Raw genomic sequence first — 42,442 nt, forward strand, 5'->3', positions numbered from 1 at the left:
AGCTTCCTGAAGGGTTGCAGTGCAGATCATCAAGATCGCGGCAGCCCTTTTTTATTGTACCGAGAGACTATGAAATCCCATAAAGTCCAGCAAGCACCGATTCCGATGCGTACCGTTGGGCCGCTTAAAATCAGCGGCCATGTCCTGAACGAAAAAGTGTCTGTGCCTCTGGCTACCTATGAGACGCCGCTCTGGCCCTCGGTAGGCCGGGGTGCACGCATCTCCGTCCTGACAGAGGAAGGGATTAAAACCACGGTTGTGGATGAGCGCATGAGTCGCTCGATCCTGCTGGAAGCAGATGACGCCCTGGAGGCGTTCAAAGCGCTGGAATCGATCAAATCCCGTAAAGATGACCTGAATCAGATTGTGGCGACCACCAGTCGATTTGCCAATCTGATTGACATGCACAGTCAGATTGTCGCCAACCTGATCTATCTGCGTCTGGAGTTCACCACCGGTGATGCCTCGGGTCACAATATGGTGACCAATGCGGCCGATAAGCTGATTCCCTGGATTCTGAGTGAGTACCCGCAGCTGCGCTACTCGTCGATCTCGGCCAACTACTGTTCTGATAAGAAAGCCACGGCGGTGAACGGTATTCTGGGCCGGGGTAAATATGTGATCAGTGAGATTCTGATCCCCCGGGAGCTGTGCGAGCGCCGCCTGAAAACCACCCCGGAAAAAATTGTTGATCTGAATATCAAGAAAAACCTTATAGGGACTATGGTAGCGGGTGGTTTACGCAGCGCCAATGCCCATTATGCCAACATGTTGCTGGCGTTTTATCTGGCTACGGGCCAGGATGCCGCTAATATTATTGAGGGGTCTCAGGGGATTGTGCATGCCGAAGTGCGTAATGGCGATCTCTATTTCTCCTGTACTCTGCCGAACCTGATCGTTGGCAGTGTTGGTAACGGTAAAGGGATCGATTTTGTTGAGCAGAATCTGGCTGATCTGGGCTGTAAAGAATCCCGGCAGCCTGGCGAAAATGCCCGGCGGCTGGCGGCAATCTGCGCCGCAACAGTGCTATGCGGCGAGTTGTCGCTGATGGCCGCGCAGACTAACCCCGGCGAGTTGATGGAATCCCATCTGAAAATGGAACGCTGATGTCTGATCAGACCAATGACCGTAAAATTGAGCATATCCGGGCGATTGAGAATGACCCCCTGACCGATCGTGACGGACGCTTTTTTGATCAGATTCATCTGTGCCATCGGGGTTTGCCTGAGCTGTCATTGGAACAGATCGATACATCGGTTGAGTTTCTCGGCAAAAAACTGAGTTTTCCACTGCTGATCTCGTCAATGACCGGTGGCGATCACGCTTTAATTAAAACCATTAACCGCAATCTGGCTGAGGCCGCTGAACGCACCGGTGTCGCCCTGGCAGTGGGTTCTCAGCGGGTAATGTTCACTCAACCCTCGGCCCGGGAAAGCTTTGATCTGCGTCGCTTCGCGCCGAATACTGTTTTATTGGGCAATATTGGTGCGGTGCAGTTGAATTATGGTTTTGAGCTGCAACAGTGCCAGCAAGCGGTTGATCTGCTGGGCGCTGATGGTTTGTATCTGCATCTGAATCCGCTACAGGAAGCGGTGCAGCCGGAGGGTGATACTGACTTTTCTGGTTTACTGAAAAAAATTGCTAACGTGGCCGCAGGCTTACAACAGCCGGTGCTACTGAAAGAGGTGGGTTCCGGGTTGTCGCCACAGGATATTGAGAAGGGCATTGCCGCCGGTGTTAAGTGGTTCGATCTGGCTGGTTGTGGCGGTACATCATGGAGCCGCATTGAGCATCACCGCAGTGAAAAAAGTGGCGATGATCTGGGACTCTGCTTCCAGGATTGGGGAATTCCGACGCCGCAGGCGCTTAAACTGGCCCAGCCGTATCAAAATAGTGCAGGTTTCATCGCCAGTGGCGGTCTCAGGGATGGGATTGATATGGTTAAATCTGTTATACTCGGCGCCTCGCTCTGCGGCATGGCCGCACCGTTCCTGAAACCGGCAATGGATTCCGCCGATTCAGTCGTCCGGGTGATAGAGCAACGTCGGCGTGAATTCACCACAGCTATGTTTCTGTTGGGAATGCCGGATGTTAACAGTTTATTTATGAATCGGGCTCTCATTCTGGGCGAGCGTTGAGGATTTTAAGTACGTATGTCCGTCGGTATTGATGAAATCAGCTTTTACACCTCCAACTATTATCTGGATCTGAAAAACCTGGCTAAGGTCCAGGAAATAGATGCTGACAAATATTATCAGGGTATCGGGCAGGAAAAGATGGGAATGCCTGCCCCGGATGAAGATGTTGTGACGATGGCGGCAAACGCGGCCCTGCCTCTGATTGAGCGGGTCGGGACCGATGCTATCAGCACCGTCATGTTTGCCACGGAGACCGGTATTGATCAGTCGAAGTCTGCGGGTGTTTATGTCCACCGCTTACTTGGCCTGACATCACGCTGTCGTGTCGTCGAGCTGAAACAGGCTTGCTACAGTGCCACCGCTGCGATTCAGATGGCCTGTGCGCTGGTCGCCCGGCAGCCTGAAAAGAAAGTATTGGTGATCGCCTCCGATGTGGCCCGTTATGATCTGGGCACCTCCGGTGAAGCCACGCAGGGCTGTGGCGCAGTTGCCATGCTGATTACTGCCAACCCCCGTCTGGTGGAACTCGATCCTGAAGTGGGTAACCACACCGAAGATGTGATGGATTTCTGGCGTCCTAACTACCGTTCAACCGCGCTGGTGGATGGTAAATACTCCACTAAAATCTATCTGCAATCGCTGAAACATGCCTGGGAACACTTCTGTGATGTCAGCTCCCTGGCGTTTACTGACTTCCAGCATTTCTGTTATCACCTGCCATTTACCCGTATGGCTCAGAAAGCCCATAAGCATCTGGCACGTATCAACCACAGTGTACTGACCCCCGAACTACTTGATATTCAGGTTGAAGATACGCTGATGTACAACCGTATCATCGGTAACAGTTATACGGCGTCGATGTATATCGGTCTGGCCTCGTTGCTGGAGAACTGTAAGCATAACCTGGCAGGAAATCGCGTTGGCTTTTTCAGTTATGGTTCCGGTTCTGTGGCTGAGTTTTTCTCCGGTAAAATCGTTGCCGGTTATGAAAAATGCCTGCACGGAGAAAAGCATAAACTGATGCTGGATGCCCGCAGTGAAGTCTCTTACGAAGAGTATCTGGCGCTGTATAACGATACCGATCCGGTTGATGGCGGCGTTCATACTAAGTCTGAAGGCACGACTGGTCGTTTCCGTCTGGCGGGGATTTCCCATCATAAGCGTGAATATATCGCCTGCTAAGGGCGCTTCAGTTAAGGGCTCTGTTTCATGAAGGCGTGTGCCCCCGGTAAGCTGATTCTCAGTGGAGAACACTCGGCAGTCTATGGGGCACCGGCCATCGCTCTGGCGGTTAACCGCTATATCCATTGTCAAAGTTTCCCCTCTCCCATTGACGGTTTAAGTCTGAATTTGCCCGAAGCGGGTTGGCAGACTCAGATCAGCTGGCCTGAACTGCGCCAACTCACAGCACGACTGAATCAGCGTTTTAGTCAGTTTGAAGAGGGCCTGCTGAGTGCCGGGGAGATCCTCGAAGCACCCCATCAGCTTGCTTTATATGCCCTCAGTCAGTGCCTTGAGGATACCGATCCCGATAGCGGTTTAACCCTGGAGATCCGTTCGCAGCTACCACTGGGCTCCGGAATGGGGTCGTCTGCGGCACTGGGTGCTGCGGTGACCGTTCTGGGTCAGACTCTTTTTGCGCAACCCTTGAATACGGTTGAACTGTTTCAGCGGGTATGCTTCTGCGAGCGTCTCTGTCACGGACGCGGTGGGCTGATTGATGCTGCCACCGTCAGTCATGGGGGAATGGTGCGGGTGCAGGATGGGCAGATAGAGCAGTTGCCGGTACAGTTGGGCAGTGGCTGGTTCTATATTCATACCGGAGCGCCCGCAGTGGGCACTGGTGACTGCGTTGATTATGTCCGCAGTCGCTTTGCTGCAACGGATATATGGCAGGCGTTTACCGAGGTGACTCAACAACTGAGCAACGCTATCGTTAAGGGGGATGATCCCCGTGAGCTGATCAGCGAAAATCACCGTTTGTTAACCCATATCGGAGTGGTGCCAGACGTGGTACAGCGTTTTATCGCGGCGCTGGAACAACGCGGCGGTGCGGCGAAGGTGAGTGGTGCCGGTTCGGTGTCCGGTGATTCCGCCGGGGCTCTGATCGCCTATGCCCCGGATATTGATCTGCACGCACTTTGTCAGCAATACGGCTATAGTTTTATGCTGATTGAAGAGGATAGTGAGGGAGCCCGTCTTGAAGATTAAGGTAACCGCCCCGGGCAGTCTGATGCTGATGGGCGAGCACGCAGTATTGTTTGGTCAGCGGGCACTGGCCTGCGCAGTGGATAAGCGTATCAGTGTCACCCTGACCCCGCGGCAAGACCGGACAGTGAATATCGATTCCGCGCTGGCACAGTACAGCGGCAGTCTGGATGGACTAAAACCGGAACCAGCGCTGAGTTTTGTGCTGACCGCCATTGAGCGTCAGGTGGCTAAGCTACCCGGTGGCTTTGATCTGCTGATCCGCTCAGAGTTTTCTCATACGGTTGGTTTAGGCTCCTCGGCTGCAGTCACTGTGGCGGTGGTGACCGCATTACAGGCCTATTCAGGTAATGAGTGTGGCCCACAGGCTCTGTTCAGTGAATCGCTGGCGGTGGTGCATCAGGTGCAGGATGGCCGGGGTTCCGGTACCGATCTGGTCGCCGCTGTTTATGGCGGGGTGGTGGGGTATACGGTGGCAACCGCGGATATAGCGCCACAGATTCGGGCGCTGCAGGGCATCCCCACGATCAGCCTGTTCTATGTCGGTTATAAGATGAAAACCCCGGACGTGTTGCAGCGGGTTGAGGGGTTTGCCGTCCAGGCCCCCGACCTCTATGCTGAACTCTATCGGCTGATGGGACAGACCACCGAGCAGGCAGAACGGGCTGTGGATAACTCGGACTGGCCGCAATTTGGCCGCCTGATGAATATCTATCAGGGGCTGATGGATGCGCTGGGTGTAAATAACCGTGATCTGGCGGAGATTATCTATACCCTGCGCAGCTCACCGAAGGTGTTGGGGGCGAAAATATCCGGTTCCGGTCTAGGTGATTGTGTGCTGGCCCTGGGTATCCCCTCTGACTTTCAACTGTCTTATGAACAGATTCCCATCACTGTATCTACGGAGGGTGTAACCGTTGAGTATTTCTAAAGCCATCACCAAACAGCGGGTGATTGAACACTATCTGCCAGCGACTGTTATACCGGTGGCGGATAGCACCGATACGCTGTTTGCTCCGAGTAATATCGCCCTGTGTAAATACTGGGGCAAACGGGATGCCGAGCTGAATCTGCCGATCAACAGTAGTCTGTCGATCTCTCTGGCGCATCTGGGCAGCCGGACAAAAATCTCTGTCTGTGATAGCGATCAGGTCTGGCTGAACGGCAGTCAGATCGCCGCGAATGACAAGTTTGCCGCTAAAGTGATCGCCTTTGTGGATCTTTTCCGCCGCGGCGCAGATCACTGCGTCAAAGTCGAAACCGAGAACAATATTCCCACCGCCGCGGGGCTCGCTTCCTCCGCTTCTGGCTTTGCGGCGCTGATGCTGGCGGTGGACCGGTTTTATGGTCTCAATCTCGAACCGCAGGTGCTATCAGCCTTCGCCCGTATGGGTAGTGGCAGTGCCAGCCGTTCACTCTACGAGGGCTTTGTCGAGTGGCAGATGGGCATCCGTGAAGATGGTATGGATAGTGTTGCGCTGCCGTTAGACTGTCGCTGGGATGACCTCAGAATCGGTCTGGTGAAGGTGAGCACCGCCGAGAAAGCGGTGGACTCCCGTTCCGGGATGAACCGCACCGTGGAGACTGCGCATCTGTATCAGAGCTGGCCCTTGCAGGCGGCCACTGACCTGGAGCGCCTGCACCGGGCAATCAGTGATAAGAATTTCACCCAACTGGGCGAAACCGCCGAACAGAACGCGCTGTCGATGCATGCTACGATGATCGCCTCCTGGCCGCCGCTGCTGTACTGGCAACCGGACTCTGTCGCCGCCATGCAGACTATCTGGCAGGCGCGGGCTGACGGGGTCGAGGTGTATTTCACTATGGATGCCGGACCGAACATCAAGCTGCTGTTTACCGCGGATGCTGAAGCCGCGGTGAAGCAGCGCTTCCCGGACCTGGAAGTTGTCGCCCCATTTGCCTGAGTGTCCGTCTTTGAGCCAGCCGTTGAGTCAGACGGTGGATCAGTCGAGCGGTTTTATTCTCACCCGACAGCAGTTTGATACCCCGGAAGGGATCAGTTTTCAGTTCTGGCTGAAATCCGGAGATAATGCATTTCCGGTGACCGTGCCGGGTCAGGAGGGGGTTTTCTTTGTCCTTGAAGAGGATATCCCCCGGATTGAATCGCTGCTGGCAACTCAACTTAAGAATTCCACCGCATCCAGCCCCGAGTGGCGCTTACAATCGCTCCCCCTTAAGGATCTGCAGCAACGTCCGGTGTATGGCCTGTATAGCCGCTCACTGGCGGTCTATCGACAGCTGACGGACCTGCTGCAAACCTATGCAATTTCGATGATCGAGGAGGATATCCGCCCCGTTGACCGGTTCCTGATGGAACGCTTTATTCAGGACAGCGCGCGGGTACGGGTTAGCGATCAGTCGGTTAAACTGCAACCGGTCGACCTTGAACCCCAACTCCGCATGCTTTCGGTGGATATCGAAACGACCATGCGTGCGGACCGGATCTTCTCCATCGGTCTCTACTCTGATCAACTGAGTAAAGTGTTGATTGTCGGCGATGGCCCGAACGAGCCCTGGCTGGAATATGTCAACGATGAACGGGCCCTGTTGCAGGCGTTTGTCCGTGAAGTCGAACGTTGTGACCCGGATATTTTTATCGGCTGGAATGTAGTCGGCTTCGATTTTCGGGTGCTGCAGGAGCGGGCCAGACGCCTGCAGGTGCAGCTGAATCTGGGCCGTGATGGCAGTCGCATTCAGGTGATTGAGTCGGCCAATGGCAAGTGGTTCTGCCGCATCGCCGGACGGGTGGTGCTGGATGGTATCGATACCCTCAAAGGGGCGACCTGGCAGTTCGAAAGCTTTTCGCTGGAGTATGTTTCCAATCAGTTGCTGGAACGGGGTAAGCTGCTTGGTCATCATCAGGATGAGGGGATTAACCGGGGGGAGGAGATTCAGCAGGTCTACCGTGAAGACCCCCGCCGCCTGGCAGAATACAATCTGGAAGACTGCAAGCTGGTATGGGATATCTTTGAGCATGCGCAGCTGCTGCACTATCTGATCGAACGTAGCCGCCTGACCGGGTTGCCGCTGGATAAAGTCGGTGGTTCAGCCGCCTCGTTTGATAACCAGTATCTGCCCCGTTTGCATCGTAAAGGCTATGTGGCTCCGGTGTATGCCTCCGGTGAGTCGCAGATGGGGGCGCCCGGCGGCTATGTGATGGAATCCCGGCCGGGTTTGTATAACCAGGTGCTGGTGCTCGATTTCAAGAGTCTGTACCCGAGTATTATCCGCACCTTTATGGTTGACCCCTATGCGCTGGCGGAGGGCACCGGCACGGAATGTCCCCCGGAGGATCTGGTGCCGGGTTTTAACCATGCGATATTCACCCGCAAAGAGGCGATACTGCCGGATATTATCGAACGTCTGTGGCAGGCGCGGGACCGGGCTAAAGCGGAAAAAAATGCGCCGCTGTCCCAGGCGATTAAGATCATTATGAACAGCTTTTATGGAGTGCTCGGCTCCAATGTTTGTCGATTTTTTGATCAGCGTCTGGCGGGCTCAATCACCCTGCGCGGCCACGAGATTCTCACCCGCACCCAGGCGAAGATTGAGCAGCAGTTTGGTTACAAGGTGATCTACGGTGATACCGACTCGGTGTTTGTCTGGTTGGGGAACGATTTCCCGGTGGACCAGGCACCGCAAGAGGGGCGCAAGCTGGAACAGTTTCTTAACCAGTGGTGGCAGGACGAGGTGCAGGAGCGTTTTGGTTTACCCTGTCATCTGGAACTGGAATATGAAACCCACTATCGCCGTTTTCTGATGCCGACCATGCGCCACTCAGAAAAGGGCACCAAAAAGCGTTACGCCGGTATCCGCCATTTTACCGATGGCAGCGAAGAGCTGATTTTTAAAGGGCTGGAATCGGTGCGTTCCGACTGGACACCACTGGCGCGCAGAGTTCAGCGGGAACTGTATCGGCTGATCTTCAGTGATGCGCCCTATACCGATTATCTGAAACAGACCGTTAATGATCTGAAAGCGGGTTTACTGGATAACGAGCTGGTCTATCGCAAGCGGCTGCGCCGGCCTTTAGACGAGTACCAAAAGAACCGGCCACCCCATGTACAGGCGGCGCAGAAAGCCTACGATGAATTAAAGAAAAACAACCGTCAGGGCAATATCGCCTCCGGAATGCATATCGAATATCTGATCACCGTTAACGGTCCTGAGCCGATGTCGTTTTCAACCTCGCCCATTGACTATCAACACTACCTCGACCGCCAGCTGGTGCCCATTGCCGATGGCATTCTGATGTTTCTCGATGACAGTCTTGATGGCATCTCGGCACCCCAGATCAGTCTGTTCTGATTGCGGCTATTTGTCGCTAACATCCTATAAGTAGCGGTGATATCTACAAGTTTCACCCTTAGTGTTTCATTAAAACTTCACTGTGATCTGCCGCTCAATCTCCGATAATAGCGACCGTTGAGATTCTTCAGAGAGTGCTCTGAAGTCGCAGGAGTGATTATGAGTCAGATAGAGAAAACCGTACAGCCCTGGCTGTTAACCCCCGGACCGATCAACACCAGCCTGAGTGTTAAACAGGCGATGTTGCATGACTGGGGCTCCTGGGACGGTGACTTTCGGGCGCTGACCAAAACAGTCTGTGAGCAGTTGGTGAGCTTTGTGGATGATCAGGATGCCTTTGTCTGTGTGCCAGTGCAGGGCAGTGGCACCTTTGCTGTGGAAGCCACCCTGGGCACGCTGATACCGAATCAGGGTAAAGCGCTGGTGCTGATTAACGGTGCCTATGGTCAGCGGATGACGAAAATTCTCGACTATATCGGCCGGGATTACGTCACCCTGGATAAGGGTGATTATGAACCGCCGCGGGGGGCTGAGGTTGCCGCCATTCTGGAGCAGGACAAGGGGATAACCCATGTGCTGCTGGTTCACTGTGAAACCAGTTCGGGCATTCTCAACCCTGTGGCTGAGATCGCGGAGGTGGTTGAGCAGTATGGCCGGGGGTTGATTATCGACTCGATGAGTGCTTTTGGCGCCATTGATATCCACAGCAGCCGGATTCGTTTTGATGCACTTATCTCCTCTGCTAATAAATGTTTTGAAGGGGTGCCGGGGTTTGGTTTCGCGCTGATCCGTAAAACAGTGCTGCAACTCTGCGCCACTCATGCGCACTCCCTGAGTATGGATCTTTACGACCAGTGGCAGTATCTGGAAAACACCGGCCAGTGGCGCTTTACCCCACCGACGCACGTAGTGGCCGCCTTTATTCAGGCGCTGAAAGAACATCAGCAAGAGGGCGGTATAGCCGGTCGTTTTGCCCGCTATAGCCGTAATCAGCAACGGCTGGTGGCGGGGATGCGCAAGCTTGGTTTTGCAACCCTGCTGGCGGATGAGTGGTTATCCCCCATCATCGTCACCTTCTTCTCTCCGGGTCATGCAAATTTCAGCTTCCAGCGTTTCTACGATCTGCTAAAAGCCCGTAACTACATTATCTATCCGGGCAAACTGACTATGGCAGAGAGTTTCCGGCTGGGCTGCATTGGCCAGCTGTTTGATGAGCAGATCGACGGTCTGCTGGAAGCAATGTCTGCGGTGCTTGATGAGATGCAGATCGCGGATGGTAATCCAAACCCTTAACTGATGTTGGCTGGTCGAAAACGACTGCCGGGAGAGAGCAATGTACCCTAAGGAACGTCAATACTCGGGCACTGACACACGGTCTTTGCAAGCGATCATTATGGACTGGGCAGGCACTACGGTCGATTTTGGTTCGATGGCACCGATTCGAGCTTTTCAGGGGCTGTTTGCCAGTCAGGGCGTGCCCATCTCTGAAGAGGAGGCCCGGGGCCCGATGGGCACCGAGAAGCGCGAGCATATCCGCCAGCTGTGCAGCCATCTGCGCATCAGGGCGAGCTGGATTGAGGTGAAGGGGGAGGCACCGACTGAAGGCGATATCGACCGACTGTACAACGAATTCGTGCCTTTGCAGATCGCCGCCATCGCCGCAACGGCAGTGCTGATTCCGGGGCTGACAGAGGTTTTGGCCTGGGCTGAAACCAACGGCGTTATGATCGGAGCCAATACCGGCTATGCCGATATTATGATCGAAGGCCTGCTGGCGCGCGCCGCCGCACAGGGTTATTCACCACAATCGAATGTTTGTGCTACACAGGTGCCAAAAGGACGTCCTTATCCCTATATGGCGATGATGAATGCCATAGAGCTGGGAGTGAAAAACCTCGCCGCCTGCGTCAAGATCGACGACACTCTCACCGGCATCGAAGAAGGTTTAAATGCCGGTATGTGGACAGTGGGTGTAGCGATCAGCGGCAACGAAGTAGGCATGAGTCTGGAGGACTGGAACGCTCTCAGTGAAGCGCAGCAGGAGACGCTGCGAACTAAAGCCTATGACCGTTTTAACCTAGCCGGTGCTCACTATGTGATCGACAGCGTCGCCGATCTGATTCCGGTGCTGGAAGAGATCGAAATCCGTCTGGCAGCGGGAGAAAAGCCTTAAAGCAGAACGCAGCTGCGCTGCTTGCGAGAACGTTGTCTTCGACTCCTGCTAGTGGTTAGACGGAAAACTTCGTTTTCCTTGCCAGAGAAAGCAAAAAGAGCGCGGATTGGCGCTCTTTTTCGTTTATCAGCACCTTCTCGGGCAACACTGGCTCGGAGCAAAACATATCTATTCAGAACCCTGATTGAAATCTGAAACGATTCGCTTTTTGGCCCGATACGCCTGCCATAACAGCGCTAGCGGCAGTAACACTTCCCCGAGAAAAGTATATTGGGCGATCAGGTACCGGTCAGAGGCAAACGCGAAAAAAGTGACCGTGTCGAGGCAGTAGCCGATCCCGGCAATAATCAGTAATACGCCAATCACTCTGGGCAGAAAACCGCAGCGGTACACCAGATAGCCCATCGGCATTAACCACAGCCCCCAGAACAGGTGGGCGATCATAATACCCTGCCGGTGTAACTCCAGCAGAAGCAGGGTAATGGAATCCAGCTGTTGCGGGGTGAATGTTTCGCTGAGCAGGTCGGATCCCGGTAGCAGCAGCGCGGTGATATGGCTGAGTTCATTGAACAGCGCAATGGGGATGGTAACCAGCGTGAACAGCACCATAAACAGAGCTGCGATAGCGCCGTAGGAGCGCAGCAGATAATAGAGTGCAATTACCAGAAACAGCTGGGTTAGCTGAATCGCAAAAGCACAGAGAATGCTCAGCCGGACGGTGGTTGCATGATCTGTAAGATTGGCCAGCGTTGCGCTGGTATTGCCCGCAACTTCAATAAACTCGGGTATATAGAGTATGCCAAATACCCCCACCGGAATTAGCAGCAGGTAGAGGCAGCCAGCCAGACGTGCCAGACGGATTTCATTTAACGTTTTCAAACTGTTTACCTCTTTTCAGTATCGATATAAAACCTCAATGAGTTTACTCAGTCATGTGTGCAGGTTAAATTGGCTAAAAATGCCTACTATGTATGCATATTTGTATAGGTTGTTGTAGGGGGAACGGTGTGGACTGGAAAACAGTGAATTTTGACTGGAACAGAGCACGGGCATTTCTGGTCACCGTGGAAGAGGGGTCTTTGTCAGCCGGGGCGCGTGCCCTTGGGCTAACACAGCCGACCCTGGGAAGACAGGTGGCGGCGCTGGAGTCTGAGTTAGGGGTCACCCTGTTTGAACGGGTGGGGCAGGGGCTGAAGCTGACGGACGCCGGACTCGGGTTGGTAGCCCATGTGCAGGCGATGGGCGAGGCTGCCAGCCGCTTATCACTGGCGGCATCGGGTCAGTCGCAAACCCTGCAGGGCACGGTGACCATCGCCGTGAGCGAACTCGAAGCGGTATTTATGTTGCCTGCGGTGATCGAACGCCTGCGTAGCGAGTTGCCGGGTATCACGCTGAATCTGCAGGTGTCCCATGAGGTGGCTAATCTGAAACAGCGGGAGGCGGATATCGCCCTGCGAAGTTGTCGCCCCACACAACCGGATCTGATTGTACGCAAACTGCGGGAAGACCCGATCTGGCTATACGGCACAGCGAAATACCTGGCTCCCTATCAGGGCGTTACCTCTGCCCGGCAGTTAAACACTATTCAGATCATCGGCTTTGAACAAAACAACCGGTTGCAGGAATTGCTCAACAGCACAGGCCATGGCTGGTCGTTATCCGCGGAGAACATCAGGGTTGCAACTCTCTCACAACTACTGCAATGGGAGCTGGTGAAACGCCACCTGGGGTTAGGGTTGTTTCCTCAGCCTGTCGGCGACCAGGAACCCGCGTTTGCGCGTGCATTTGAGTCGTTCGGTCCACCGATGGTTTTGCCCCTGTGGCTGGTTTGCCACCGTGAACTGCACACCAGCCTGCGAGTCAGAAAAGTGTTTGATCTGTTAGCCGAGATGTTGTCCGGCTAAAATATCTGAGACTGATTCGAGTCTGTTCACTGCTCTTTATCTGTGTTCTAAGTGTTCTTTGTGGTTAAACGTTCTTTTCCGGTTTTGTCGATCGATACAGCGCAAACCGCAGCAAATTTATGCGCATCTTCCCCAGAGCAAAAACAGGTGCGGTAAACGACAGCTAACAATATGTAATTGCTCAATATTTAGCATTTGCACAAAATATTATTTTTTATATATCTTCTTTTAATTTAACTATTTAACAGAATATTAATAATAAATTATAAGATAATTGTTGCACTGCAACATAGCGAGCTGTACTATCACTCCATCAACTAAATTCCTAGATGGGTACACATCATGTTCAAGAATATTCCTGCTGCTGACTTCTCTGCTTTTGGCGCTCCTGTTCAGAAGCTGATCGAACTGAACACTGCAACTTTTACTAAAGCATTCGAAACTCAGAAAGCTGCTATTGAGAAGCAAATTGCTCAGGCTCAAGCTGATTTTAAAGCGTTCTCTTCAATCAAAGACGTTGAAGCGTTCACTTCTTTTGTAACGTTTAAATCTGAAGAAGCTAAGGCTAAGATTGAAGCGCTGCAGGCTGAAGCTCTTGCAACTTCAGAAACCACCAAAGCTTACTTTGCTGAAGTTCAGGCTATCCTGACTGCTGCTAAGGAATCTGTAACTGCAGCTCCTGCTCCAGTTGCTAAAGCGCCTGCTAAAGACGCTGCATAATGTAAGTGGTTTTTAAAAAAGCCCCCATCAGCAATGATGGGGGCTTTTTTGTGCCTGAGGTATACCAGGACAGACTCAAAAAGGTGGGTATGTGTGCGTATTTACACAGCAGAAAGGGTAATCAGCATTGCCGGAAGGACTTAGTTAAGTCTGCCCCTTTACTTCCCCCTCCGCGTCCCCGTGTCTCCGTTTTGACGGGCTATCGGGTCGCTTTGGGACAAGCCTGTTTAAGGTAGCGCAAGTACCATGGTGCTACAGGGGTTACCTCCTTTTAAGTAATTGAATTACATGCTTTGTGTAATAAAATGGCGCGAGCAGACTTTTCATCAGATCGCTGATCTGTGGCGACTTTGGGCAGGACTTTATGAATCAGATAGCAGCACAACTATTAACCGATTACTACGCAGCCTTTAACCGTCAGGATATGGCTGCATTTTTAGCCTTGCTCACCGATGATGTTATTCATGACATCAATCAGGGTGGCCGGGAAGTGGGGAAAGCGGCTTTTGCTCAGTTCATGGATCGCATGAATGCCCACTACAAAGAGGAGATCGTCAATATCTCCATCACCACCAATGAAGCCGGTGATCGTGCTGCCGTTGAGTTCACCGTATTAGGCGAATACCTGTCGACTGATGAGGGACTGCCTGAAGCAAACGGACAGCAATACAACCTGCCCGCCGGCGCCTTCTTTGATATCCGCGATGGCCAGGTGGCACGGGTGACCAACTATTACAATCTGGAGGACTGGATTGCTCAGGTGTCAGGCTGATCAGCGATGCTGAGGTTTAAACGACTCTCAGGTGAAGGATTAACGCACTATCTTTCTGAACTGGCGCAACTGCGAATCCGGGTTTTTCGTGACTGGCCCTATCTCTATGACGGCGATCTGGCCTACGAAGAGCGTTACCTGCAAACCTATATTCAGGCCCCCGACAGTGTGATCGTGTTAGCCTTCGATGGTGACCGCGTTGTCGGTGCCTCCACCGGTATTCCGTTGCAGCATGAAACCCCGGAAGTGAAACAGCCCTTTATTGATGCTGGTTTTGATCTCGACAGGGTGTTTTATTGTGGTGAATCGGTGCTGCTTCCGGAGTATCGTGGGCAGGGCGCGGGCGTCACTTTTTTTGATCACCGGGAGGTCCATGCCCATGAAGTTGGCGGCTTTGACTTGTGCTGTTTTTGTGGCGTGCAGCGTCCCGATGACCATACGTCCCGGCCCGCTGATTATCAGCCCCTTGATAGCTTCTGGCGTAAACGGGGTTACCGTAAACACCCGGAACTGAGCACCACATTCAGTTGGAAAGAGTTAGGTGAAGTGGATGAATCGCCCAAACCGATGACCTTCTGGATGAAGCAGTTATAAGTCAGAAAACGATGTTTGCCAGATGATTTGGCCGATCAGCATATGCAGATAGATTCGGAAGCAGTGAATGAAAAACGTCAAAGTAGCGGTATCTCAGTACGACATTGGTTTTTTTAAGCAGTGGTCAGATTTTTGTGACAAGTTAACCCACTGGGTAAAAACCGCCGCCGATAACCAGGCCAAACTGCTGCTGTTTCCGGAATATGGCAGTATGGAGCTGCCCTCGCTATTGGGTAAAACCGTCTATCAGGATCTGCAGGGTCAGCTGGATGCGATGCAGGCACTTTATCCTCAATGGCAGGCGTTGCATATTGAACTGGCGCGGCAGTTTGATCTGATGATCTTAGCGGCGTCCTTTCCGGTGCAGCAAGCCGATGGCTCGTTTCGTAACCGAGCTCACCTCTACGGCCCGGATGGTTTAATCGGCTATCAGGATAAACTGATTATGACCCGCTTTGAAAACGAACAGTGGCGGGTGGCCGCCGGCAGTGAGATCAAGGTGATCGAGTCTGATATCGGCAAACTGGGCATCAACATCTGTTACGACTCCGAGTTCCCCATGATCGCCCGTCAGCAGGTTGAAGCCGGAGCTAACCTGATACTGGTGCCCAGCTGTACCGATACCGAAGCCGGGTTTCACCGGGTACGGATCGGCTGTCAGGCCCGGGCATTGGAAAACCAGTGTTATGTGCTGCAATCCCCCACCTTTGGCCGGGCGGACTGGTCCGAAGCGGTCGATATCAATACCGGCCGGGCCGGCATCTATACCCCGGTGGATTACGGCTTTCCTGATAACGGAATCCTGGCGGAAGGCTCGCCGGAGAGGGCAGAGTGGGTCTATGCTGAGCTGGATCTGGAATCGATCGCCCGGGTGCGGGCAGAAGGGCAGGTATTTAACTATCGGGATTGGGATAAGCAGAAGGGGTTGATCTCGCCGTAGGTTGGGATGAGGTACGAATCCCAACAACAGTGAAACGTTAGCGCCTTGAATGATGAAATTAGTGACTCTGAGCCTATTGGCGCTTGAGCTTAACAGCTTTGTCTACCACGGAGGGCACAGAGGACTCTGAGATGTGAGTTTGCTCTGACCCGCCGAGTTTAAAGGTAACTAACCTCAGTCCGGTTAAGCTCCGTTTTTCTTGATCAAAAACAAATTATTAGCGTGAAAAAAAGCAGGATATGAAGCTGACTGGTTTTATACCTTGAGAATGACATAGAATGACCCATTCTCTTTGTCAGGCTGCGTTGGTGTCCCTGTGAACAAGCCTCTTCGTTACTCCCGCATTGAATGGCGGCGGCGTGCGGCAATCATAGCGTTTGCTGTTTTTGCCTTTATTAGTTACATCGTGCTGATCTCCCTCAGCCTGTACCATGCCAGAGAGCGGGAGTTAGAAACGGTACTGACTCAGCAGACGAGCCTGGTGAAGGTATTAGAGAGTCAGGCTGACGCCACCCTCAAAAAGATCGATACAGTACTGCTCTCAGTGCAGCAAAAGCTCACCGGAACGCCAGCAAACCTCCGCCCGGCACCCTCCGTTATGAATCAGATACTGGCATCTCACCTAGCGTTGATCGGTGAGTCTCAGAGCCTTCGTGTTGCGGATGCTCAGGGACGATTTATCTACGATGCCAGTGGTGTTCTCCATTCCGCGACCATCAGTGATCGCAAATATTTTTTACGTAATCGTGCCGATCCCAACGGCGAATTAATCATCTCTGAACCGTTGTTTGCCCGTATCACCCATAACTGGGTGGTTACTGTCAGTCGGCGCATCAATGATGACAAGGGTGGGTTTGCGGGGCTGATTCAGGCAGCTGTGCGAGCCGAGTTCTTCGAAAACTTTTATGAGTCTCTCAACCTGGGAAAATCGTACAGCGTGACCCTGGTCGATGGAAAGTCGCGCATGCTGGCCCGCTTCCCCGCAAAAGAGGACCAGTTGGGTAAGCCTATCAATAGTCCTCTGTTACGTGATTTTATGGCGAGTGGTGCTAACGATACCCAGTACACGACTATCTCTGCAGTGGATAAGGTCGAACGAAGTTATATGGTGCGTAAGGTCGGCCCCTATCCTCTCTATCTGATTATCGGTCATACAAAAAGCGATCAGTTGTCTGCATGGCACCAACAGCTAGTCTGGAGTATTGTCGGCATCGTCGTGCTGGGAGGGGTGTTGCTGGGCTGGATTATTGTCTGGCTGCGCAGTTACGATTCGGCACTGGCGCTGGCGGGACGAATGACCTCGGCTTACGAAGTTACACTACAGCGTATGCGTCATCTTGCCGGGCATGATCCACTGACTGACTTGCCAAATAGGGCTCTTTTGGAAGAGCGGATGGCGGCTGCACTGGCTGATACAAAAGGTCGCCGGGCGGATCTGGTGCTGATGTTTATTGATCTGGACCACTTCAAGGATATTAATGACACCCTCGGTCATGGAGTGGGTGACAAGCTGCTGGTTAAGGTGGCAGAACGTTTGCAGCAAGGTCTGACGGACCAGGACACTATCAGCCGTCAGGGAGGCATGAATTTGCCGTTCTGTTGCGGGGTTATGCCAACCTGACCCGGGTGGCAGAAACGGCGCAACGACTGATCGATGAGCTTGATCCGCCCTTTCTGGTGAATGAGCACGAACTACGGGTAACGGCGAGTATCGGTATCAGTGTCTATCCCCAGGATGGCCCTGATATTGTCACACTGCTTAAGAACGCGGACACCGCAATGTACCAGGCTAAAGCTGAAGGCGGCCGAGCTTTTCATTTTTTTACTGAGGAGATGAATGCCCGGGTGCTTAACCGCGTTACTCTGGATAAAAACCTGCACTTGGCGCTGGAGCATCAGGAATTTGTTTTGCTCTATCAGCCGCAGGTTGACGGAGCCAGTGGACAGATTACCGGTGTCGAGGCCTTAATCCGCTGGCACCATCCGCAACAGGGGGAGATATCCCCGGCCCAGTTTATACCTGCTGCTGAAGAAAGCGGAATCATTAACGGCATCGGCGACTGGGTTTTAAACCAGGCCTGTCTTCAGACACGCCGCTGGCTCGATCTCGGTCTGCCAGAACTGACCATGGCGGTGAATATTTCAGCGGTGCAGCTTCGCCAACCCAATTTTGTCGATAAGGTGATGGCCGCGCTTTCCCGACATGGTCTGCCGGCCGAATATCTGGAACTGGAAATAACAGAAAGCGCATTGATCCGCGATACTCAGCGAATTGTCCGCATCCTCAATGAGTTACGTCAACAGGGGGTGCGGCTCTCGGTAGACGATTTTGGCACGGGCTACTCCAGTCTGGCTTATCTGAAAAACCTGCCCTTCGATAAGATCAAGATCGATCAGTCCTTTATTCGGGGAATTCCTGAAAGAGAGGATGATGCCGCAATTACTGAGGTGATTATTGGGATCGCCAAAAGCTTAAAAATGGAACTGATAGCGGAAGGGGTGGAAACCGAAGAGCAGTATGCTTTTCTGTTACAGCACCATTGCCAGCAGATGCAGGGGTTCTTTTTTGGCAAACCGATGCCTGCAGCGGTGATTGAGCAGCGTTTACGACAGAGTGTCGAAGCAAGCCCCGATCAATAACGCCGGATGCATGTCGTTTATCTGAAGGCGGGGACTCCCGCTATCGCTCAAATACATCATCAACAATATCGCTGTGCTTTTCCCTGGAAGCGGTTTTTATGGTATTCCTGCAGTTATGACTTTATCCCGTGAATTTTATCGCCATGGCCCCGTTGTCCGACAGGGGCAGTCCGTTACCTTTCTTGATGTCAGAAAACGCTTTGATTTCAGAACCATCGGTATAGGCCGCTGGGTGACGCAGCCGGAACAGGAAAGGGCCGCCGGACTGTTTTATGATGCACTGGTTGATCTGATGACCATATTAAAGTGTCCGGAGCCTTTGATATCCCTGCGCGGAACCCTGTCTTTGCAGTATGGGATAGGAGGGCGTCCGGGTGTCGCGGCGCATTATCAGCCGTCAACGCGTTGTTTCTCGCTGGCTAAAAATGCCGGGCCCGGCAGTATTGCCCATGAGTGGTTTCATGCGCTGGACCACTACCTCGGCGGTATGGCATTTGCCGATGCTCCAACAGGGATGTTTGCGTCAAAAGCCTGGTTGTCAGACGCGACGCCGGTGGTTCATCCGTTGAATGATGACCTGTACGGCTGCTTCAGAAGCATGATGTTAGATGAGGACGGTGAGTCCCCCAGTGAGTTGTTTGAGGCATCGGTTAAGATCGACAGGGAGATGAATCAGGTTTACTACAGCCAGGCTGAAGAACTTTGCGCCCGGGCTTTTGAAGCCTTTGTTCAGGATGCGGCTATTTCGAATAATTTTCTGGTCTCCGGGACGAAAGCCACAGCCGAAGCCCGGCACGGCCTCTATCCGCAAGGCGAACAGCGACAGCGTATTAATGTCGCCTTCCAGCGTTACTTTCATCGCCTGGGGGCTGCATTGAATCGGGAGATTCGCAGCAATACGGGTCAGGGCGTAGAGAAGCACGGAAGCGTTTTCGTTGATGAAAATGCTTGCGAGTAAAGAGTCTTACCTGACCTCAGTTTTCACCACAGAGGTCACAGAGAACACATAGAGAGGAGCCGACTCATCGTAGCCTCCCCCTCTCGTGTATCGTTAGCTGAATGCTTCACGACATAAATCTCTCGCCTGTTCCTTGTCTTTTTAGTTAGAAACTAAAGTTAAGCGCCAGGCTCAGGCGTGTATCTTCACTATCATCGTTGGCGACCATCTGCACTATGCGGCCATTCAGTGAAGTTTGTTGTGAAATCTGGCCATTGATGCCCAGCGTAATCTGACCATAGCTGTCATCCTCGCTGACAGACTGCAGGCTAAAGCGGTTGTTGGGCATACTGGCCAGTGCAACTGAGACCGGGTCTGGATCGTTACCGAAACTCTGTGTCCAGACTGCCGTAGCGAAAGGTTGCCAGCGTCCTTGTGTCGATTGTAATTGCCAGCCCAGACTGCCGGTGAATTGATTACGGGTCTGGCTGTCGTATTTCATCGCCGTGGCGCTGCCGGTTGAGCTCTCTTCGGTGAATCCAGACAGATCCTGCAGTTGGTAGCCCAGTCGCGCAATGGGGCCATGACTCAGGGAGTCACTGCTAAACAGGTAGTTTACGCCCAGTTGCATACTGATCTGGGTTCCCTCGGTGCTGCCTTTAACGGTGCGTGTCGCTGGTCCAAGATCAACCTTACGACGGGTGTCGTAGTCACCTTTGGTGACGACAATACTGGTCTGCCACTGCCATTGGGAACGTTGCCAGCCACTGTACAGGCTGAAGGACCGGGCTTGGGTTTCGACAGAACCACCCGACAGGTCAACATCGTCGCGGCTGACATGAAAACCAAAGCCGAAACTGTGATCGGCATTACGCTGGGTAATACCTGCCCCGACAGAGGCCCGGCTGCCCTCAAGTTCGGCGTTGCCCGTACCGCCCTCTCCGATAACCCAAAGATCGGTACTGTCTTCCGCTTGCAGAAATGATTGTGCCAGACGTCCATCAATCGCATCCATCAGGGCAAGCTGTTGGTAGTGAACAGCACGCCCCAGACCTTCGGCAAAGGCCGGAGCTGTGAGAACACTCTGCACGTAATCACTGATAATCTGGTGGCCGCCACTGGTCGGATGCACGCTATCCGCATAGAGGAATGTCTGGTCTGTTCCTGCTGCATAACCCCCCGCACCTTCGACACAGAGCAGTGATGACGTTGCTCCACACGCAGGCGTAGTAACATTGGTAAAACCATACATTGCGGGTTGTGCCGAAACCTCCTTAAGCAGTGTAAACATGTCGACCGGTATCACCTCGACACCACTCGCCCGCAGGGTCGCCAGTAAAACACTGTTATAACCCGCAGACAGAGCGGTCAGGCTGGCGGCACCGGCTGTCCCCTGAGACGCGCCAAAGGGTGTCGCGCCGATATCGGGCAGGGTTGGTACCAGCAGATAACGTGCCCCCGCCGCTTTCAGTGCGGCTAGTGCCTGTACCTGCTCGCCGGTGGTGGTTGTAATATAGCTGGTGATGTCAGCCGGAAGCACGCCGCCGCCAGCGATCCAGAAGATATCATTAGCACCGCCCCAGAGCGTGTACAGGGCATTGGAATCAGCAACACCGCCATTAGCGCTCAGGTAATTTTGCACCTGTGTGGTAATCGGTGTTGCGCCACTGGCAGGTGCCGCACCAATGCCAGGGGTTCCGCTAATGCGGGCACCGCCCTCGGCGTAGTTGGTGCCGCTCTGGTTGGCAGGGCTCAGCGTTACCCCATATTGACCGGCGAGCAGTTCAGACCAGACCGGGCCTGGATTGGTGGTGAATTTAGCGGCCCCGCTATAGGTGGGGTCGACCACCTGCAAAATCGGTAGAAAAGAGCCAGAGTCGGTGAGGCTATCGCCAAAATAATAGGTGTTGCTGAAATCCGCAGCGTGAATCTGAGATGCCATTAGCACTGTTATCAGGGAGGAAAGAACTTTTTTGTGAGTCATTTTGCATTCCATGCTTATTATTTTCTATGAGTAAGAATCGGATACCCGAACTTAAGAAAAAACACGTTCCATCGCAATGGCAAAAACCACCAGTATTAATGGCAAATCAAGCTATGCCAGAGGTTTTGGTTCCTGTTGTTTAACCTTGATTGGATCACTATTTTTATCCGCAGCAAGGATAATCGTTATCCCCATATATCACCACCGAGAACAGGTGAAGAGTTGAGGTGAATCATCGAAGCCCGCAGCTATCGTCAAGAAAAGGTATCAACACATAAACCGGTCGCCTTTTTTTCCTTTTACGGTAGGTTGGGATGAGGTACGAATTCCAACAAAAATAGCCGCTAAGTGTTTAAAAAACGAATCTATTCTTAAATGTCCGAATATCAGACTGAGGAAGGTAGGATAAATCTTCAATGCTCATGCCGTGAGTGTTCAGTAATTTAGCTTCAGCGCCATATCGATACTCTGTCCATCGTATTGGAAACTGGCGGCAGAGAACGAAGGCGCGCTGAGTAATGCTTTGGCATTGTTTGAAAAACCAAAGCCTTCCCTGGGGACCCCCATCCAGTTGGTGTCCAGTATCCCGTTCATGTTTTCATCATGAACCACGGCTATCGCATAGTTGCCAGGCGGAATGTCGGTAAAGTGGCAACTTGCCTGGGACTCCCGAATTCTGATGCTCACAATATTCGTTGCAAAGTGTAAGTAGTCTTTAGGGAATCCTTCCGGCGATTCGAACAGCGCGCAGGCTATCGTTCCTGTACTGTTTTTTATGTTCAGAATCTTCATGTGAATACCTGAACATGGTGGTTGGGCAAAGGCGAGAACAGGAAGGTTCACAAACACCAGCACCGCAAACCAGGCTGCAGATCGAACTCTCATTCGTATCCGTATTCGTGGGTCCCTGATTGTGGCGGCTGACTTCTGAATTGTTGAATCACGCATGAATCTCATCCTGCCTGTTAACCTGCATAGTCTGAGTGGATCGCAGTGGATCCCCGACGACTTCTTTTCTATACAGACGTGTGCGGTGTCGCATCCAGGGGAGAGTGAGGATTAAAGTGCCCGCTGTCATTACACCAGAGCAGCAGTGCCTATTTGAACTGAAAGAGGAGCGCTGAAGCACCTCGATTTTCATCCCGAAAACACGTAAGCACGGGTTGTTGTGAGCTGGCACGGTTTGTCACCCGTCATATTTCCTATACGGCTGATCATGCAACACTTTTTAGTGTTATTCCAGCGCCACAATTTTCTACATCTATCGCTCCACTGTTCTCCGTATCCGAGCGTTTATCGCGCAGACCTTCTTTTACAGGTACAGGTGGCGGTTTCGGGGTGATCTGCCGTTTCAGGCGCAGACAAAGTAGCTTCCAGAAGGTTTATGTTCGCCAGCGAACAGAGGTCTCGGTGATATCGGTGCAAGATGGAACGGAAGCTGGTTGCCAGGAGTCATATAGATTACCTGATAGCTCCCCGTGAGCCATTTATCTCTAATTACACGGTACGTGGGTAAGCGCAGGTCAGGTAGATGAATATCGGGCAGAGCGATAGTCGCGATGCCTTGAGGATAGCGGTCGTTCAGATGCTGGATGGCCAGAACAGGAGTTGAACATGTCATCGAAATTAACAGCAAAACCGAACCTGAAATCAAGCACAGAAACAATAGCTACACCTTCGTCACCGCCGGAGGTTGAATCGACGTTTATCGGTCCACATCATAAGTTGCCGTCGTTTTCTGAGGCGACCGATGAGGTGGCTGATATCGACCGCATCTTGCATGCGATGCTGGGGAAGGTGTTCGGCATATCACCGGTCGCTCTGGGGATGACCTATATGGACTGGATTGGCCATCTAGCCCTCTCCCCTGGAAAGCAGGCTGTACTGGCCCAAAGTGCGGCCGACAAGATGAAATTTATTACCCGCTTTGCTGCCTGTCAGGCGCTGGGGCAGGAATCGGCAGAGAACTCATCGGAGAGCTGTGTCGAGCCGCTGCCGCAGGATCGGCGCTTTGACGATGAGGGGTGGCAAAAGTGGCCTTACAATCTTTACCAGCAGGCGTTTCTGCAAACCGAGCGTTGGTGGGATGAAGCAACCGAGGTTCGCGGGATGACTCAGCACCATACCGCCATCCGCCCGTTTATCGCCCGGCAGCTTCTGGATATGTGGTCGCCGCTCAATTTCCCTCTGACCAATCCGCGTATTATGCAAGCGACGCAGGAGCAGGGGGGGCTTAACTTTTTCCGTGGTGTACAAAACCTGATGGAGGACTTACAACGGTCGGTTGCGAAGCAACCTGCCGCCGGAATGGATACGTTTGAGGTGGGTCGTAATATCGCTGTGACGCCGGGTAAGGTGGTGTATCAGAACCACCTGATCGAGTTGATTCAGTATGCCCCCACGACTGCGGATGTGTATGCTGAGCCGGTGCTGATTGTCCCAGCCTGGATTATGAAATATTACATTCTCGACCTTTCCCCGGAGAACTCGCTGGTGAAATATCTGGTGGATCAGGGGCATACGGTATTTATGATCTCCTGGCGAAATCCCGGCTCTGAAGATCGTGATCTGGGCAACGCGGATTACCGTGAGCAGGGGATTATGGATTCCCTTGCGGCGATCAATGCTATCGTGCCAGATCAGAAGATCCATGCTGCCGGATATTGTCTTGGCGGGACACTGCTGTCCATTGTTGCTGCAACGATGGCACGGGAGGGTGATGACCGGCTGAAAAGTGTCACGCTGTTTGCCGCCCAGGTCGATTTCGAGGAAGCGGGCGAGCTGCTGATGTTTATTGACGAAAGCCAACTGGCGTGGCTGGAGGACAGTATGTGGGAGAAGGGCTATCTCGACCGCCAACAGATGGTCGGCACCTTTCAGCTACTGCGTTCCCGCGATCTTATCTGGTCACGGATGATCGAGAACTATTTGATGGGCGAGCGTACGCCGCCGAACGATATGATGGCCTGGAACGCCGATGCCACCCGTATGCCTTATAAAATGCACAGCGAATATCTGCGCGATCTGTTTCTCAACAACGATCTGGCGGAAGGGCACTATATTGTCGACGGACGGCCCGTTGCCCTCACCGATATCCGGGTGCCGGTGTTTGCCGTGGGTACACAGCGCGATCATGTGGCACCCTGGCATTCGGTGTACAAAATTAAACTGCTCACCGACACCGATGTGACCTTTCTGCTGACCAGCGGCGGCCATAATGCCGGTATCGTCAGCGAACCAGGACATCCGCACCGCCATTATCAGATCGAAACCATGAAAAGCACGGATCAGTATGTTTCGCCTCAAGAGTGGAGTGAGCGCACTTCCTCCCAGGACGGATCATGGTGGCCGCAATGGCAGACCTGGCTGAGACAGCACTCCGAAGGCGAGATCAAACCGCCGCAAACCGGTGCACCGGATAAGGCTTATACTGTGCTGCGTGATGCGCCGGGTGAATATGTCCTGATGCAGTAATCGCTCAGGCTCTACCTTAGCGGCTGATGGGGTCACTCAGACGCCGCTACCTTGCTTCTGCTGCCAGATAGCGTTTGCTATCGGTTTAGTTTGCTTTTTCTGCCTACGACTGCCTTTCAGTAAGGGCGCTCAATGGCCTCTTTCAACGTAACTCATCATTCAGATGTATAACTAAAACTTTGCCTTACAACCTTTTATATAGGGTTGTAATAAAAATATCTTTTATCTGTCCTCTGGGATTCACAATTCGTCCGTAAGCTTCTGACCCATGATGTGAAATTCGGGTCAGGTTGAAGATATGTCGAACAAAGTGATACTGGTGGTGCTGGATGGTCTTGCCTATGAGACCGCGCAGCAGTGTATGGGATTTACCCAGGGGTTGGTTGAACAAAGCCCGACTAAAAAGTGCAGGGCAACGCTGTATAAAGTGCAGTGTGAACTGCCATCGATGTCACGGCCGCTGTATGAAGCGATTCTGACCGGCGTGGCACCGGCCGATAGCGGTATTGTCCACAACCATATTATCCGTAACTCTGATCAGCAGAGTGTCTTCAGTCTCGCCCGTCAGTCAGGTCTGACCACCGCGGCGGCGGCCTATCACTGGTTTAGTGAACTGTATAACCGTTGCCCTTACGATGCGGTGCGGGATCGTTTTACTAATGATCCTGAGCTGCTGATACAGCACGGTATCTTCTACCATCAGGATCAATACCCTGACAGTCATCTCTATCTGGACGCTGAATGGCTGCGCCGTCACCATGATCCCGATTTTCTCTTAGTGCATCCAATGAATATCGACGATGCGGGTCATCGGGCCGGGTTAGATAGTGCTCACTATCGCAACACCGCCCGCCATTCCGATACCCATCTATCAGAACATCTGGTGCAGTGGATCGAAGCGGGTTATCAGATTCTGATCACCGCTGACCACGGCATGAATATCGACAAAAGCCACGGCGGCACCCTGGCAGAGGAGCGTGAAGTCCCCCTCTATGTGATTGGTGATGGCTTCTCACATGATGCAGATGCCGCGCCGCGGCAGCTTGAACTGTGCGGTACGGTGTGTGAACTGCTGGGAATTGAAGGCCATCAGAAGCCGGTGGCGGCTGCGCTGCTTAATCAAGAGCTTAGCAAAGAGCTTAATCAAGGGCTGAACCGATGACCCTGGCGATCTTTGATCTGGATGAGACCCTGTTAGCCGGCGATAGCTGCACCCTGTTCTGCCAGTTTCTCGTGGATGAGGGGATCGCTGCGGCCGACTTTCTGCAGCAGGACGCCCTGATGATGGAGCGCTACCACGCCCAGACACTGGTGTTGGCTGACTACATCCGCTTTCTGATTGAGCCGGTGAAGCATCTGTCTGTCGATCAGATTGACGCGCTGATGCCGCGCTTTGTTGAACGCTATATCGTGCCTCGTATCTATCCCGAAGCACAACAGTTGCTGGCGGATTATCAACAGCAGGGGCTGCGGCCGCTGATTATCTCCGCTACCTCCGAATTTATCGTTAAGGCGGTGGCTGCCCAGCTGGGGGTCAGTGATCTGCTGGCGATTCAGCTGCAGACTGAGAATAACTTTTATACCGGAGATGTCCGTGGTGTGCCGACTTTCCGCGAAGGCAAGGTGACCCGCTTAAACAGTTGGCTGACTGATCAGCAGGAATCCCTCGACGGTGCGCTGTTTTACAGTGATTCAATCAATGATCTGCCGCTACTTGAGCAGGTTGAATTCCCGGTGGCGGCTAACCCCGACACCGCGCTGATGGCGATTGCCAGTCAGCGCAACTGGCCAGTGCTGCAATGGATAGCTCCGAAATGGACAGCTCCGAGATGGACTGCGCCGCAGCTAAACCGATCTACCCCAACCCACGATCAACCCTTATCACGACAGGAGCAAAACCATGTCTAAACTTTTCATCGCAGGTGCTATGGCACTGATGGCGGGTAACGCACTGGCTGCATGCCCGGCTGTTACCGGACCCGACGCGGGTGGTGCCTATCCTCATCTGTTTGAGAAAGCTGAATTTGAAAGCAAACAGGGCTGCACACTGAGCTTCAGTGAAAACCCGGCGATTAGCCAGCTGAACAGTCGCATAGCCGGTAACCCTAAACTGTTACCTCTGGCCCAGCGTCTGCCGCAGGAGCCGTTAGTGATTGCGCCTTACCAGAGCATTGGCGTCTATGGCGGTGTACTGAAGGGTATCTCTAAAGCAACTGAATCAGGTACCTCTGATCTGTTGTCTGTACGTCATGTTAACCTGGTACGTTTCAGCGATGACCTGGCAACCGTTGTGCCCAACGTTGCGAAATCCTGGGAATGGAACGCTGACTTCACCGTACTGAAAGTGAATCTGCGTAAAGGCCATAAGTGGTCTGATGGTGTACCGTTCACCGCTGCTGATATCGCCTTCTGGTACAACAACATGCTGATGGACAGCCATGTTATTGAGAAGCCAAAGGATCGCTTCCTCTCTGCCGGTAAGCCGGTGAAAGTTGAAGCGCTAAACGACACTACGGTTCAGTTCACCATGAATGAGCCGGCTCCGGGTTATCTGGATAACTTTGCTCAGGATTATGCTCAGCCGTTCCTGCCAAAGCACCTGTTAGAAAAATTCCACCCGGCGTTTAACAAAGATGCCGATACACTGGCGAAATCGCTGGGCTTCGACGATGGCTATGCGCTGGTTAACTTCTATTACGGTCAGTCTGACTGGAAAGATATCCCTACACCGCTACTGAAAGATAAAGCTGCGACTGAACGTCTGGTTAAAGCAGGCTACACCGCTGTTATGCCGACCCTTGAGTCGCATCTGGTGGTTGAAGATACCCTGGAAAAACGTCACCTGGTGGCTAACCCATACTTCTTCCAGGTCGATACTGCCGGAAACCAGCTGCCGTATATCAACGAGATCAATGAAGTTTATATCGGTGATGAAGATATTCAGACCGCTAAGCTGATCTCCGGTGAAGTGGACTATAAAGCGCAGGCGGTTAACCTGCCACAGGCACCGGTGCTGCTGGAAAACAAAGGCCAGGGTAAATATGACGTGGCACTGCGCCCGACGATTGCTCAGACCACCTTTGCCTTCAACCTGACCGATAAAGATGTTGAGAAGCGGGCGGTGTTTAATGACGTTAACTTCCGTCGGGCGATGTCGGTTGCTATGGATCGTAACCAGATCAACGAGATCGCCTATTTCGGACTGGGTACACCCACGCAGTACACCGGCTTTGACGCTGATACCACGCCATTCATCACTGAAAAGCAGAAAAACAGCTGGATTCAGTTTGATCAGAAACTGGCCGCTGAGCTGCTGGATAAAGCCGGTGTTGTGGATAAAGACGGTGATGGCCTGCGTGATCTGCCATCCGGTAAGAAGTTTGAGCTGAACATCCAGTACGCCACTCAGGGGACTCCCTCTGAAGTGGTTGAGATCGTGGCGAAGAGCTGGAGCGATGTGGGTGTTAAAACCACCATCAAAGAGGTCACTTCTGACGAATACCGTAACTCTCAAACCGCGAACGACCTGAGCGTGCTGAGCTGGGTGATGGGCCGTCCACTGGCTAATATCGCTTCTAACACTGAAACACTGGTACCACCGTATGGCAGCTTTTTCGACCTGCGGACCGGTATGTTGTGGTCTCAGTATCTGGACACTAACGGTGCTGAAGGTGTTGCCCCGCCTGCGACTGTCGCTGAGATGAAGAAACTGACGGATCGCTTCGTGACCCTGAAAGCGGGTACCGAAGAGTCCAACAAGGTGGGCAGTCAGATCGCCGACAAAGTAGTGGATGACCTGTTTATTCTGGGGACTGTGAAAGCGGTTTCTCCGGTCTATCGCAGCAACGCACTGGCTAACTTTGAAGTGCCTAAGACCTCCTCGTATGAGTTCTATCGCATGTACCCATACCTGCCGTCTCAGTGGTTCCTGAGCACTGACGGTGTGGCTAAACAGTAAGCAGAAGTGGCTTTAAAAAAGGGAGGGGCTATGCCTCTCCTTTTAGCTGTTATACCGGCTGTTATTTAAGTGAGTCGTTTAACTATGTAGCAGTTTACTAACCCAATTCTCATATCTGGAAATTCTAAGTCTGCAAACACTAAGCCTGTAAGCCCGGGTTTAGAAAATGAGATCTGGAAATAGGGTTAGTAAGCTCAGGACGGAGTCTTATCGAAATGATGCAATTCTTATCTGATACCTGGCTGCTGTGGATTCTCCTCAGCGTCGGTGGCCTGCTCTGGTGGAGTGGCCGCGACAGTCAGTATTTTAATTATGTGTTCAATCGTTATCTGCTGGCGCTGGCAACCCTGCTGTTGGTAAGTGGCATTGTATTTTCGCTGATGGAAGTGTTGCCAGGCGACTGTGCCGAGAAGTATATGGCCTATAAAAACACCCAGGGTGAGACCATCACCCAGGCGGATATTCAGGCGGAACGGGTGCGCATGGGGCTGGATAAGTCGTTGCCGGAACGCTGGGGCCGCTGGGTCACCAACCTGACCCTGCGCGGCGATCTGGGCTTTAGTTGTGCTAAGCGACAGTCGGTTAATCTGGCGCTGGGCAACCGCTTCTGGATGAGCTTTATGTTCTGTATCGCCGGGTTGGTGTTCGCTTATCTGATCGCGGTGCCGTTTGGCATTCTGTCGGCTTTCACCATTAATAAATCCTGGACGGATAAGAATCCGCAACATAGCAAAGCCGAACAGCTGCTTGGCACGGTGATTCTCAGCCTGCAAAAAGTGGTTGATCTGCTATTGCGTATTATCAGTTATCTGGGCCTGGCACTGCCTAACTTCTTGTTAGCACTCACCATTATTCTGCTCTATGTGTTTGCCGGTGAGCCGATGCCCACCGGGCTGTTTTCCGACCAGTGGGCTAACGTGCCCTGGTTTGGCGTTGATGGTTTTAGCACCGGAAAACTGTATGACTTTCTCGGCCATATCTGGTTGCCGATCTTTGTGATCGGCTGGTCGGCGACCGCGCTGCAACTGCAAACCGTGCGCGCCCTGGTGGTGGATGAATCAAACAAACTCTATGTCGATGCGGCCCGGGCCCGGGGTGTCGATGGTATTGCTCTCTGGGCTGGCTATCCGGTGCGGCACTCTATCAGTCCGCTGTTTAACTCCATCGGTTTTGATTTTCAGCGGGTGTTTAATGATCTGCCGATTGTGGCGATCGTCATCGGTCTGACCGATTCGGCGGCATTGCTGATTGAGGCGCTGTCCATGACTAACGATCAGGAACTGGCCGCCGGTATTCTGTTTCTGGTGGCGCTGGTGGTGATCAGTATGAACTTTATAACCGATGTGGTGCTGGCGGCGATCGATCCACGTGTACGTAAGAGTGTGTTGGGGAACTGATGATGACTGCACTGTTAGCCCGCTTCCGGCGTAAACAGAAGCCAAAAAACGATGAGTCTTACTACACCGCCGGACAACTGGCGCTGATTAAGGCACGCTTTAAACGTAAAACCTCCGGGGTGGTGGCTGCCTGGATATTGGGTACGCTGGTGCTGATGGGCTTTTTTGCCGGATTTTTCTCGCCGGTCGATCCGACCATTCGCGGCGCCGATGCTGAATACCGTCGCGGTGTGCCACAGGCGGTCTATCTCTGGGATGATAATGGCTTCTCGCTGCGACCGTTCAGCTATACCTATACCAAAGCGAAAAGCAAAATTGATCTGAAAGCGCTGGCCGGTGGCGGGCTGGATGCCCTCGATGCGTTTACCTCCAGCGGCGCGCTGACCTCCTCCAGTCAGAACCAGTTTGAGGTGGATAAAGAGAAGCGTCGCTATCTTCAGTTCTTTGTTAAAGGCTGGGAATACAGTCTGATCGATCTGAGTGTTGGCGGGCTGAATCTGGACCTTCGCTGGGACCGGCATCTGTTCGGCGTTGAGCAGGGACAGATTCATCTGATGGGCACCGATGAGGACGGTAAAGATGTCTTCAGTCGTACCCTGCACGCGATCTGGGTGACCATCAGTATCGCCATTGTGGCGCTGGTGGTAAAACTGTTTGTTTCGCTGTTTGTCGGCGGTGTCAGCGGTTATTTCGGTGGTCGGGTCGACACCATCATGATGAGCATTACTGAAGCGGTACGGGTGATTCCACCAATCCCCATCTATCTTGCCTGTGCGGTGGCGCTGGCACAGCTCGATCTGACCCCGGTGCAGCGCTACTTCGCCATCGCTGTGGTGATTGGCTCACTGGATTTTGCCACTCTGGGGCGGCGTCTGCGTACCCATATTCTGACGGAACGTAATCAGGATTATGTGCTGGCGGCACAGCTGTGTGGTTCCAGCACCTGGCGGATTATCTGGCGCCATCTGATCCCCAGTTTTACCAGTTATATCATCGTCGACACCCTGATTAACTTCCCCTATGTGATTCTGGCGGAAACCAGCCTCAGCTTCCTCGGGCTGGGACTGACCGAGCCGGTCAACAGTCTGGGGGTGCTGCTGCAAAAAGCGCAGGACCCGGATATTCAGCAGAATATGGTCTGGCAGTTCTTTCCGGTGCTGGTGTTTGTGTTCCTGATTATGGCGTTTGTGTTTGTCGGTGATGCACTGCGCGATGCCGCTGACCCCTATTCGGAGAAGAAGTGATGACTGTGAGCAGAAATTTACTTGAGATTCGCGATCTGACCATCGACTTCCATACCGATGAAGGGTTGGTAAGGGCGGTGGATAACCTCAATCTAAGCATCCGTCCCGGAGAGGTGATGGGGCTGGTGGGCGAGAGTGGGTCGGGTAAATCGATCACCGCTAAGACCATTATGCGTCTGGCACCGGGGAATGCGGTGATTCAGCATCCCAGCCAGATTACCCTGAACCATCAGGGGCAGGATGTGAACATTCTGAAACTGCGCGGTCGTGATCTGCGGCTGGTGCGCGGTGATGCGGTGTCGATGATCTTTCAGGAACCGATGGCCAGTTTTGCCCCGGCGATCCGTATCAGTGATCAGATTATTCAGACCATGCAGATCCATCTGGGCTATGACAAAGATCAGGCCCGCCGTGCCGGTATCGAACTGTTTGACCGGGTCGGCATTGTCGATCCGGCGAAACGCTTTGATCAGTATGTGTTTGAACTGTCCGGCGGCATGCGTCAGCGGGCGATGATCGCCATGGCACTATCAACCCAACCGAAACTGCTGATCGCCGATGAGCCGACCACCGCGCTGGATGTGACGATTCAGGCGCAGGTGCTGGAGCTGATGATGGAGCTGCGGGAGCAACTGGGGATGGCGATGCTGTTTATTACCCACGATCTGGGGGTGGTTTCCAAAATCGCGGACAATGTCACCGTGATGCAGCGGGGCGAAGTCGTCGAGGCGGGCAGCGCTGACCAGGTACTGTTTCAGCCACAACACCCCTATACCCGCCGCTTGCTGGATGCTTTGCCGCATCTGGAAAATCTGCCGGAAGCACCGAAGCATACCCCAGAGCCGCTGTTGTCGGTGAAAGATCTGTCGATCAGTTATCCGGTGTCGGGTAACGGGCGTAAAACTGAGCTGTTTACCGCGGTGAAGAATATCAGTCTGGATCTGCCGGAAGGACAGATTATCGGTTTAGTCGGCGAGAGCGGTTCCGGGAAAACCTCGCTGGGTAAGGCGATGCTGGGCGCAGCGCCGATCAGCAGCGGTCATGTTGAATATCATCACACGAAAAAGAAAGTGAAGTTTGGTGTGGGCAAACCGATTAAACGTAAACGGCTGGCGCGCACCGCCCAGTTGGTGTTTCAGGACCCGTACAGTTCGCTAAACCCGCGCATGACCGTGCGGGATATTATTGCTGAACCGCTGGAGGCGATGAAACTGACTAAAAACCGCGCCGAGACCGATCAGCTGGTGATCGAAGTGGCGAAACGCTGCCATATTGAGGTGGAGCATCTGCGCCGTTTTCCCCATGCGTTTTCCGGTGGTCAGCGACAGCGCATCAGCATCGCCCGGGCATTGATCTGCAAACCCAAATTTATAGTTGCGGATGAATCGGTCGCTGCACTGGACGTGTCGATTCAGGCGGAAATTCTGAATCTGTTGAAGGAACTGAAAGATGAGCTGGGGCTGACCATTCTGTTTATCTCCCATGACCTGAGTGTGATCGCCAATCTGTGTGATTGGGTATGTGTGATGCGCTATGGCGAACTGGTGGAGCAGGGCACGGTGCGGCAGATCTTCCTTGATCCGCAACAGGACTATACCCAGAAACTGATCGCCTCTATCCCGCTGCTGAACTCACCGGAGGGACGGTCTTCGCGCACCCCGGATCTGTTGCAGATTGCTGAGCAGTTCGACGAGCAGTTTGATCATCCATTCGATGGGTCACATGACGGGCGATCAGTAAACGGATTTGTGCAGGAGCGGATTTAATATGGACTATTCTATGGCCGAGATCCGGGCCTTCAATGCGACCCTGCAGGCGGGTAATTTTACCCGGGCGGCGGATCTGCTGGAGGTGAGTCAACCGGCGATTACCGCACAGATTCGTAAACTGGAATCCCGCTTCACTGCGCCCTTGCTGGAACGCCTGAGTAAGGGGGTACGGGCAACAGATCTGGGGCATCAGCTGTATCAGATCACCCGGCAGTATCATGATCTGGAAGCAGCGATTGAGGTGCTGTCTAACCCGACACTGAGTCCCGGTAAGATGACCCTGCAGGTCGCTAATGCTTCATCGATCATTTTTATGCCGCTGATTGCAGAGTTCAGTCGCCGGTTCCCGCTGACGACGCTGAAAATAAAGTCGGTTACCACCTCTGAGTGCCGGGCACTGGTGCTGAATCGTGAGGTTGATATCGGTTTGTTTCCTTTGTTGGATGAGAACAGCGAGCTTTCCCGTCTGGCGTTTTCATCGCACCGGCTGGTGGCGGTATTGCGGCCGGATCATCCGTTGGCACTAAGGACTGCTCTGTCGGTAAAAGATCTGGCCACAGAGCCGCTGATCGTCTATAAACCGGAAGCCTGCACCCAGCAATTGCTGGAAGAACTGTTTGGTCGGCATCAACTGACGGTATCCGGTAATGTGGTGGTCGATGGCCGGCTGGATATGTCAGAGGCGGTGAGTCATGGATTGGGGGTGGGGTTTGCGCTGGAGCAGGATATTCGCCCCGATTCGCGTTTGATTGTGATACCGATTAAAGAGGCTACGGATGAGGTGATAGAACATGTCGTATGGATGAAAAACCGCCGCAGTCTCCCCGGCATTCGTGACTTTATCCAGTTGGCACTTGAACAACGTTGCGGTGCGCTGTCAGAGGTGAGTGAGTTATAAAATAATCTTTTTTTGTTTGATAAGACGCTCAAGTTTTCTGTTCACTGCCGATATATTGCATATCGAGTAGGAGTATCACGATGGAAATAACAGCAGCTTCCGCTTCAGCATATCAGCAAGCCTCGTTACAGAACGACGTTGCACTGGCTGTTGCTGGCAAAGTAAAAGATAATATTGATATGCAAGGGGCAATGGCTCTGCAATTGCTGGAAAGTGCAGCGATCACTGCCGTCGATCCTACGTCCTCGCTGGGACAGAATATCGACATCATGGCCTGAGCCGACGTTGATAAAAGCGTTGATCAAAACTGTCATTAAAACCGCCGATTTGGCGGTTTTTTTATCTCTGTTCTTGGTTGAGTGTTTTTAGCCGATGCCTAAATTTCATAGTCCGCGGATGTCAATGCCGGGAATGAAGACTCTATCCGCTCGATAACCCCAGGAAGTTGTTCTGCCGTCACCGGCTTGCTGAGCAGGAATCCCTGGATATTGGCACAGTTGAGTTCGTGCAAATATTGCAGTTGTTCTAGTGTCTCCACCCCTTCAGCGATCAGCTCCAGATTGAGACTCTGAGACATCGCAATAATCGCGCTGACCAGTGACGCATCTTCCTTGTTATCGGGCAGGTCGCGGACGAATGCACGGTCTATTTTCAGCTTATCAATAGGGAACTGCTTGAGATAACTGAGAGATGAATAACCGGTGCCGAAGTCATCAATCGCCAGCTGAGCCCCCAGCGCTTTGAACTGGTTGAGCCAGGTTACCCCCTCATCGGAGCTGTCGAGGAACATGCTTTCAGTGATCTCAAAGACCAGTTTTCGCGGGTCAGCACCAGCCTTGCTGATAATATTCTCTGCCACCTGGGCATCGAATCCCAGATGACGCTGATTACTGGATACATTGACGGATATCAGCAGATCATCGATTCCCAGTTTTTGCCATTGCTGCATTTGTTCACAGCTGCGCTGCAGAACCCACAATCCTATTGGCTGTATGAGCCCGGTTTCCTCCGCCAGTGGAATAAACTCACCCGGACCAATAAGGCCCTGGTCGGGTTGATGCCAGCGAATCAACGCTTCAACCGCGACGACTTTGCGCCGCTTCAGATTGCAGATCGGTTGGTAATAAAGTTCAAATTCGTTGCGTTCCAATGCCAGTCGCAGAGCTTGTTCAAGATCGGTCTTGTTCCTAACGTGCTCACGCATCTCAGCGTTAAAGAACTGATATTGATTACGGCCCCTGTCTTTTGCCAGATACATCGCCATATCGGCATTGCGCAGCATCGAATCACCATTGCTGGCATCGTTGGGATAGCAAGAGATGCCTACGCTGGCACCGATATAAAGCGACCGCGCTGCCAGCTGGAAAGGGGGTTTTAATACCTCTATTACCCGTTGTGCTGTTTGCGCCGCATCTTCAGGGTCGGCGATTTTCTGCAGTACGATAACAAATTCATCACCGCCGAAGCGGGTCAGCAGGTCCGTATCGCGGATGACCGATGCCAGTCTCAGGCTCACCTGTTGTAGCATCTCATCGCCAACAGAGTGCCCAAGGGTATCGTTCACCGCTTTGAAGCGGTCAAGGTCGATAAACAGCAGGGCGAAGCTTTCACCGCTTTGATCGCAAAGCTGCTGGATTTGCTCCAGCTCCCGTTTGAGCATAATCCGGTTGGGCAGTGAGGTGAGGGCGTCAAAATTGGCTTGTTGACGAATTTTATCTTCGTCATTTTTTCGCTGTGTCATATCAGAGAACACGGCAACATACTGTTCCAACTGTCCGTCGCTGTTTCTTACGGCGGCGATCGACAGCCACTGAGGATAAACCGAGCCGTTGCGGCGTTTATTCCACACCTCGCCTGACCAGCTGCCATCCTGTTCCAGTGTTTGCCACATCTCCTGATAAAAGTTCTCTTTCTGTTTGCCCGACTGGAATATTTGCGGGGTTTTGCCAATCACCTCTTCCGCTGTGTAGCCGGTAATATGGGTAAACGCAGGGTTAACTGAGATGATCCGGGCATCCGGTGTGGTGATGATGATGCCTTCATTGGTGGTTTCAAAGACGGCGGCATTCATCCGCAGCTGCTCTTCGGTGGAGCGCCGTTCAGAAATATCCTCCTTCACGGCGACAAAGTGAGTGATCTCTCCGCGCAGGTCTCTTACCGCCGAAATCGTTGCCGATTCCCAGTACAGCTGGCCATTCTTCCGCCGGTTGAGGAAGGTGCCCTGCCAGGCATTTCCGGCGAGCATCTGCTGCCACATATCCTGATAGTTGACCGGAGATATATCACCGGAGCTGAACACACTGGGACGTTTGCCGATGACTTCCTCCAGTGTATAACCGCTGACCTGTTCCGCTTTGGGGTTGATATACTCTATGACGCCGTTTGTATCGGTAATCACCACCGCAGCAGGGCTCTGCTCCAGGGCTCTGGAGAGTTTACGCAGCTCCTGTTCGCCACGACGGGCTTCGGTAATATCGACCCGCACCCAGACTTCACCATCCTCATTAGTCGGACTGTTACTGCAAAGATAGTAGTTGCCATTGTCGAGTTGTTGCACCAGTCTCAGGTCAGAGTTGCTGCCTTGCAGATACCTGCATTTTGCGTCGATGGCGCTCTGGATGATCTCCTTATCGGTACCCGGTTTTAGCAGCTCCGATATCCAGGGGTAGTAGTTGCAAAAGTTGCGGTTGCTGAGGATGAGTCGGTTTTCAGCATCAAACAGAGCAAAGGCTTCGCGGATGTTATCTACCCCATCTTTCAGGCGTAAGCGAACCTGCTCGGTCTGTTGATGGGAGCGGATTAAGCGCAGGTAGAGAAAAGTGAGCAACAGGATCAGCACGGTAGTCAGCCCGATAAGCACCGAGTTGAAATACTCGGTTTGCTGAGCTTCTTTATTACGGTAACTCAGGTAGGCGCTGTATAACTGATTAAACGCCGTTTTATTGGGTATCTGTTTATATTCCGCCAGTAGTTGCGTCAGCTGCGTCTGTGCCATCAGGTTTGCCTGAATGTGGAATTTCAGGTCGGCAATGCTTTCAGAGCTATCATCGTTGAGTGTTTCAAGCTGATGCTTAATCTCCAGAGCGTCCAGGTCACTTTTGAAAATGTGGTATTGATACAGCAGGTTAACGATCGCTTCTACTTTGGGTAAACGAGCGCTGTGAGTTTCGGCGACCCTGTCGACCAGCATCGGCATATAGTTCAAACCGTTGCGGGCGGTCGAGGCCAGTGTTTTTATCCGTTCAGCCAGTGCAACTCGTTGATGCAGTGTGGTGCGATACTGTTTCAGTTTTTCCGTCAGCTCTGCTGGTAGCTCCAGGAACAGCCGGGCCATATCCGGATCGGTTTCCTGCTGTTTCAGTTGTTGGGCCAGCCTGACGATCTCATCATAGTTTTGTTGTTGCATGGAGCTTATCAGCATCACTTCCAGATCAAGGGCGTTATCCAGTACCTGGAGTTGTAATAATATTTCAGAGCGCTGCTGGCCCGATTGAGATTGATCCTCATGCAGTAGGTAAAACAGGCAGGCCAGCATGACGATAGCGAATAGCGAGGTAAGATAGAGCCGTGTCTTAAACCAGATCATCGACTCAGCTCCGGATGCTCGCCCGTCAGTGATTTAATAAACGCGCTGATCGCGGTGATATGCTCATCAGGAATCTCCCGGCCTAACTGAAAGCGCCCCATAATCTTTATCGCATCTTCCAGCCGGGTGACCGAACCGTCATGAAAGTATGGAGAGGTACGTGAAGCCAGGCGCAGGCTGGGGACCTTAAACAGGTAGCGGTCTAAGGCATCGCTGGTAGCGGTATAGCGTCCCAGATCTGTCTCGCTCATAGGGGTTCCGCGATCACTGAAGTATTCAGAGATATCTTTCACTGCGCCGAAACGGGCATACATGTTGCCGCCCACGTTGCTGCCCTGATGACAGCTAATGCAGCCATAAGACTTGAACAGCCGATAGCCTTGTTTTTGCGCATCACTTATAGCTGACTCATCACCTTTGAGCCAGCGGTCAAACGGCGCGTTCAGGGTTATCAGCGAGCGTTCAAACTCGATAATGGCATCACGGATATTACCGGCATTCAGTCCATCAGAGTAGAGCGTTGAAAACCTGCTTTGCAGACCGGGGTCCTGGCTCAGGTTTCTGACGATTAACGGCCAGTTGGAATTCATCTCAACCGGGTTGTGAATCGGTCCATTCACCTGCTCTAACAGATCGGCTGCGCGCCCGTTCCAGAACTGCACAAAGTTTAGGCTACTGTTATAAACCGTCGGGGTGTTTGCTGACCCTAAAGCGCCTCCTACACCGGTTGATACAGCGCTTGTATCAGCGCCGCCATGTTTCAGTGAGTGACAGCTGGCGCAGCTGATAGTGTTATCAGAGGAGAGCCTGGCATCATGAAACAGGTCTCTGCCGAGACTGACTTTGTCCTGATTTAACTCACTGGCGGGTTTGATCGGTTTGATAGGCTCTGAGCTCAGGTCCATTGCTGAGGCAAAGGAAGATAACAGTAACAGAGACATTACTGCTGAAAAGATTATCTGTCGACGGGGCTTGTGTGCCCGATTGTACTGCTTAAAAGCCTGCACAAAGGCATTCCTGTATTCTGAGCATGGTTATTACAACAAGTGGTATTAGTACCGTATTTTCGGGTATTTAACCATGATATCAGTGCCCAGATCGGTGTTAAGGATCAATTTTTTTGACGTCAAACAGGCGAGCGTAAGGTTTTGTGCTGGGTGGGTTTTGAGGCTGAGTTGCGTTTAGAGGGGGCGGGATAACAGTAGCGGGGGGAGGAGCACAATGCGATGTGCCGACCGCTTTTCCGGCCAGCACACCAGGGTTTAGTTAATCATTAATTAGCAGAATGATCAGCTTTTTCGGGCCGTGCGCGCCCATCTGCAGCTTTTGCTCAATATCGGCACTGCGGGACGGCCCGGTAATCATATTGACGGTGCGCGGTAGTACCTCACTGAACTGTTCACGTAGCTTTTTCCAGGCCTCTTCGTAAACGCCGACAATGGCTGAACGACGCAGAACCACCAGATGATTATCCGGCAGAAAGTTCAGGGTGGTTGGGCTGTGCTCACCGGAGTGCAACATCAGTGTGCCGGTTTCTGCGATACCGGCAAAGCTGAGTGTCAGGCTGGCTATATCGCCGGCCTGCGCCACGCGCTCGGTGCGGCTGATCTGCTGTTGTTCTAACGGACTCCAGTCCAACTGGCTAAGCTCGGTGTTGCTGGCGCTGATTAACTCTCTGAAACTGTGACAGGAAAGCCAGTCGGCACAGGCCTGTGGAACCTGTTCGAGGCTGTCCAGCTCGATCAGTTCTGCCACCGCTTCGGTTGCCATCGCTTTAAACAGCTCAACCTGTTCAGCAAACGGCAGCTGCGCCCGGCCTGGAATCAGGTTGTTGGCTTTGGCCGCTAAGCGGTTGGCTACGGTTTGCTGGCGTTGGCTGTCATCCTGACTGCGCTTCAGCCCGCGACGGATATTACCTAAAATGTCTGCACGGCTCATGGCGGTTGTATTGTTTGTGCTCATGGCTGGTTTTTTCTCTGCGCTCATGGCTGTTCTCCCGCTTTCTGTTGCTCTTTCCAGGCTTGCATAAAGGTTTTGCCTTGCGGGGCGGGCATATCACGCCAGTCGGTCCAGCCTCCTGCGAGCGGCAGTTTCTTTATCCGGCCATTTTTTCCGGCCCAGGTTTTCATCAGCCAGCTGGCCATACGGGTATAGGGTTTATAAAGTGCCGGGCGCTTAGCCAGGAATGCCCAGCCCGCCAGACCATAGCGGGCGGCCTTGGGTTGCAGGTGTTTCTCAAACTCATCTTCACGCCAGTGCCGCATCAGTTTTGGCAGCGGGATTTTTACCGGGCAGACCGATTCACATTTGCCGCAGAAGGTTGAGGCATTGGGCAACATGCCGCCTTTTTCGATGCCGATCATCTGCGGTGTCAGTACTGAACCCATCGGGCCGGGGTAAACCCAGCCATAGCTGTGGCCGCCGACTGCGCCATAGACCGGACAGTGGTTCATGCAGGCAGAGCAGCGAATACAGCGCAGCATATCCTGAAACTCAGTGCCCACCATCTCGCTGCGGCCATTATCGACCAGTACCACATGGAAGTTTTCCGGGCCATCCTGGTCGCCTTCGCGACGGGGGCCGGTGGACAGGGTGTTGTACACTGAAAACTCCTGCCCCGTTGCTGACCGGGCCAGCAGACGTAGAAACAGGGTCATATCTTCCAGTGTCGGCACGACCTTTTCGATGGAGGTGACCACGATATGGGTCTTCGGCAGGGTTTGGGTGAGGTCCCCGTTGCCTTCGTTGGTGACGATGATAGTGGAACCGCTTTCGGCGACACAGAAGTTAGCACCGGTAATACCGACATCGGCGGCGACAAATTTCTCCCGCAATACTTCCCGGGCTTCCTGCATCAGCACCGCAGGGTCCATCGATTTAGGCCGGTGGTGATTGGCATGAAACGCTTCAGACACATCTTCCAGATTCAGGTGGATGGCCGGTGCAATGATATGGCTGGGATGATCATGGCGCAGCTGCAGGATATATTCACCGAGGTCGGTTTCGACGGGCTGGATGCCGTTGGCTTCGAGAAAATCGTTCAGGCCGATCTCTTCCGTCACCATCGATTTACCTTTGGTCACGGTTTTAGCATCAACCTGTTTGCAGATATCGAGGATGATCTGGTTGGCATCGTCAGTGGTACGCGCCCAGTGAACATGGCCGCCATTTTCGATCACTTTGGCTTCGAACTGCTCCAGATAGAGATCCAGATGTTCCATAATATGGTTTTTCAGATCACGGCCCTGATTTCGCAGCTCTTCAAACTCGGGCATACGACTGACGGCAATAGCGCGTTTTTCCGGAAAGCCGGCTTTCAGATTGCCCAGTGCCTTTTGCAGGTTGGCGTCATGCAGCGCATCGTGGGCACGCTGTTTAAAGAACGGGGTATTTATTTGCATCGTCTCGCTCCTTAAAGTTGTTGGGCCAGGTCGTAATCGGCTTCGCCAATGGCGGGAATATCGGTCATGCCTGCCAGTACTTCGACAATGTGACGGGCTTCAATGGTTTTACCTTCGCGCTTCAGCTTGCCAGCCATATTCAACAGGCAGCCCAGGTCGCCACCCAGCACCGTATGGGCGCCGGTATTGCTGATGTAATCAGTTTTGTTTGAGACCATACGGTTTGATATTTCCGGGTATTTGACACAGAAGGTGCCGCCGAAACCGCAGCAGGTTTCCGCTTCCTCCATCTCTTCCAGCTCAACCCCTTCAACCTGAGCGAGCAGTTCGCGGGGCTGCTGTTTGATGCCTAGCTGGCGCAAGCCTGAGCAGGAGTCGTGGTAGGTGACCTTGTGATTAAATTGCAACTGTTTCAGTTGTTCTTGCAGGCTATCCATACCGATCACATCGAACAGAAATGAGGTGATCTCAAAGCTGCGGTTTTTCAGCTCCAGGGCGCGTTGGTAATAACGGTCCGAAGGATCGAACACTTCAGGGTAGTAGTGCAGCATGCCGATACAGGAGCCTGACGGCCCCACGACATACTCATAACCGTCAAAGGCGTCGATGGTCTGGCGAGCGATATCCGCTGTGGTTTTACGATCACCTGAGTTGAATGCCGGCTGGCCACAGCAGGTTTGACGTTCAGGGACTTCAACCTGGCAACCGGCCTGTTCCAGTAGTTTTACGGTGGCGAACGCGACCGAGGGGCGAAACATATCCGCCAGACAGGTTACAAACAGGCCGACACGGGGGCCGGAAGATCTATTGGGCATGTGCTTTACCGTATTTATCGTTATGAGCCAGAGGCTTATTTATATTTCTTATCAGTAGTGCTTATCAGTAGTGCTTAGTCAGTAGCGCTTAGTCAGCAGAGCTGTTTAGCCGCGGATTTTGCAGTGGTGCTACCGCTTTGATGCTATGCAAGATAGTTAATGAATGACGGGAAAGAAATGCTACACTGATAACTGGTCTGACCAAGCTTGCAGGATAGCCATCCCGATGAATCAGAATTTGAGCGAAACGCTGTTACAGCAACTGAAAGAAAGCCTGTTTACCGGAGAGCTGTTGCCGGGGGCTGAGTTGCCATCCCAGCGGCGGATGTCTGAGTCGCTGCAAATGTCCCGCTCGACGGTGCGTGAAGCGGTGGGGCAGCTGGAAGCTGAAGGGTATGTTGAGGTTCGTCACGGAGGCAAAACCCGGGTCAAGAATCTGTTGGAGCCTTATTTTAATATGTCGATGGGGCAGGGGGTGGCGCTGGGTGATAATCCTGAATTTCAGCGTCAGGTGCTGGATGTCAGGGCGATGCTTGAAGGTGAGGCGGCGTTTTATGCGGC

33 protein-coding genes and 1 pseudogene are annotated in these 42,442 nt (G+C 52.9%); 26 read left to right on the top strand and 8 right to left on the bottom strand.

The window, feature by feature from the left end; all coding sequences use genetic code 11:
* The 9 genes from Q0499_RS00895 to phnX all read left to right on the top strand — a co-directional run.
* Nucleotides 1-1,107, top strand: a 1,107-nt coding sequence (locus Q0499_RS00895; RefSeq protein WP_299194896.1) for a hypothetical protein, incomplete at its 5' end; no start/stop codon positions are given.
* Nucleotides 1,107-2,138 carry a type 2 isopentenyl-diphosphate Delta-isomerase gene (gene fni, locus Q0499_RS00900; RefSeq protein ID WP_299194898.1) on the top strand — a complete coding sequence of 344 codons (1,032 nt, stop codon included), beginning with the start codon at nucleotides 1,107-1,109 and terminating at the stop codon, nucleotides 2,136-2,138. The genes Q0499_RS00895 and fni, both read left to right, overlap by 1 nt.
* Before the next feature lie 15 nt (nucleotides 2,139-2,153).
* Nucleotides 2,154-3,320, top strand: a complete 1,167-nt coding sequence (locus Q0499_RS00905) for a hydroxymethylglutaryl-CoA synthase (RefSeq protein WP_299194902.1) — start codon at nucleotides 2,154-2,156, stop codon at nucleotides 3,318-3,320.
* A 27-nt stretch (nucleotides 3,321-3,347) separates the two neighbouring features.
* The gene (locus Q0499_RS00910; RefSeq protein ID WP_299194905.1) at nucleotides 3,348-4,349 is read left to right on the top strand and encodes a mevalonate kinase; all 1,002 of its coding nucleotides are present in this window, start codon (nucleotides 3,348-3,350) and stop codon (nucleotides 4,347-4,349) included.
* Entirely contained in the window at nucleotides 4,339-5,277 is a 939-nt protein-coding gene (gene mvk / locus Q0499_RS00915) for a mevalonate kinase (RefSeq protein WP_299194908.1), read from the top strand. Before Q0499_RS00910 ends, mvk begins: the two co-directional genes overlap by 11 nt.
* Nucleotides 5,264-6,271: a diphosphomevalonate decarboxylase gene (gene mvaD / locus Q0499_RS00920; RefSeq protein WP_299194911.1), complete on the top strand. Its 1,008-nt coding sequence runs from the start codon at nucleotides 5,264-5,266 to the stop codon at nucleotides 6,269-6,271. Before mvk ends, mvaD begins: the two co-directional genes overlap by 14 nt.
* 10 nt (nucleotides 6,272-6,281) lie before the next feature.
* On the top strand, nucleotides 6,282-8,675 hold the full coding sequence (locus Q0499_RS00925; RefSeq protein ID WP_299194913.1) for a DNA polymerase II: 2,394 nt from the start codon (nucleotides 6,282-6,284) through the stop codon (nucleotides 8,673-8,675).
* Between the two features lie 159 nt (nucleotides 8,676-8,834).
* A complete protein-coding gene (locus tag Q0499_RS00930; protein WP_299194919.1) occupies nucleotides 8,835-9,968 on the top strand; it encodes a 2-aminoethylphosphonate--pyruvate transaminase in 1,134 nt (377 codons plus the stop codon).
* A 40-nt stretch (nucleotides 9,969-10,008) separates the two neighbouring features.
* Nucleotides 10,009-10,848 (top strand): phosphonoacetaldehyde hydrolase, encoded by an 840-nt coding sequence (gene phnX / locus Q0499_RS00935; protein WP_299194922.1) that lies wholly within the window; start codon nucleotides 10,009-10,011, stop codon nucleotides 10,846-10,848.
* 168 nt (nucleotides 10,849-11,016) lie between these two features.
* On the opposite strand, the gene Q0499_RS00940 is transcribed toward phnX, so the two are convergent.
* On the bottom strand, nucleotides 11,017-11,727 hold the full coding sequence (locus Q0499_RS00940; protein ID WP_299194926.1) for a DUF4386 domain-containing protein: 711 nt from the start codon (nucleotides 11,725-11,727) through the stop codon (nucleotides 11,017-11,019).
* 128 nt (nucleotides 11,728-11,855) lie between these two features.
* On the opposite strand from Q0499_RS00940, the gene Q0499_RS00945 reads away from it, so the two are divergent.
* The 7 genes and pseudogenes from Q0499_RS00945 (at nucleotide 11,856) to Q0499_RS00980 (ending at nucleotide 19,376) form a co-directional block, all read left to right on the top strand.
* A complete protein-coding gene (locus tag Q0499_RS00945; RefSeq protein WP_299194929.1) occupies nucleotides 11,856-12,752 on the top strand; it encodes a LysR family transcriptional regulator in 897 nt (298 codons plus the stop codon).
* A gap of 342 nt (nucleotides 12,753-13,094) precedes the next feature.
* Complete coding sequence (locus tag Q0499_RS00950; RefSeq protein WP_299194952.1) at nucleotides 13,095-13,472, top strand: hypothetical protein; 378 nt, start codon at nucleotides 13,095-13,097, stop codon at nucleotides 13,470-13,472.
* Nucleotides 13,473-13,836: 364 nt separating this feature from the next.
* Nucleotides 13,837-14,244, top strand: coding sequence for a ketosteroid isomerase-related protein (locus Q0499_RS00955; protein ID WP_299194955.1), 408 nt, complete (start codon nucleotides 13,837-13,839; stop codon nucleotides 14,242-14,244).
* 6 nt (nucleotides 14,245-14,250) lie between these two features.
* Nucleotides 14,251-14,838, top strand: a complete 588-nt coding sequence (locus Q0499_RS00960; RefSeq protein ID WP_299194957.1) for a GNAT family N-acetyltransferase — start codon at nucleotides 14,251-14,253, stop codon at nucleotides 14,836-14,838.
* A 67-nt stretch (nucleotides 14,839-14,905) separates the two neighbouring features.
* A complete protein-coding gene (locus Q0499_RS00965; protein ID WP_299194960.1) occupies nucleotides 14,906-15,778 on the top strand; it encodes a carbon-nitrogen hydrolase family protein in 873 nt (290 codons plus the stop codon).
* Nucleotides 15,779-16,235: 457 nt separating this feature from the next.
* Nucleotides 16,236-18,418, top strand: a pseudogene (locus Q0499_RS23635) (bifunctional diguanylate cyclase/phosphodiesterase); the annotation flags it as partial.
* A 115-nt stretch (nucleotides 18,419-18,533) separates the two neighbouring features.
* Nucleotides 18,534-19,376, top strand: coding sequence for a CLCA_X family protein (locus tag Q0499_RS00980; RefSeq protein ID WP_299194962.1), 843 nt, complete (start codon nucleotides 18,534-18,536; stop codon nucleotides 19,374-19,376).
* Nucleotides 19,377-19,521: 145 nt separating this feature from the next.
* Here the strand turns inward: Q0499_RS00980 and Q0499_RS00985 are convergent, their stop codons facing one another.
* Both Q0499_RS00985 and Q0499_RS00990 read right to left on the bottom strand, forming a co-directional pair.
* Nucleotides 19,522-21,339 carry an autotransporter domain-containing protein gene (locus Q0499_RS00985; protein ID WP_299194965.1) on the bottom strand — a complete coding sequence of 606 codons (1,818 nt, stop codon included), beginning with the start codon at nucleotides 21,337-21,339 and terminating at the stop codon, nucleotides 19,522-19,524.
* A 435-nt stretch (nucleotides 21,340-21,774) separates the two neighbouring features.
* Entirely contained in the window at nucleotides 21,775-22,224 is a 450-nt protein-coding gene (locus Q0499_RS00990; RefSeq protein WP_299194968.1) for a DUF2141 domain-containing protein, read from the bottom strand.
* Nucleotides 22,225-22,953: 729 nt separating this feature from the next.
* On the opposite strand from Q0499_RS00990, the gene Q0499_RS00995 reads away from it, so the two are divergent.
* The 9 genes from Q0499_RS00995 (at nucleotide 22,954) to Q0499_RS01035 (ending at nucleotide 34,357) form a co-directional block, all read left to right on the top strand.
* A complete protein-coding gene (locus Q0499_RS00995) occupies nucleotides 22,954-24,813 on the top strand; it encodes an alpha/beta fold hydrolase (RefSeq protein WP_299194970.1) in 1,860 nt (619 codons plus the stop codon).
* Nucleotides 24,814-25,111: 298 nt separating this feature from the next.
* Nucleotides 25,112-25,975, top strand: a complete 864-nt coding sequence (locus tag Q0499_RS01000; protein WP_299194972.1) for an alkaline phosphatase family protein — start codon at nucleotides 25,112-25,114, stop codon at nucleotides 25,973-25,975.
* Nucleotides 25,972-26,721: an HAD family hydrolase gene (locus tag Q0499_RS01005; protein WP_299194975.1), complete on the top strand. Its 750-nt coding sequence runs from the start codon at nucleotides 25,972-25,974 to the stop codon at nucleotides 26,719-26,721. The genes Q0499_RS01000 and Q0499_RS01005 overlap by 4 nt, the downstream gene beginning before the upstream one ends.
* Nucleotides 26,714-28,771: an ABC transporter substrate-binding protein gene (locus Q0499_RS01010; protein WP_299194978.1), complete on the top strand. Its 2,058-nt coding sequence runs from the start codon at nucleotides 26,714-26,716 to the stop codon at nucleotides 28,769-28,771. The genes Q0499_RS01005 and Q0499_RS01010 overlap by 8 nt, the downstream gene beginning before the upstream one ends.
* 215 nt (nucleotides 28,772-28,986) lie before the next feature.
* The gene (locus Q0499_RS01015) at nucleotides 28,987-30,168 is read left to right on the top strand and encodes an ABC transporter permease (RefSeq protein WP_299194981.1); all 1,182 of its coding nucleotides are present in this window, start codon (nucleotides 28,987-28,989) and stop codon (nucleotides 30,166-30,168) included.
* 2 nt (nucleotides 30,169-30,170) lie between these two features.
* On the top strand, nucleotides 30,171-31,412 hold the full coding sequence (locus Q0499_RS01020) for an ABC transporter permease (protein ID WP_299194983.1): 1,242 nt from the start codon (nucleotides 30,171-30,173) through the stop codon (nucleotides 31,410-31,412).
* Nucleotides 31,412-33,178: an ABC transporter ATP-binding protein gene (locus tag Q0499_RS01025; RefSeq protein WP_299194986.1), complete on the top strand. Its 1,767-nt coding sequence runs from the start codon at nucleotides 31,412-31,414 to the stop codon at nucleotides 33,176-33,178. Before Q0499_RS01020 ends, Q0499_RS01025 begins: the two co-directional genes overlap by 1 nt.
* A gap of 1 nt (nucleotide 33,179) precedes the next feature.
* A complete protein-coding gene (locus Q0499_RS01030; protein WP_299194989.1) occupies nucleotides 33,180-34,079 on the top strand; it encodes a LysR family transcriptional regulator in 900 nt (299 codons plus the stop codon).
* A gap of 80 nt (nucleotides 34,080-34,159) precedes the next feature.
* Nucleotides 34,160-34,357, top strand: a complete 198-nt coding sequence (locus Q0499_RS01035) for a putative motility protein (RefSeq protein ID WP_299194991.1) — start codon at nucleotides 34,160-34,162, stop codon at nucleotides 34,355-34,357.
* A gap of 98 nt (nucleotides 34,358-34,455) precedes the next feature.
* Here Q0499_RS01035 and Q0499_RS01040 read toward each other — a convergent pair whose 3' ends face one another.
* The 5 genes from Q0499_RS01040 to Q0499_RS01060 all read right to left on the bottom strand — a co-directional run bounded on the left by Q0499_RS01040 (nucleotide 34,456) and on the right by Q0499_RS01060 (nucleotide 41,881).
* Complete coding sequence (locus Q0499_RS01040; protein ID WP_299194993.1) at nucleotides 34,456-37,665, bottom strand: EAL domain-containing protein; 3,210 nt, start codon at nucleotides 37,663-37,665, stop codon at nucleotides 34,456-34,458.
* Complete coding sequence (locus Q0499_RS01045) at nucleotides 37,662-38,672, bottom strand: cytochrome c peroxidase (protein ID WP_299194996.1); 1,011 nt, start codon at nucleotides 38,670-38,672, stop codon at nucleotides 37,662-37,664. Before Q0499_RS01045 ends, Q0499_RS01040 begins: the two co-directional genes overlap by 4 nt.
* Before the next feature lie 259 nt (nucleotides 38,673-38,931).
* Nucleotides 38,932-39,651: an LUD domain-containing protein gene (locus Q0499_RS01050; protein ID WP_299194999.1), complete on the bottom strand. Its 720-nt coding sequence runs from the start codon at nucleotides 39,649-39,651 to the stop codon at nucleotides 38,932-38,934.
* Nucleotides 39,648-41,066, bottom strand: a complete 1,419-nt coding sequence (locus tag Q0499_RS01055) for a LutB/LldF family L-lactate oxidation iron-sulfur protein (protein ID WP_299195002.1) — start codon at nucleotides 41,064-41,066, stop codon at nucleotides 39,648-39,650. The genes Q0499_RS01050 and Q0499_RS01055 overlap by 4 nt, the downstream gene beginning before the upstream one ends.
* 11 nt (nucleotides 41,067-41,077) lie before the next feature.
* Nucleotides 41,078-41,881 (bottom strand): (Fe-S)-binding protein, encoded by an 804-nt coding sequence (locus Q0499_RS01060; RefSeq protein WP_299195005.1) that lies wholly within the window; start codon nucleotides 41,879-41,881, stop codon nucleotides 41,078-41,080.
* Between the two features lie 226 nt (nucleotides 41,882-42,107).
* Between Q0499_RS01060 and Q0499_RS01065 the strand changes: the two genes are divergently transcribed.
* A partial coding sequence (locus tag Q0499_RS01065) for a GntR family transcriptional regulator (RefSeq protein ID WP_299195008.1) occupies nucleotides 42,108-42,442 on the top strand: 335 nt, incomplete at its 3' end.

This window comes from uncultured Amphritea sp., from assembly GCF_937127095.1.
Lineage (GTDB): Bacteria > Pseudomonadota > Gammaproteobacteria > Pseudomonadales > Balneatricaceae > Amphritea.

Excerpts from the sequence above, each read along its gene's own strand:
- Q0499_RS00990 (WP_299194968.1), bottom strand. The coding sequence starts at position 22,224 with ATGAGAGTTCGATCTGCAGCCTGGTTTGCGGTGCTGGTGTTTGTGAAC.
- Q0499_RS01055 (WP_299195002.1), bottom strand. The coding sequence starts at position 41,066 with ATGCAAATAAATACCCCGTTCTTTAAACAGCGTGCCCACGATGCGCTG.
- Q0499_RS00910 (WP_299194905.1), top strand. The coding sequence starts at position 3,348 with ATGAAGGCGTGTGCCCCCGGTAAGCTGATTCTCAGTGGAGAACACTCG.
- Q0499_RS01000 (WP_299194972.1), top strand. The coding sequence starts at position 25,112 with ATGTCGAACAAAGTGATACTGGTGGTGCTGGATGGTCTTGCCTATGAG.
- Q0499_RS01015 (WP_299194981.1), top strand. The coding sequence starts at position 28,987 with ATGATGCAATTCTTATCTGATACCTGGCTGCTGTGGATTCTCCTCAGC.
- Q0499_RS00950 (WP_299194952.1), top strand. The coding sequence starts at position 13,095 with ATGTTCAAGAATATTCCTGCTGCTGACTTCTCTGCTTTTGGCGCTCCT.
- Q0499_RS01040 (WP_299194993.1), bottom strand. The coding sequence starts at position 37,665 with ATGATCTGGTTTAAGACACGGCTCTATCTTACCTCGCTATTCGCTATC.
- Q0499_RS00995 (WP_299194970.1), top strand. The coding sequence starts at position 22,954 with ATGTCATCGAAATTAACAGCAAAACCGAACCTGAAATCAAGCACAGAA.
- Q0499_RS00965 (WP_299194960.1), top strand. The coding sequence starts at position 14,906 with ATGAAAAACGTCAAAGTAGCGGTATCTCAGTACGACATTGGTTTTTTT.
- Q0499_RS00905 (WP_299194902.1), top strand. The coding sequence starts at position 2,154 with ATGTCCGTCGGTATTGATGAAATCAGCTTTTACACCTCCAACTATTAT.
- Q0499_RS01030 (WP_299194989.1), top strand. The coding sequence starts at position 33,180 with ATGGACTATTCTATGGCCGAGATCCGGGCCTTCAATGCGACCCTGCAG.
- Q0499_RS01025 (WP_299194986.1), top strand. The coding sequence starts at position 31,412 with ATGACTGTGAGCAGAAATTTACTTGAGATTCGCGATCTGACCATCGAC.
- Q0499_RS00980 (WP_299194962.1), top strand. The coding sequence starts at position 18,534 with ATGACTTTATCCCGTGAATTTTATCGCCATGGCCCCGTTGTCCGACAG.
- phnX (WP_299194922.1), top strand. The coding sequence starts at position 10,009 with ATGTACCCTAAGGAACGTCAATACTCGGGCACTGACACACGGTCTTTG.
- Q0499_RS01050 (WP_299194999.1), bottom strand. The coding sequence starts at position 39,651 with ATGAGCGCAGAGAAAAAACCAGCCATGAGCACAAACAATACAACCGCC.
- Q0499_RS00930 (WP_299194919.1), top strand. The coding sequence starts at position 8,835 with ATGAGTCAGATAGAGAAAACCGTACAGCCCTGGCTGTTAACCCCCGGA.
- fni (WP_299194898.1), top strand. The coding sequence starts at position 1,107 with ATGTCTGATCAGACCAATGACCGTAAAATTGAGCATATCCGGGCGATT.
- Q0499_RS01060 (WP_299195005.1), bottom strand. The coding sequence starts at position 41,881 with ATGCCCAATAGATCTTCCGGCCCCCGTGTCGGCCTGTTTGTAACCTGT.
- Q0499_RS00955 (WP_299194955.1), top strand. The coding sequence starts at position 13,837 with ATGAATCAGATAGCAGCACAACTATTAACCGATTACTACGCAGCCTTT.
- Q0499_RS01005 (WP_299194975.1), top strand. The coding sequence starts at position 25,972 with ATGACCCTGGCGATCTTTGATCTGGATGAGACCCTGTTAGCCGGCGAT.
- Q0499_RS01020 (WP_299194983.1), top strand. The coding sequence starts at position 30,171 with ATGACTGCACTGTTAGCCCGCTTCCGGCGTAAACAGAAGCCAAAAAAC.
- Q0499_RS01035 (WP_299194991.1), top strand. The coding sequence starts at position 34,160 with ATGGAAATAACAGCAGCTTCCGCTTCAGCATATCAGCAAGCCTCGTTA.
- Q0499_RS00985 (WP_299194965.1), bottom strand. The coding sequence starts at position 21,339 with ATGACTCACAAAAAAGTTCTTTCCTCCCTGATAACAGTGCTAATGGCA.
- Q0499_RS01010 (WP_299194978.1), top strand. The coding sequence starts at position 26,714 with ATGTCTAAACTTTTCATCGCAGGTGCTATGGCACTGATGGCGGGTAAC.
- Q0499_RS00960 (WP_299194957.1), top strand. The coding sequence starts at position 14,251 with ATGCTGAGGTTTAAACGACTCTCAGGTGAAGGATTAACGCACTATCTT.